The sequence below is a fragment of the Bacillus sp. NPDC060175 genome, assembly GCF_042728695.1.
Taxonomy (GTDB): Bacteria; Bacillota; Bacilli; order Bacillales; family Bacillaceae_G; genus Bacillus_A.
Genome location: NZ_JBHWYR010000044.1, coordinates 1 through 45,487 on the forward strand (window position 1 = coordinate 1; position 45,487 = coordinate 45,487).

General features: G+C 36.5%; 50 protein-coding genes, 4 pseudogenes and 1 other annotated feature. Of the genes and pseudogenes, 34 read left to right on the plus strand and 20 right to left on the minus strand.

Annotated features, from left to right (window positions below):
* Window positions 1–117: 117 nt before the first annotated feature.
* Window positions 118–603: a hypothetical protein gene (locus ACFWDE_RS20085; protein WP_002149902.1), complete on the plus strand. Its 486-nt coding sequence runs from the start codon at window positions 118–120 to the stop codon at window positions 601–603.
* An 85-nt stretch (window positions 604–688) separates the two neighbouring features.
* On the opposite strand, the gene gerPF is transcribed toward ACFWDE_RS20085, so the two are convergent.
* The 7 genes from gerPF to ACFWDE_RS20120 all read right to left on the minus strand — a co-directional run bounded on the left by gerPF (window position 689) and on the right by ACFWDE_RS20120 (window position 2,946).
* The gene (gene gerPF / locus ACFWDE_RS20090) at window positions 689–904 is read right to left on the minus strand and encodes a spore germination protein GerPF (RefSeq protein ID WP_001141570.1); all 216 of its coding nucleotides are present in this window, start codon (window positions 902–904) and stop codon (window positions 689–691) included.
* 42 nt (window positions 905–946) lie between these two features.
* On the minus strand, window positions 947–1,333 hold the full coding sequence (locus ACFWDE_RS20095) for a spore germination protein GerPE (protein ID WP_377894249.1): 387 nt from the start codon (window positions 1,331–1,333) through the stop codon (window positions 947–949).
* A gap of 14 nt (window positions 1,334–1,347) precedes the next feature.
* Window positions 1,348–1,542: a spore germination protein GerPD gene (gene gerPD, locus ACFWDE_RS20100; protein WP_002149893.1), complete on the minus strand. Its 195-nt coding sequence runs from the start codon at window positions 1,540–1,542 to the stop codon at window positions 1,348–1,350.
* A gap of 6 nt (window positions 1,543–1,548) precedes the next feature.
* Window positions 1,549–2,163, minus strand: a complete 615-nt coding sequence (gerPC, locus tag ACFWDE_RS20105) for a spore germination protein GerPC (RefSeq protein WP_377894250.1) — start codon at window positions 2,161–2,163, stop codon at window positions 1,549–1,551.
* Window positions 2,164–2,227: 64 nt separating this feature from the next.
* Window positions 2,228–2,434: a spore germination protein GerPB gene (gerPB, locus tag ACFWDE_RS20110; protein ID WP_002149891.1), complete on the minus strand. Its 207-nt coding sequence runs from the start codon at window positions 2,432–2,434 to the stop codon at window positions 2,228–2,230.
* 14 nt (window positions 2,435–2,448) lie between these two features.
* Window positions 2,449–2,670 (minus strand): spore germination protein GerPA, encoded by a 222-nt coding sequence (gene gerPA, locus ACFWDE_RS20115; RefSeq protein WP_002149890.1) that lies wholly within the window; start codon window positions 2,668–2,670, stop codon window positions 2,449–2,451.
* Between the two features lie 96 nt (window positions 2,671–2,766).
* Window positions 2,767–2,946, minus strand: a complete 180-nt coding sequence (locus tag ACFWDE_RS20120) for an aspartyl-phosphate phosphatase Spo0E family protein (RefSeq protein WP_377894253.1) — start codon at window positions 2,944–2,946, stop codon at window positions 2,767–2,769.
* 243 nt (window positions 2,947–3,189) lie between these two features.
* On the opposite strand from ACFWDE_RS20120, the gene ACFWDE_RS20125 reads away from it, so the two are divergent.
* A complete protein-coding gene (locus tag ACFWDE_RS20125) occupies window positions 3,190–4,092 on the plus strand; it encodes a fumarylacetoacetate hydrolase family protein (RefSeq protein ID WP_002158910.1) in 903 nt (300 codons plus the stop codon).
* 34 nt (window positions 4,093–4,126) lie between these two features.
* Here the strand turns inward: ACFWDE_RS20125 and ACFWDE_RS20130 are convergent, their stop codons facing one another.
* On the minus strand, window positions 4,127–4,411 hold the full coding sequence (locus ACFWDE_RS20130; protein ID WP_377894255.1) for a hypothetical protein: 285 nt from the start codon (window positions 4,409–4,411) through the stop codon (window positions 4,127–4,129).
* A 105-nt stretch (window positions 4,412–4,516) separates the two neighbouring features.
* The gene (rocD, locus tag ACFWDE_RS20135; RefSeq protein ID WP_377894257.1) at window positions 4,517–5,707 is read right to left on the minus strand and encodes an ornithine aminotransferase; all 1,191 of its coding nucleotides are present in this window, start codon (window positions 5,705–5,707) and stop codon (window positions 4,517–4,519) included.
* A gap of 149 nt (window positions 5,708–5,856) precedes the next feature.
* Between rocD and ACFWDE_RS20140 the strand changes: the two genes are divergently transcribed.
* Window positions 5,857–6,222, plus strand: coding sequence for a YisL family protein (locus ACFWDE_RS20140; RefSeq protein WP_377894259.1), 366 nt, complete (start codon window positions 5,857–5,859; stop codon window positions 6,220–6,222).
* 59 nt (window positions 6,223–6,281) lie between these two features.
* Here the strand turns inward: ACFWDE_RS20140 and ACFWDE_RS20145 are convergent, their stop codons facing one another.
* Complete coding sequence (locus ACFWDE_RS20145; RefSeq protein WP_377894262.1) at window positions 6,282–6,836, minus strand: DUF2777 domain-containing protein; 555 nt, start codon at window positions 6,834–6,836, stop codon at window positions 6,282–6,284.
* A 241-nt stretch (window positions 6,837–7,077) separates the two neighbouring features.
* Between ACFWDE_RS20145 and asnB the strand changes: the two genes are divergently transcribed.
* The 12 genes and pseudogenes from asnB to ACFWDE_RS20205 all read left to right on the plus strand — a co-directional run bounded on the left by asnB (window position 7,078) and on the right by ACFWDE_RS20205 (window position 19,755).
* Window positions 7,078–8,925 (plus strand): asparagine synthase (glutamine-hydrolyzing), encoded by a 1,848-nt coding sequence (gene asnB, locus ACFWDE_RS20150; protein WP_002149882.1) that lies wholly within the window; start codon window positions 7,078–7,080, stop codon window positions 8,923–8,925.
* Window positions 8,926–9,115: 190 nt separating this feature from the next.
* Window positions 9,116–9,321 (plus strand): annotated as a pseudogene (locus ACFWDE_RS20155) (ferrochelatase); the annotation flags it as partial.
* A 156-nt stretch (window positions 9,322–9,477) separates the two neighbouring features.
* Window positions 9,478–9,651, plus strand: a pseudogene (locus ACFWDE_RS20160) (ferrochelatase); the annotation flags it as partial.
* Window positions 9,652–9,710: 59 nt separating this feature from the next.
* Window positions 9,711–11,177, plus strand: coding sequence for a catalase KatB (gene katB / locus ACFWDE_RS20165; protein ID WP_377894264.1), 1,467 nt, complete (start codon window positions 9,711–9,713; stop codon window positions 11,175–11,177).
* Between the two features lie 119 nt (window positions 11,178–11,296).
* The gene (locus tag ACFWDE_RS20170) at window positions 11,297–11,602 is read left to right on the plus strand and encodes a hypothetical protein (protein WP_377894266.1); all 306 of its coding nucleotides are present in this window, start codon (window positions 11,297–11,299) and stop codon (window positions 11,600–11,602) included.
* A gap of 809 nt (window positions 11,603–12,411) precedes the next feature.
* Window positions 12,412–12,762 carry a YtxH domain-containing protein gene (locus ACFWDE_RS20175; protein WP_377894267.1) on the plus strand — a complete coding sequence of 117 codons (351 nt, stop codon included), beginning with the start codon at window positions 12,412–12,414 and terminating at the stop codon, window positions 12,760–12,762.
* Window positions 12,763–12,818: 56 nt separating this feature from the next.
* Window positions 12,819–17,408, plus strand: coding sequence for a cation-translocating P-type ATPase (locus ACFWDE_RS20180; protein WP_377894269.1), 4,590 nt, complete (start codon window positions 12,819–12,821; stop codon window positions 17,406–17,408).
* 13 nt (window positions 17,409–17,421) lie between these two features.
* Window positions 17,422–17,724, plus strand: coding sequence for a hypothetical protein (locus ACFWDE_RS20185; protein WP_002087012.1), 303 nt, complete (start codon window positions 17,422–17,424; stop codon window positions 17,722–17,724).
* Window positions 17,714–17,947 carry a hypothetical protein gene (locus tag ACFWDE_RS20190; protein ID WP_016094557.1) on the plus strand — a complete coding sequence of 78 codons (234 nt, stop codon included), beginning with the start codon at window positions 17,714–17,716 and terminating at the stop codon, window positions 17,945–17,947. Before ACFWDE_RS20185 ends, ACFWDE_RS20190 begins: the two co-directional genes overlap by 11 nt.
* Window positions 17,948–17,999: 52 nt before the next feature.
* Window positions 18,000–18,680, plus strand: a complete 681-nt coding sequence (ytaF, locus tag ACFWDE_RS20195; RefSeq protein WP_219921139.1) for a sporulation membrane protein YtaF — start codon at window positions 18,000–18,002, stop codon at window positions 18,678–18,680.
* 20 nt (window positions 18,681–18,700) lie between these two features.
* On the plus strand, window positions 18,701–18,937 hold the full coding sequence (locus tag ACFWDE_RS20200; RefSeq protein WP_002149873.1) for a hypothetical protein: 237 nt from the start codon (window positions 18,701–18,703) through the stop codon (window positions 18,935–18,937).
* Window positions 18,938–19,113: 176 nt separating this feature from the next.
* A complete protein-coding gene (locus ACFWDE_RS20205; protein WP_377894271.1) occupies window positions 19,114–19,755 on the plus strand; it encodes a DUF1232 domain-containing protein in 642 nt (213 codons plus the stop codon).
* A 120-nt stretch (window positions 19,756–19,875) separates the two neighbouring features.
* Here ACFWDE_RS20205 and ACFWDE_RS20210 read toward each other — a convergent pair whose 3' ends face one another.
* Window positions 19,876–21,111, minus strand: a complete 1,236-nt coding sequence (locus ACFWDE_RS20210) for an ammonium transporter (RefSeq protein WP_377894272.1) — start codon at window positions 21,109–21,111, stop codon at window positions 19,876–19,878.
* 157 nt (window positions 21,112–21,268) lie between these two features.
* Between ACFWDE_RS20210 and ACFWDE_RS20215 the strand changes: the two genes are divergently transcribed.
* Both ACFWDE_RS20215 and ACFWDE_RS20220 read left to right on the plus strand, forming a co-directional pair.
* On the plus strand, window positions 21,269–22,624 hold the full coding sequence (locus tag ACFWDE_RS20215) for an alpha-amylase family glycosyl hydrolase (RefSeq protein WP_377894273.1): 1,356 nt from the start codon (window positions 21,269–21,271) through the stop codon (window positions 22,622–22,624).
* Window positions 22,625–22,866: 242 nt separating this feature from the next.
* Complete coding sequence (locus tag ACFWDE_RS20220; RefSeq protein WP_377894299.1) at window positions 22,867–23,052, plus strand: hypothetical protein; 186 nt, start codon at window positions 22,867–22,869, stop codon at window positions 23,050–23,052.
* A 38-nt stretch (window positions 23,053–23,090) separates the two neighbouring features.
* On the opposite strand, the gene ACFWDE_RS20225 is transcribed toward ACFWDE_RS20220, so the two are convergent.
* Window positions 23,091–23,582 carry a YajQ family cyclic di-GMP-binding protein gene (locus ACFWDE_RS20225; RefSeq protein ID WP_002030284.1) on the minus strand — a complete coding sequence of 164 codons (492 nt, stop codon included), beginning with the start codon at window positions 23,580–23,582 and terminating at the stop codon, window positions 23,091–23,093.
* Window positions 23,583–24,018: 436 nt separating this feature from the next.
* Between ACFWDE_RS20225 and ACFWDE_RS20230 the strand changes: the two genes are divergently transcribed.
* The 7 genes and pseudogenes from ACFWDE_RS20230 to ACFWDE_RS20260 all read left to right on the plus strand — a co-directional run bounded on the left by ACFWDE_RS20230 (window position 24,019) and on the right by ACFWDE_RS20260 (window position 29,900).
* Window positions 24,019–24,873 carry a CvfB family protein gene (locus ACFWDE_RS20230; protein WP_377894275.1) on the plus strand — a complete coding sequence of 285 codons (855 nt, stop codon included), beginning with the start codon at window positions 24,019–24,021 and terminating at the stop codon, window positions 24,871–24,873.
* A gap of 153 nt (window positions 24,874–25,026) precedes the next feature.
* Window positions 25,027–26,946, plus strand: a pseudogene (locus tag ACFWDE_RS20235) (RHS repeat domain-containing protein); the annotation flags it as partial.
* Between the two features lie 24 nt (window positions 26,947–26,970).
* On the plus strand, window positions 26,971–27,324 hold the full coding sequence (locus ACFWDE_RS20240) for a hypothetical protein (RefSeq protein WP_377894277.1): 354 nt from the start codon (window positions 26,971–26,973) through the stop codon (window positions 27,322–27,324).
* 414 nt (window positions 27,325–27,738) lie between these two features.
* Window positions 27,739–28,188, plus strand: a complete 450-nt coding sequence (locus tag ACFWDE_RS20245) for a WapI family immunity protein (protein ID WP_377894278.1) — start codon at window positions 27,739–27,741, stop codon at window positions 28,186–28,188.
* Between the two features lie 133 nt (window positions 28,189–28,321).
* Window positions 28,322–28,807, plus strand: a complete 486-nt coding sequence (locus tag ACFWDE_RS20250; protein WP_377894280.1) for a hypothetical protein — start codon at window positions 28,322–28,324, stop codon at window positions 28,805–28,807.
* Between the two features lie 86 nt (window positions 28,808–28,893).
* On the plus strand, window positions 28,894–29,595 hold the full coding sequence (locus ACFWDE_RS20255) for a hypothetical protein (RefSeq protein ID WP_377894282.1): 702 nt from the start codon (window positions 28,894–28,896) through the stop codon (window positions 29,593–29,595).
* Window positions 29,596–29,636: 41 nt separating this feature from the next.
* Window positions 29,637–29,900: pseudogene (locus tag ACFWDE_RS20260) on the plus strand (hypothetical protein).
* A gap of 135 nt (window positions 29,901–30,035) precedes the next feature.
* On the opposite strand, the gene prsA reads toward ACFWDE_RS20260, so the two are convergent.
* Both prsA and ACFWDE_RS20270 read right to left on the minus strand, forming a co-directional pair.
* Window positions 30,036–30,893, minus strand: a complete 858-nt coding sequence (gene prsA / locus ACFWDE_RS20265; RefSeq protein WP_377894284.1) for a peptidylprolyl isomerase PrsA — start codon at window positions 30,891–30,893, stop codon at window positions 30,036–30,038.
* A 130-nt stretch (window positions 30,894–31,023) separates the two neighbouring features.
* Window positions 31,024–31,155, minus strand: a complete 132-nt coding sequence (locus ACFWDE_RS20270; protein ID WP_001120851.1) for a DUF3941 domain-containing protein — start codon at window positions 31,153–31,155, stop codon at window positions 31,024–31,026.
* Between the two features lie 100 nt (window positions 31,156–31,255).
* Here ACFWDE_RS20270 and ACFWDE_RS20275 point away from each other — a divergent pair, with 100 nt between their 5' ends.
* The gene (locus ACFWDE_RS20275) at window positions 31,256–32,113 is read left to right on the plus strand and encodes a YitT family protein (protein ID WP_377894286.1); all 858 of its coding nucleotides are present in this window, start codon (window positions 31,256–31,258) and stop codon (window positions 32,111–32,113) included.
* A gap of 26 nt (window positions 32,114–32,139) precedes the next feature.
* Here ACFWDE_RS20275 and ACFWDE_RS20280 read toward each other — a convergent pair whose 3' ends face one another.
* The 3 genes from ACFWDE_RS20280 to ACFWDE_RS20290 form a co-directional block, all read right to left on the minus strand.
* Entirely contained in the window at window positions 32,140–32,337 is a 198-nt protein-coding gene (locus ACFWDE_RS20280; RefSeq protein ID WP_377894287.1) for a DUF3813 domain-containing protein, read from the minus strand.
* Complete coding sequence (locus ACFWDE_RS20285; RefSeq protein WP_000516816.1) at window positions 32,337–32,477, minus strand: hypothetical protein; 141 nt, start codon at window positions 32,475–32,477, stop codon at window positions 32,337–32,339. The genes ACFWDE_RS20280 and ACFWDE_RS20285 overlap by 1 nt, the downstream gene beginning before the upstream one ends.
* Window positions 32,478–32,583: 106 nt before the next feature.
* Window positions 32,584–33,393, minus strand: coding sequence for a Cof-type HAD-IIB family hydrolase (locus tag ACFWDE_RS20290; protein ID WP_002201383.1), 810 nt, complete (start codon window positions 33,391–33,393; stop codon window positions 32,584–32,586).
* A 492-nt stretch (window positions 33,394–33,885) separates the two neighbouring features.
* Here ACFWDE_RS20290 and ACFWDE_RS20295 point away from each other — a divergent pair, with 492 nt between their 5' ends.
* Window positions 33,886–34,065 (plus strand): YjzC family protein, encoded by a 180-nt coding sequence (locus ACFWDE_RS20295; protein ID WP_002117000.1) that lies wholly within the window; start codon window positions 33,886–33,888, stop codon window positions 34,063–34,065.
* Between the two features lie 173 nt (window positions 34,066–34,238).
* The gene (gene clpB, locus ACFWDE_RS20300) at window positions 34,239–36,839 is read left to right on the plus strand and encodes an ATP-dependent chaperone ClpB (protein ID WP_377894289.1); all 2,601 of its coding nucleotides are present in this window, start codon (window positions 34,239–34,241) and stop codon (window positions 36,837–36,839) included.
* A 32-nt stretch (window positions 36,840–36,871) separates the two neighbouring features.
* Here the strand turns inward: clpB and ACFWDE_RS20305 are convergent, their stop codons facing one another.
* Window positions 36,872–37,054 carry a YjzD family protein gene (locus ACFWDE_RS20305; protein ID WP_001211111.1) on the minus strand — a complete coding sequence of 61 codons (183 nt, stop codon included), beginning with the start codon at window positions 37,052–37,054 and terminating at the stop codon, window positions 36,872–36,874.
* Window positions 37,055–37,210: 156 nt separating this feature from the next.
* On the opposite strand from ACFWDE_RS20305, the gene ACFWDE_RS20310 reads away from it, so the two are divergent.
* The 7 genes from ACFWDE_RS20310 to ACFWDE_RS20340 all read left to right on the plus strand — a co-directional run bounded on the left by ACFWDE_RS20310 (window position 37,211) and on the right by ACFWDE_RS20340 (window position 43,525).
* On the plus strand, window positions 37,211–37,951 hold the full coding sequence (locus ACFWDE_RS20310; RefSeq protein WP_377894291.1) for a lipase family protein: 741 nt from the start codon (window positions 37,211–37,213) through the stop codon (window positions 37,949–37,951).
* Between the two features lie 29 nt (window positions 37,952–37,980).
* Window positions 37,981–38,853 carry an NAD-dependent epimerase/dehydratase family protein gene (locus ACFWDE_RS20315; protein ID WP_377894292.1) on the plus strand — a complete coding sequence of 291 codons (873 nt, stop codon included), beginning with the start codon at window positions 37,981–37,983 and terminating at the stop codon, window positions 38,851–38,853.
* Between the two features lie 64 nt (window positions 38,854–38,917).
* On the plus strand, window positions 38,918–39,094 hold the full coding sequence (locus ACFWDE_RS20320) for a ComZ family protein (protein ID WP_002149843.1): 177 nt from the start codon (window positions 38,918–38,920) through the stop codon (window positions 39,092–39,094).
* A gap of 434 nt (window positions 39,095–39,528) precedes the next feature.
* Window positions 39,529–40,461 carry a beta-ketoacyl-ACP synthase III gene (fabH, locus tag ACFWDE_RS20325; protein WP_002149840.1) on the plus strand — a complete coding sequence of 311 codons (933 nt, stop codon included), beginning with the start codon at window positions 39,529–39,531 and terminating at the stop codon, window positions 40,459–40,461.
* Window positions 40,462–40,492: 31 nt separating this feature from the next.
* Window positions 40,493–41,731 carry a beta-ketoacyl-ACP synthase II gene (gene fabF, locus ACFWDE_RS20330; protein WP_377894294.1) on the plus strand — a complete coding sequence of 413 codons (1,239 nt, stop codon included), beginning with the start codon at window positions 40,493–40,495 and terminating at the stop codon, window positions 41,729–41,731.
* A 115-nt stretch (window positions 41,732–41,846) separates the two neighbouring features.
* Window positions 41,847–42,638, plus strand: a complete 792-nt coding sequence (locus ACFWDE_RS20335; RefSeq protein WP_002149838.1) for a DUF2268 domain-containing putative Zn-dependent protease — start codon at window positions 41,847–41,849, stop codon at window positions 42,636–42,638.
* A gap of 140 nt (window positions 42,639–42,778) precedes the next feature.
* Window positions 42,779–43,525, plus strand: coding sequence for a YjbA family protein (locus ACFWDE_RS20340; RefSeq protein WP_377894296.1), 747 nt, complete (start codon window positions 42,779–42,781; stop codon window positions 43,523–43,525).
* A gap of 145 nt (window positions 43,526–43,670) precedes the next feature.
* Here the strand turns inward: ACFWDE_RS20340 and trpS are convergent, their stop codons facing one another.
* Both trpS and ACFWDE_RS20350 read right to left on the minus strand, forming a co-directional pair.
* Window positions 43,671–44,660, minus strand: coding sequence for a tryptophan--tRNA ligase (trpS, locus tag ACFWDE_RS20345; RefSeq protein WP_002201379.1), 990 nt, complete (start codon window positions 44,658–44,660; stop codon window positions 43,671–43,673).
* Window positions 44,661–44,734: 74 nt separating this feature from the next.
* Window positions 44,735–44,952, minus strand: a binding site (T-box leader).
* A gap of 101 nt (window positions 44,953–45,053) precedes the next feature.
* Entirely contained in the window at window positions 45,054–45,434 is a 381-nt protein-coding gene (locus tag ACFWDE_RS20350) for a DUF3899 domain-containing protein (protein ID WP_002149831.1), read from the minus strand.
* Window positions 45,435–45,487: the final 53 nt, after the last annotated feature.

The window sequence follows — 45,487 nt, forward strand, 5'->3', positions numbered from 1 at the left end:
GGGTTGTGCTTGTTTGAGCTTTTAAAATATAATAAATTTATTTTCATTTTATAAAGAGAGTAAATATCATAAGAGGTATATATCTGTGTGGGAATAAACAATTGAAGGGGAATGTGCATGGATCCCATTAAAGAGAAATTAGATTTATTACGTAATGAAATAAAAGATATGGGTGGTATAATCGATTTAGATTGGTGCGATAGATTGTTATACCCTTATTATAAACACTTTAATGATAGTAAATTGAGATATCGATCAGGTTCATTGTTAGCATTTTGGGGAATTCTCCTAGAGTGGGAAGATGAAAGTGGGTTTCCATTTTATACAGGCACTCAGGAGTATGATTGTCATCATTTTGATATGTATTTAAAGGGATTTCTAAAGTACGCTCCTAAGATTGAGAGGCAATTTCCGAATATTTATCTTGTTATTGTTGAATCACTGATGGAGTTGGATGAAAGAGAAAGATGGGAAAGTGAATTTCCTAACATATGTAAGGAGTTATTCGATGCTGTTAGGGAGGAACTGTTCCATACTGATGTTACACAGATAAATGATGAGACATATCAAAATGCATATAAAGAAGGAAGAATGCTATATTAAAAGAATATAAGCTTGAATTAAAATTATCTTTAATAGAAGAAACAGCCCTAGCTCTACACAATATAGAGCTAAGGCTGTTTCTTTTTTACGCTGTTCCAATCTGATCTTGATCTGCCACATCAGAATCAAATGTATTTGTTGCACTAACGCCGCTAAAAGTATTGACGACAAATCCGACATTGGAAGCCCCAGATCCGTTATAAGCTTTCGTATTTTCTTTCGGAGATACGTTATAAAAATCTCCTAAGTTGAAAGAGCCGTTACTGTTTTGAACGACGAGATTTCCTACAACCGAAGGCATACCATCCACCTACTTTACTAAGCTTTTTAATTACTATATGAATTATTTAGAGGAAGGTTCATCAGTAATAAATTGGCGGATTTGTAGCGTACGAGAATTATTAAAAACATAGTCAACATTGCCGATTTGGAAGCACGCGGAATTTAAAAGTGTTCGCAAGTGAACATCATTTACTTCAATAAAAGGGCACTCATTTACAATATTCATTTTTACATCTGTTGTTCGCTTTGGAATTGTAATGTGTTCATCTGTAAAGATTTCAAACGCATCAAAACGACCTTCACCTTTTATATAACAAGGGATTTCTCGGTGAACGATAAGCGCTCTATTTTTTAATTCTATTTGATTAGCATCCCCGGCCTGGAAGACGGCTGCAACCCCCATAGAAATGATAGAAACATTTTGTACAATTGAAGTATGACGAAGCATAATTTTTCCTCTCCTCAACCTGGAGTCGGAGGGACATCTGTCACTAATGGTACAAATGGTCCCTCTGTAACGGATTCGAATGGCGTATCAAGAATTGAAGAAAGGATGAGAAAATTTGCATCTCCAATTAAAAATAATGAGGAAGAAGAAACCCCGTTCATTTTAATCTGCCCTACTTTTAATTCGCGGTTTACAACATTTAAATTCATACATACTTACTCCTTTCGGAAATTGCCTGGTATGTGTTGAATAAAGGAAAGAAAAGCTTTGTCAATATCTTGTTTCATTGCTTGAATAATGACGTCTCGTAAATAATCGGGATCTGAGGAGATACCCTCATACGATTGAACTTGTGATAAATAATACGGAAGTCTATGTTCCATCTGTTTTTTTATGTCATCCACCATCATTTGTCGATACATCTCATCAAGCGGCGTTCTCTCTTCTTGTTCAAAATGGAGAATTCGACTATATGCTTCTTCATCTAAATAGCGATGCATTTCTTGAAGGATACCTTGATAAAAGTCTGGATTTGTTTCTGTTTCAGGATTTACTTTTAATGTTTCTGTATCTACTTGAAAATCTTCAATTTGTTGCCCTTTTGTTGAAAATGGATTCAAGCCAATATTTAAAGTACCGTTTAAATTTTCTACTTTTAATTGATCGAATTTATATTCCACTTTTCCTATAGAAGAGGAGGGGCGACTTTTTAAATCATTAAGCTCTTCTTGTAGTAGGCGAACTTGTTCTTCGAGATTTAGAATAGTTTGCTGCTGTATTTGGAGAGCTTGCTGAAGTTGGTGTAGGTAAGTGTATATATCTTGATTCATTTTGTGAAACCTCCTTTTCAATAGGGAGGGGATAGTACTGCTATATATTTATGATAAGGATGGTCTAAGAAGAACTAGTTGAAGGTTTAATAGAAATAATTTGTCCTTTCGCACTTAAAGGGCGAAGAGGTTCTGTAAATCCGCCAGAATTTGAGAATTTAGAAAGAGCCTTAATACTACCTGCAGTTCCAATTTGAAAAACGGAAGAGGTCGTAATGCTATCGATTTTAATGCTGTTAATGATGATACTTTGGTTCACATAAAAATTCAATGCAATCGCCTCCTTTAGTTCGAACCGATTATTGCTTGATCAATTACATCTGAATCATTGACAGTCGTTGAGCTTTGATAATTGTAGACAGAGATGTTATCCCCAACATTAAATGAACCGGCTCCGGCAAAAGCGCGTGAATAACTAATAGGCCTAATCGCAAATACATCTCCAATATGAAAAATACCACTTGATCCAATATTAACGATACGAATATGTCCGACCATAGCTGGCATACAAAACACCTTTCGTTTTTAAAATTTTCTTTTCTACTATTGTATGGGCGTTTTCAATAAAATGTGTATTTTTTTGAAATAAAAGAAACACATGCGTTATTGCGCATGTGTTTCGAACATTTGAGTGTGTGTGCAATCTGTGTGTATAGGCCAAACAACATTTAAGAGCCTGTCCAGTTCCTGGCTACAATTCACTGTTTTTTGAGAAGTCATTCCGTAGCGTTCAGCAAAATAGATCATTTTTTCGCGTTTTTTTTCGATAGCTTGCTCAAACATTGAAATCGGCTCCATCTCTCAATAAATTTTATGTATATATGTAGTACATATTATACAAAAATTCCATAAAAAAGAAACATCTTCGCCAAAAAAAGTATAATTTCTACATTTTATGTCAAATGAAGGGTGAGGAACGAATGTAAGAAGGGAGGAATATTGTAAACATTAGCGTGCGTGAGAAGGTTTTTTTCTTAAGGATGCGAATACAATTATAAGGTATGAGTTTTAGGATGGAGAGTGGGAATGTTGCGTTTTGTAACGGCGAAGAAAGAAGAAAAGGTATTTGTAGGTATTGTGGATGAAGAGGAAGAAAAGGTATTACATTTAAGAGAAGCGCAAAGACAAAAAGGGGAAAAGGTTACTATCCCAATTACCATGTTAGAGTGTATTGAAAGAGGAAGCGAATGTCTTGAGAAAGTGTGCGACATTGTAAATTGGGCGAAGGAAAATGCGGGATCGGCGTATTATCCGTTAGCAGAGGTGAAAATATTAGCACCGATTCCAAGGCCAAGAAAGAATATTTTGTGCGTTGGAAAAAACTATCGTGAGCATGCGGTAGAAATGGGCGGAGTAGAGTCTATCCCTGAAAATATAATGATTTTTACAAAGGCGCCAACAACAGTTATCGGAATTGATGAACAAATTAATGGTCACCCTCACGCAACGAATGAACTTGATTACGAAGGTGAACTAGCAATCGTTATCGGTAAGCGAGGGAAACAAATAAAAATAGAAAAAGCTCTTGACCATGTTTTTGGATATACAGTTATAAATGATGTAACTGCTCGGGATATTCAAAGAAAACATAAACAATTTTTCCTAGGGAAAAGTTTTGATACATTTTGTCCGATGGGACCGTATTTAATTCATAAATCGATGGTTAGAACGCCGAATGCATTACACATTGAAACAGTGGTAAATGGAGAAGTAAGGCAAACTTCAAATACGAGAGAAATGATTTTTTCAGTAGAAGAAATTATTTCAACTATAAGTAAAGGTATGACATTAGAGCCAGGAGATATCATTGCAACAGGGACACCAGCTGGTGTTGGTAAAGGTTTTACACCACCGAAGTTTTTGCATGCTGGTGATGAAGTTGTTGTTACAGTAGAGGGAATTGGTACGCTAAGAAATATAGTGAAATGAGAAAAGGGCTATCTTGTGAAAAGATAGCTCTTTTCTATGGGCGTGGATTAACGGAGTAATCTATAATGGCGAAAATATACAATCCGATTAATGCTAAAGTGCAAATTCCAATTAGCATAACTGCAAGTGCGCTTCTCTCACGGCCAAAACCGATAATTGTAAGGAAAACAGCAGTCCAAAATGATGTTTTAAGTAGTGTGAATGTATTAGGAGTTGAATAATGACTGAGTAGAGTTGTAGATAATATGAAGCCGATGAGTGTCATAGAAATAAAAATTGTAGCTAAATAGTTAATGTGTTTACCGTATTTCAAAAGCATGCAGTCCCCCCTTTTTAACAAAAAGCAGAATATTCAATTTTATTTTACGGTAAATTACTAAAAAAAGAAAGAGGTTGTCCTATATTTAGGACAACCTCACTATGATTAAGATAGTACAGCTTTAATTTTTTGGAATGCCCACTCTAAATCTTCTTCAGAGATTACTAGAGGTGGTGCAATACGAATTACGTTTTCGTGTGTTTCTTTACATAATAGCCCAGCTGCTTTTAGTTGTTCACAGTAAGGACGAGCTGCCTCGTTTAATTCGATACCGATGAATAAACCTTTACCGCGAATGTCAGTAATCATTGGGTTATCAATTTCTTTTAATTGCCCAACTAGTTTTTCTCCTAATTGAAGAGAACGCTCTGTTAATTTTTCTTCTTCTAATACTTCAAGAGCTGCGATAGAAACAGCACATGCAAGTGGGTTACCACCGAATGTAGAACCGTGAGAACCTGGCTCGAATACGCCTAAAATATCGCTGTTTGCTGCAACACAAGAGATTGGGAATACGCCGCCGCCAAGTGCTTTACCAAGTATGTACATGTCAGGAGTTACATTGTCCCAGTCGCAAGCAAATACTTTACCAGTACGGCCTAAGCCTGTTTGGATTTCATCTGCTACGAATAAAACGTTTTCTTTTTTACATACTTCAAGAGCTTCTTTTAAGAAACCAGCTGGTGGAATGTTAATTCCTGCTTCACCTTGAATTGGCTCTAAAATAAATGCTGCTGTATTTGGTGTAATCGCAGCTTTTAATGCTTCTAAATCACCGTAAGGAATTACAATAATGCCAGGAAGCATTGGACCGAAGCCACGCTTGTACTCTTCGTTTGATGACATAGAAACAGCACCCATCGTACGTCCGTGGAAGTTATCTTCACAAACGATGATTTCTGCACGGTTTGCTTCTACCTTTTTCACATCGTAAGCCCAGCGACGAGCTGTTTTAATTGCAGTTTCAACAGCCTCTGCGCCTGTATTCATAGGAAGTACCATATTTTTATTTGTTAGTTTCGCAACTTTTTCGTACCAAGGACCTAATTGATCGCTATGGAAAGCACGAGAAGTTAACGTAACTCGATTAGCTTGGTCAATTAAAGCGTTAATGATTTTTGGATGACGATGACCTTGGTTTACTGCAGAATATGCACTTAATAAGTCCATATAGCGGTTTCCTTCAGGATCTTCTACCCAAACGCCTTCTGCTTTAGAAATAACGATTGGAAGTGGATGGTAGTTATTTGCTCCGTATGTGTCTGTAAGTTCGATAATATCCTTAGTTTGAATCATGATTGTTCCCCCTTTTGTTATTACAAGAAGTTTGTAAATACTCTAAATATTATAGCATTTAAATATAAAAAAGCGAAACATTTCCTGAAAATAAATGAACATGTTATCATATAGAGTGAAAAAGTGTGAAAAGAGGAGGCAGGGATACGATGGTACATATGCATATTACAGCATGGGCGTTAGGATTAATTTTATTCTTCGTTGCGTATTCACTTTATTCAGCAGGAAGAAAAGGTAAAGGTGTACATATGGGGCTTCGCCTTATGTACATTATCATTATTGTGACAGGCTTCATGTTGTACATGAGTATTGTGAAGACAGCAACAGGTAGCATGCACATGTGGTATGGTTTAAAAATGTTAGCTGGTATTTTAGTAATCGCTGGAATGGAAATGGTTCTTGTGAAAATGAGCAAGAACAAGGCAACAGGGGCATTTTGGGGATTATTTGTTATCGCACTTGTAGCGGTATTTTATCTTGGTTTGAAATTACCAATTGGATGGAAAGTATTTTAATTGAAAATAAAACCACCTTATGATCTCAAGTATTTGGGAGATAAGGTGGTTTTTTTATTTTATATTGCATCGAGATGCAACTCTTCTCCGTTTACTTTCGTAAATCGCAAAATATTTTTATTAGAGGAAGAGTGGCGTACGAAATGATGTTGCAATGTACAAATCATTTCGTCGTTATCGAACAAAAGAATATTTACTCCTTCGCATGCTTCATCTTTCGGTAAGAATGATAAATAATTATGACAATACATGCAATCATATAAAGAGTAATTAAGCGATTGCAATGATTCGGTTAATAATGTAAAGACAGAGTCAGGTAACTCTTCAAGCCATTCATGATAGCTAAGAAGTAATTTTTTTCGAATTCGTATCATTTCCCCGTTTTGGAGAGAATGTTGTTCATTTGCAATTTGTAATATGTCTTGTTCATAAAAACGAGCTGGTAGCCAATTGTTGTTATATAAAATTTCAAAACCATCTTCGGCAATATCTTCTAATAGAAAAGCCTCATCATTTTCATCATCAAAGAATACCCATTCATTGTTTATATATTCGACATTACCGACTGTATGAGCGCGCGGTTGGTTATACAAAATATGTTTGCGTTGTACCATAGTTCATTTCTCCTTTTATAGAAATAGTTATTCTTGTTATGGACAGTTCGTACGTTCTTTATAACTAGACACACCTAAAGAGAGATGGGCATACAATAAAACACGCTTTACACTGTGAAACTGCTATTCCATATATGGATAGTTAGTTATCGTCAAGTTTGTTGTTTTTATGTATCCGCACTCATAGGGTGGGGATTACTGCACGTTCAGAAACAGATATTAGATTAGGAAGGATGATTTTATGTGCGGGATTACAGGATGGGTGGATTATAAACGCTCATTAGAAGGGGAAAGGGACATCGTGACGAAGATGGCGGAAACGCTAGCGAAACGCGGTCCAGATGATAATAAAGTTTGGATTAAAGGGAACGTCGCATTTGGGCATAAACGGTTAATCGTTGTGGATCCTGAAGGTGGTAAACAACCCATGACTTGTTTGAAAGATGAAACTAGTTATGCGATTTGCTATAACGGAGAGCTCTACAATACAGAAGATATTCGCAAAGAGTTATTAAGAAGAGGTTATACATTTAAAGGGCATTCCGATACAGAAGTACTATTGGCCTCTTATATTGAATGGAAAGAAGAATGTGTTGATCATTTAAACGGCATATATGCGTTTGCAGTATGGGATGAGAAAAATGAACGAGTCTTTATTGCGAGAGATAGATTAGGTGTAAAACCGCTTTTTTATAAATATGATAGCGGACGATTATTATTTGGTTCAGAATTAAAAGCGATACTAGCGCATCCAGATGTGAAGGCGGAAGTAACGTTAGAAGGATTATCGGAAATATTCGGCCTTGGCCCATCTAGAACACCTGGTCACGGTATATATGCTGGTATTCAAGAACTGCGCCCGGGTCATGCAATGACGTTCTCAAAAGACGGTTTATGCATATGGAGATATTGGAATGTGGAAAGTAAAAAACATGAAGATTCATTTGAAGAAACAGTAGAGAAAACTCGTTTTTTATTACAAGATGCGATTACGAGACAATTAGTTTCTGACGTACCACTATGCACTTTTTTATCAGGCGGTGTAGATTCAAGTGCTATAACAGCAATAGCTGCAAAAGAGTATGAAAGATCAGGAAAAGGGCAATTACACACGTATTCTGTTGACTATGAAGATAACGAAAAATACTTTAAAGCGAATGCGTTTCAGCCGAATTCAGATGCTCCATTTATTAATTTAATGACAGAGACATTTCAAACAATCCACCATCGTTGCGTCATTTCTAATGAACAACTAGCACAGTATTTAACAGAAGCAGTACTCGTTCGTGATTTGCCTGGTATGGCAGATATTGATTCGTCATTATTATGGTTTTGCCGTGAAATAAAACAAGATTTTGTCGTCGGATTATCTGGAGAATGTGCAGATGAAATATTCGGTGGTTATCCGTGGTTTTATAGAGAAGATGATTTACAATCAAGTGCATTTCCGTGGATGCGTTCTACAGAAGCGCGTGAACAACTTCTAAAGAAAGAATGGAGAAATAAATTAAATTTACAACAATATGTGCAACAACGCTATGAAGAATCGATTCAAGAAGTTCCTATTTTAGAGGGAGAAAGCCCATTAGAAGCGAAGAGACGACAATTATTTTATTTAAACATGGTATGGTTTATGACAACGTTATTAGACAGAAAAGATCGTATGAGTATGGGGGCAAGTTTAGAAGTACGCGTTCCATTTGCGGACCACCGACTTGTCGAATATGCGTGGAATATTCCTTGGGAAATGAAAATGTATAAAAACCGCGAAAAAGGTCTATTGCGTAAGGCGTTAGAAGGATTGCTTCCAAATGATATATTGTATAGAAAGAAAAGCCCGTATCCGAAAACGCATAATCCGCACTATACGAAAGCAGTAACAGTATGGCTCCAAGATTTATTAACGGATAAAGGATCGATTTTGCATGAATTGTTCGATAAAGAGCAATTGAACGGATTGATCCAATCAGGCGGAAGTGCATTTCAAACGCCATGGTTCGGTCAATTAATGACAGGCCCTCAACTTTTAGCGCATTTAGCGCAAATTCATGTTTGGTTTAAAGAGTATGGGGTAAATATTAAAGAATAAGGGAAAAGGGCGGCTTACATGTATGTGAGCCGCTTTTTTATTAAATGAATTATCATATAAAATTAAAAATCATATTAGAGATAATATCTTTTTAGAATTATTATTTTGACGTATTTATTATTGCTTGCTATAATTGGAAACAAATATTCTTGAAAAAGATTCTCATTTCGAAAATTGAGGTGTTATATAGATGATGTATACTCACATTCGTCACGGTGTAAGCTGTCTGAAGAAGTGCTCCAAGATTTAATCGGACGGTATAAAGTGATTGGTGGAATTTCATCGCTTGCAAAAATAACGAAAGAGCAGGCGCATAAATTAACAGATTCAATGAATAAAATGTTTACAGAGTATGAATTTGTTTGTTACTTAGGTTTAAAACATATTGCCCCATTTAGAAGTTTTATCCCGCTATTTGCGGGCAGTAAAACTGCCACCTCAAAATTCAGCTGGAGCAAAGAAGTTAGGTGGAAGCCCTGCTGCCCGTAAATGCCCGATTGGTGAGGGCTAATAATCAGTGGGGGATGAACAACCCCCACTGATTAAAGTTTCACTTTATATGACAACGATTATGAATGGAAAGTTGTAAATGATGAATTAAATGTCACATATTTTAGACTAAATATGCCGAATGCACAATCTGCATTTATTGATTGCTTAGCTGAAATTGTTTCCAAAAAAATGAAGGAAATAGTTGACAAGGATCTAGTTTTGAATAATAATTAGTTTATAATAATTTTAAATAAATAATAATTACTACGAAAGAAAGAGGAGGATCCCCCTTGATGAATCCAAATAATCGCTTAACAACAAACCAAGGTGCTCCAGTTGGAGATAATCAAAACTCTCGTACGGCTGGTCGCCGTGGACCGGTATTGTTAGAAGACTATCATTTAGTAGAAAAACTTGCTCACTTTGATCGTGAACGTATTCCTGAGCGTGTTGTGCATGCACGTGGTGCAGGTGCTCACGGTGTATTCGTAACGAAAAACAGCATGAAGCAATATACGAAAGCAGCGTTTTTACAAAATGAAGGAACTGAAACACCTGTATTCGTTCGTTTTTCAACGGTTATTCATGGTCAAGGTTCTCCGGAAACAGCTCGTGATCCGCGCGGGTTCGCTGTTAAATTTTATACAGAAGAAGGAAACTACGATATCGTAGGTAACCATTTACCTGTTTTCTTCATTCGTGACGCAATTAAATTCCCTGACATGGTGCATTCTTTAAAGCCAGCACCTGATACAAATGTTCAAACACCAGATCGTTACTGGGATTTCATGACGTTAACTCCAGAATCTACACATATGATGACATGGGTATTTTCTGATTATGGTACACCGGCAAACTACCGTGAAATGGAAGGTTTCGGCGTACATTCATTTAAATGGATTAATGCAGAAGGTAAAATTGTTTACATTAAATATCATTGGAAACCACAGCAAGGTGTGCGTAACTTAAGTGCGAAAGAAGTAGAGCAAGTACAAGGTAAAGACTTCAATCATGCAACTCGTGACTTATTCGATGCAATCGAAAAAGGAAACCATCCGAAATGGGATTTACACGTACAAGTAATGCAACTAGATGAAACGGATTCTTTAGATTTCGATCCATTAGATCCAACGAAAGTTTGGCCAGAAGATCGCTTCCCATTAATTGAAGTAGGGACAATGACGTTAAATCGTAATCCGAAAAACTTCTTTGCGGAAGTAGAGCAAGTGGCGTTTACTCCAAGTGCAACTATAAATGGTATTGAAGCATCTGAAGATAAATTATTACAAGGGCGCTTATTCTCTTACCCAGATACACAGCGTTACCGCCTTGGTGCTAACTACTTACAGATTCCTGTAAACTGCCCATACGCAGCTGTTCGTAACCAACAACGTGATGGTGCGATGCAAGTAAATCAAAACCCATCTACAGTAAACTATGAACCGAGCCGTCATACAGAAAATCCGGTTGAAGATCCAACTTACCGCGATTCAACTATGAAAGTAGAAGGTTATGTATCTCGTGAAAAAATTGACAAACCAAATGATTTCAAACAAGCAGGTGAGCGTTACCGTTCATTCTCTAAAGAAGAGCAAGACAACTTAATTGCGAACTTAACAAATGACTTAAGAGATGTAAATGAACGCACAAAATTACTAGCTATTTGCAACTTCTTCCGTGCAGATCATGACTACGGAATGCGTTTAGCTGGGGCATTAAATGTAGATATTTCGCAATATGTAGGGAATGCTCCGAAGTAAATAGGAAAAGACGACTGGAAGAATTTCCGGTCGTCTTTTTGTGTAAAATATGTTTTAGATGATGTATAAAAAATGTTATACTCTTGTCAAATAAGTTTTACATAAAAGAGGTGTATTTTATGAATGTTGCTATTTTTATTATTGCTGCATGTATATTTTTATTCGTAGTGTTTGCTATTGTAAAAATGTTTATAGCAATCGGGAAACAAGGTGATGAACGCGCTGCTTTTATAAAAAATAAAGCGATGGCTGAGACGTTTCAAATTGCAATGGGATTAATGGTACTTGAGATGATACCTTTTATTTATCATCGATTTAATGAAACAGTAGGAACGCCGTTTAATCCAGTTCGCTTTTTAGCTGTAATAGCGGTGGCATTTCTTATTATATTAAGCTTGAACAAAAGGAAGTACGGTGATTCATAAGTTGTGCAGAGGTATTTCTCGTTTGAGTTACGTCGAATTTTGCAGATAAATCGATATGTTGTGTCGAAAAGTCGATATAATAGAAGGAAACGATCGATATATTTAAAAAATCGTTGATATATTTTCTGTAATACTAGATGGGGTATACACGAGTGTAAGTGCAAATAAAATATATGTATCAATTTCGATATATAGCAAAAACGATAAGTGTAATAATTTCTTTTTACTTAATAAAACTAAGTGGCCTGAGTTCTGCATCAATAGGAACTCAGGCTTTTTTATGCGAAAAATTTATGAAGTCTTTTTGGAATAAAACTTAGGACAAGAAAGAGTGCGATTTCACCTAAAATAGCGACAGTAATATTGAATAAGAAGGTGCGGAAATTTACAGTGATGTGATTGAGGATAGCGTATTTCCAGTAGGAGAAGCTCATGAAAATCACTCCTTATAGTGTTTTTTTTATAGTATATAAAAGTTGTTTCGTAAAAGTGCATGTCCTTGTTTATAATTTGTAAAAATACAAAATGAATTCTCAACAAAATCTCAACAATTGAGTAAGAAAAGTTTATGGAATATATTACTTATCCCATTACGTAGAAATAGAAGTATTTACAAAATAATTTTCAGAATTAACATAAAATTTACAAAAAACTAATAAATTGTTGAAATAATACAAACAAAAATATATACTCTTTATATACTTTTTACAAAATAAGGGATGTGATGAAATGGTTTACAAGGTTACTTAGTTGTATATGAGTTGTTTGTTTTAAAGATTCGAAATAACTTTAAGTGAGGAGAAATGAATATGTTTCGATTTATGAAATCTCCAATTGGTATAGCGGTTGGGGTAGCAGCGGTTATATTGGCATCACCAAAAGCGAGAAAGGGATTACGAAAACTTGCAGTAAAAACAGTATCAGCTTTTCTTGGTGCGAAGGAACAAATTCAAAGTGCTGGTTCAGAAATGGAAGAAGCTTTGCCAAAAGTGAAAGAAGTGGCACGTAAAGTAGCTGTGAAAACAGTATCACCAATTATAGGAGCGGTCGAAGCTGTTCCGAATACAATTTCTAAATTCCAGGAAAAATGGTTTTCTCGTGTAAATGCGTATCATTCTGAGCAAAATATAGATTATGAAAACCTGCCTGTCACTCCTTAATCACTCCATGAGTAATACAGCTTTTTACTTCCTTCAAGACGATAAGGAGGATGGGGATGCAAAGTAAATCATTAAAAACGAGATTTATACGATCGTTACCTGGAAGAATTCGAATTGAAATTTATAAGTTAAAACACAACAAGAACATGGCGAACTTGATATTAGACCGATTTAGTCAAGCGGAAGGTATTTATCAAGTAAGCCCCTCAATTTCTACAGGAAGAGCCCTTATTACTTACGATATCAACAAGACCTCTCTACATAACATTTGCAAAATAATTCAACTTATAGAAGAACAAGTGACCAAGCGAAAGAAAACTAGTACAAATAGCAGTGAAGAAAAGGAGGAATTAATAGATTATTCATCTAGTGTAGTTTCTCGTAATAATGACACTGTTCATAGCAAAAAGGATGAAGGTGTGCCGTTACCGTTAGCGCTTTCGGTTGTTGGGTTAGGTGCTTTCGGCATAAAACAATTATTTATGGGTAGATCTGCCTTAGCTAGAAGTCCTGGTCTTTTTTATGTATCTGGAGCTTTATCTGTTGTGACGGGTTATCCGTTCCTGAAGCGAGGATTCAAAAAAATGGTTGCTAGCAAAAAGGTGAATTCTGATCTTGTGCTTGGTGTAGGAACACTTGCACTTGCGCTCGCACGGGAGAATATTGTCGTGCTTGCCGGTCTTAGTCTATTAAACTACTTAAACTGGAAGCGTAGTCAAGCAAACATAAACGAAGAAAATGAAGTGTTTAAAGAAAATCTCCTTTCTCCGGAGATTAAAGCCTATAGTGAAAAACAATCAAAATGGGGAATGATTTTTGGTGGAGCAACTTGGGCTTTCACTAGAAATCCTTTGCGCGGAATGGCAGTTTTATTAGCGGCTAATCCGAAACCGGCTGTCTCATCGGCAGAATATGCGTGGCGACAAGGTGATCTTGTTGCAAGAGAAAGAGGATATGTCATTCCGAGTGGTGGGTCGTTATCGCAATTGTCTCGAACAAAAACGATAGTATTGGATGATACATCTCGTATATTCCAGTCCTCAGCAGAGGGGATGAGTTGTATTTCACAAGATGAAAATGACGGGCAAGTTTGGTGCACAGCCGCTTCTCTTATTGAGAAAAGTGAGCATGTATGGAAAGAAGAAGTCATGCAACAGGCGGCGCAAACTGGAAGAACGTTAAGAAGAGCGTTTGAAGTTCAAATAGAGAATGAAGGGATAAAAGGTGAAATCCAAGGGATAACTTCCTTTTTCGGAAGTAAAGATTTTGCCGAGCGAAATGGTGTAGATATAAGTGCGTATGAGCTGGAAGTGAAGAGACTTGAAAAAGAAGGTTTTCAAGTGCAGTTCGTCGCTAAAAATAAAAAATGCCTCGGTTTATTAGTTGGATCGAAGGTTACTATTATTCCTGAATTCAAAGAAGTAGTGAATGGATTACATGAAAATAAGTGGAGTATAGGCGTTTTGCAAAATAGTTTACATGTAAATCGTAACATTCTTTCTCATTATGGCGTGGATGATAGCTGGAAGCAGGGGGATGCTGCCAAACGGGTGAAATTGCTTCGCTCAAGTGGAGAAGAGGTATTATTTGCATCGGATCATAATAATGATTTTCCGTCTATACCGTTTGAAGAAATAAAAAATATCCCACAATCTACAGCGTATGCAAACCGAATCAATAAGTTGGTGAATGAGCATTTCCGCGCAGCGAAAGTGTGGAATGTGGTGGGAGAGATGTTAGCAGTTTGGTCTATATTCACAGCACCTGTAATCGCCTTATTTGCAAATGCTTTATCGTTAACGTTCTTATCTAGGGCGAAAAGAATGAGTGAGAAGATATTTTCCTATGGAGAATTGTCGAAAATGGATTCTTCTCAGCCAAAAGTGATGCCTGCTAAACAAGATCAAATTCCGTGGTATACATTTAATCAAGAAAAAGTGATGAATAGATTACAAGTTGAGAAGCAATATGGATTAAGTGATGCACAAGTAAATATGCGAAAAGAAGAATACGGAATGAACCAAATTGAACCGAAACCGTCAGTTCCTTGGATTGTATCGTTTATGGGTCAATTTAAAGAATTTACATCGCTTATTTTACTCGGAGCAGCCGGATTATCTGTTATATCTGGTGGTTGGTTTGATGGATTAGCGATGGGGACAATTCTCGTTGTAAATGCAATAATTGGGACGCTTCAAGAGCGGAAGGCGGAAAAGGTAGTTGAGGCTTTAAATCAATTCCGAGCTCCTGTTTGTAAAGTAATACGAGAAGAAGCAGAAATAGAAATATCAAGTAGTGAACTCGTTCCTGGAGATATTGTCTGCCTGGAAGCGGGAGACCGCGTACCTGCTGATCTTCGCGTTGTTAACTCTTGGAACTTAGAAATTAACGAAGCGATGTTAACGGGAGAGTCACTTCCAGTTGAAAAGAAAGCGGACGCTATGCCAGAAAAATGTTCGTTAGCAGAAAGAAATAATATGCTCTTTATGGGGACGTCTGTAACACGTGGTAAAGCGGTAGCAATTGTAGTAGAAACAGGTATGTGTACAGAGATGGGCTATATGATTTCCTTAATGAAAGGGGAGGAAACAGAGCCTACGCCATTGCAGCAAAAGGTGACATCTATTAGTAAAACATTTATTAAAGGAGCATTTGTAGCTGGTGGTCTTGTACTTATGGCGGGGCTACTAAGGGGACTGCCAATTACGCAAATGATCACAACGTCGGTTGCTCTTACTGCCTCTGCTGTTCCAGAAGGGTTGCCAATTATGATCACAATTGCTTTAAGTGCGGGTATATTCCGTATGCAAAAGCAAAATGCACTCGTTCGGAAGCTTTCGAGTTTAGAAACGCTCGGTAGAACGACGGTAATTTGTTCTGATAAAACGGGAACTCTTACGAAAAATGAAATGACGGTTAAAGTAATTGCTACGCCGAATCGTTTATGGAGTGTAACGGGTGATGGATATGAACCAGTAGGGGCGATTGCTGATGTAACTTCATCTAAAGTTGCTGCTGCTGTAGATACGGATATAGAAGAGGCTACTTATTATGAAACGGAAAGTATGCCACTAGAAAATCCGGATTTATCTCGTATTCTTCAAATTGGTGTCCTTTGTAACAATAGTAAATTAGAGCAGGAAGATGACCTATGGATTGTGAAAGGTGATCCGACTGAGGGAGCTTTATTAAGTTTGGCTTCTAAAGCGGGTGCATTACATGAAGATATGGCGTCATTTGAACGTCATCATGAAGAACCCTTTGATTCAGAGACGAAAATTATGAGTGTTGTTTGTAAAGAGAGTAATGCTGAAGAGTTATATAAGTTCTCGAAAGGTTCTGTAGAGGCAATTCTTACTCGTTGTAAATGGTATCAAGATAACGGTCAAATATATCCGTTATGTGATAAGCAAAAAGAAGTTATTTTACAACAAAATGAAGAGTTTGCAAAACAGGCATTAAGAGTATTAGGTTTCGCATACAGCAATGGCGAAAGTGATGATCTTACTTTTGTTGGATTAGTCGGTATGATTGATCCGCCAAAACCTGAAGTGGAAGAGAGTATTCGTGAAGCGATTGAGTTAGGTGTGAAGCCAGTAATGATTACGGGAGATCATCCGACTACGGCGATTTCGATTGCGAAACAAACTGGAATTTGGAACCGTGAAGATCGTGTTTTAACGGGATTAGAAATTGATAACATGGCAGATGAGGAATTAAAAGAAGTTGTGAAAAGTACATCTGTTTTTGCTCGTGTGACTCCGGCTCATAAATTACGAATTGTAACTGCCTTCCAAGCTGATGGTCAAATTGTCGCGATGACTGGAGATGGCGTAAATGATACACCGGCTATAAAAAAGGCGAATATCGGTATTGCGATGGGGCAAACCGGAACAGAAGTTACGAAAGAAGCCGCTGATTTGATTTTGAAGAAGGATCATTTCGGTTCAATTGTTGAAGGGGTAAAAGAAGGTAGAACGATCATCGGAAATATTCGTAAAGCAGTTGGTTGTTTATTAACGGGGAATTTAGCGGAAGTGTTAGTGACTAGTGCTGCTGTTATTGCAGGAATGCCAATTCCGTTAGTGCCAATTCAAATTTTATTAATGAATCTTATTACCGATGCTTTACCAGCGATGATTTTAGCTGTAAACCCTGGAAACAAAACGAAGCAAACGAAACGCCAAGATATTGTTGATAAAGATTTGTACAAAAAAGTTGTGACAAGAGGAGTATTGCTTGGGGTAGGCTCGCTCGCTGTATTTGGTATTAGTTTAGCAGTTGGAGTGCCACTTCCAGTAGCACAAACATCAGCATTTGCGGCTTTAGTTGCTGGACAGCTCATTCAAACTTTCTCTTGGAGACAAGAGGGATCGGAAGAAACGATGCGTGATTGGTCAAAAGATCGTTTCTTTATTGCAGCATTAGGAACGTCTTGGCTCGTATTACTATCAGCTATTTATGTACCGCCGTTAGCTCGTATATTCCATACCGTTCCGTTAACACTGACGCAATGGATACCTGTTCTTCTTGTAGCGGGTACAGTGTCTCAAATCTCGAAACCTATTATTAATTTAGTTTCATATAAGAATAATAATCTAGTAAAACCGGTAGTCTCTGAATCTGCATTATTAAAAACAGTGTAAAGGAGCAATGAAAATGATACGAAAAGTTGTTATTGGATCTACTTTAGCGTTAGCAAGTGCGGCTTTATTACCTGTCGTAAGAAATACACTTCGTCCGCTTGTTGAATCAGGAGCAAGAGGTGTGAAGTCTACTTTTGAAACAATTAAAGAAGAAGTGGAAGATATTATTGTGGAAGCGAAAATGGATAGAATGCAAAAGCAATTTGAGAAAGAACTTTCTTATGTGGAAGATGACACTACTGATGAACAAGAAATTATAGAAGCGGCAGCTGAACAAGCGCAAGATGAAGAGGAGGAGATTAAGCATGATGCATAAAGCTGTAGAAAAAGATGTAGATTATCATTTGGAAAAAGCGTTAGAGCATTTTGAGCAGGCATTAGATTTAAGTGTAAAAGCGGCATCAGAAAATAAAGCGATGCAAAAAGAGATTTCTAGTAAAATGGGATCTTTTACGGGAGATATTTTTCAATCCGTTCGTGAAAAAGGGAAAGTAAATCGCATGAATATAATGAAGTGGTTCACTCTGCCTCGTTTTTAAAAAGAGCTGTTAAGTGGAAGGGATATAGGGAGTTATTTTCTCCCTTATTCATATTCCATGCTATGTATGTCACGTTAGTTTCCGGAACGTTCAACAATACGAAGGGGTGAACGAAATGGCAGCATGGATGATGGTATTAGCACTAACATTTTCATCAAGTATTGACAACTTAGGGGTAGGGATTTCTTACGGCATTCGAAATATAAAAATTAGTCATCTATCAAATTTTATTATTTCGGTAATTTGCTTTTTATTTAGTGTAGTAGGAATATATTTTGGCTTATGGCTGTCAAAAATTTTACCTGGGATTATGCCAGTTGTAATCGGTTCGTTCTTATTAGTTATAATCGGCCTCCGAATCATTTTACTAGCAATGCCTCGGAAGGTTTCGGTGCAAGAGACTGAAGGCGAAGCGGCGGACACAGAAATAAATGGCTTGACGAAAAATATCGGTAAATCTGGGGAAATCGGTTTTACAGAATCTATTTTTCTTGGAATTGGTTTGTCTGCTAATGCGCTCACAAATGGATTAGGAGCGGGTTTATTCGGTTTGAATCCAATTGCTATTTGTATTGCAGCTGCAGTGGGTAGTTTTATTACAGTATGGGGCGGAGTTGCATTAGGTAGAAAGATAGCTCACGTTCGCATCGGTAAATTCACTTTAGGTCAGTTTGGTACATTAATTAGTGGAACATTATTATTAGTTATTGCGTTTGCTGCATTTTTTGATTAATTCATAGAAGGTGAGTGAAATTGAGATTACTGTATAAAAGGCTAAAGTACTCGGAGTTAGAGTCGGAATTACAATTAGTAGAAAGTGTTTTAAGTTCAGGGTATTTTATTTTATTGGATTTAATCTTTGTATCTTTCTCATTAACGGTACTAACCTTTTCGCTACATCATTCATTTTTTATAGCAATTGTTACATTCGTGAGTTCTTACGTAATTTGCGGTAGTGTATTTTTATTATTGCGGAAATGGTTAAAATGAGTTAAAAAGCTATCTTAAATTTTTAAGATAGCTTTTTTGTTTACAAAATGTAAACATATAAAAGACTTCTACCTTGTAAATAGTCAAAAAAATTTGTTAATATGAATTGTATAGAGGTTGTAGTTATTTTTCTTATAATAACTATGGTTATTCTCGTGAATAAAGGGGAATGAGATATGTCTCAAGATAATGAAAAAAGTAATCTTGGATTGTTGTTGAAAAAGTTACTTAAGGAAAAGTCTTTATCGATGCGAAAACTTAGTTCGCTTACTGAAATTGATACTGCTACCATTTCAATGATTGTAAATGGCAAGCGAAAGGCGAATCCAAAGCATTTGCAAAAGTTCGCAGAGAGCCTTGATGTTCCGGTTGGTGATTTGTTTGTGGCGGCAGGTTATTCTATTGACACAAAACAGGAGGAACAATCTGATATTCATGTTTCCATTAATAACATTGAGTATTTACTTGAATCCGCCCAGCTCTATGATCAAAAGTTTAGTATATCGAATGTAGAGCAGCAATTGGCGAATTATGAACAATATTCGCAAACGGAAGAAGGGAAAGAAACGATTGAAAAGGGGTTTCTTGAAAAGATTCAAAAGGTAAGCAGTATTGGCCCGTTTATTAATGATTTAAAAGAATTGTACGAGAGATTTATGAAGAAGAAGGGAACGACTGCAGAACTTGCTTTAATGGGAAGTGCGCTGATTTACTTTATATTATCGGTCGATGTAATTCCGGATTATATATTTCCAATCGGTTATTTAGATGATGCGGTTGCGGTACAACTCGTTTTAAATGCACTAATGAAAAGGTAAGATGCTTATATGAATAGATAGATAAGGATATTTATATGCCAATAGTTTGGGATAATTGTATCGTTATGAATATACGAAAAAGGTGTACCCCGTGTTAGAACGGAGTACACCTTTTTCGTTTTAATTTGCGGATTTTTCTACATACTCATAAGCTTTCTCGCCGTGCATCGAAATATCAAGTCCCATATGTTCCTCATGCTCATCTACCCGAACAGGGAGGAAAAAGTTAATGGCTTTAATAATGGCGTACGTCATTATGATCGTGAATGCATATGTTGCCCCGATTGCTACAAGTTGTTTAAGTAGTAACGCGGCATTTCCGTAAAATAAACCGTTAGCACCATCACCGTTTACAGTAGTAGTTGCAAATAGTCCTGTCGCAATACCGCCCCAAGTTCCTCCGATGCCGTGGCATCCAAAGGCATCGAGTGTATCGTCGTATCCGAATTTTGTTTTTAAGAAGAAGACAGCGCTGAAGCATAATATACCACCAATTGCTCCGATAAGAAGAGCGGAGAAAGGTGTAACGAATCCACAAGCTGGCGTAATTGCGACTAAACCAGAAACAACTCCGCAAGCAGCACCCATCGCAGTCGGCTTCGATTGGAAGAACCATTCAGAAAGCATCCAAGTTAGAGCTGAGGCAGCCGCGGCTATATTTGTATTAATAAATGCAGTTAAAGCTACGTCATTTAAAGATAATGCACTACCGACGTTAAAACCGAACCAGCCGAACCAGAGTAAGCCTGCGCCTAACATCGTAAATGGCAAATGGTGAGGAGAGGTGCCGCTTATGTTTTTTCGTTTTCCTAGGAAAATAGCTAATACAAGACCGGCAACACCAGATGTGATATGAACGACATTACCGCCAGCGAAGTCTAACGCGCCAAGTTCTCTTAGCCATCCACCAACGCCCCATACCCAATGAGCGACAGGATTGTAAACGATTGTTGTCCAAAGAAGGATAAAAATAAGAAAGGCAGAAAATCGCATTCTTTCGGCGAATGCACCTGAAATTAAAGCGGGAGTTAAAATAGCGAACATGAGTTGGAACATCATAAATAAATTGTGAGGAATAGTAGATGAGTAGTCTGGATTTGGTGCGTAGGTAACTCCGTTTAGACCGAACCAATCGAGATTGCCGATAAGTCCGTGCCAATCTGGTCCGAATGATAAAGAATAACCGATAACAATCCATTGAATCGAAACGATAGCCATTGCGCTATAACTGTGCATTGTTGTGCTGAGTACGTTTTTACTGCGAACCATACCTCCATAAAAAAGTGCCAATCCTGGTGTCATCAACATGACCATTACTGTCGTTACAAAAATAAAAACTGTATCTCCCGTATTCATTCTCTCTCCTCCTATGATGTTAGAAAAAATAACATTGACTTGTTATGTTTCATATCATATTCGAAATAAAAAGAAAAATCAACTAAAAATTCAGAAAACTTCCTAGGTAATGTCAGAAAACCTAACATGGTGTATTTTGGAGGAATAAAATCAACCTATGCGATTTGCTCTAAAAATTGGTATAATATTCTTACAATTAGAAGTTTGGGGGATGCGCGTGAAAAAAATATGGACTAAGGAACTATTCATTTGTTTTTGTTTAGCTGTTATTTTGTTTGTACCAGTACATACTTTTGCGGAAGAAAAAAGGGAATGGCGAGATGAAGTTATATATTCCATTATGATTGATCGCTTCAATAACGGAGAACCGAAAAATGACAAACAGTTAGACGTTGGTAATTTAGAAGGGTATCAGGGCGGAGATATAAGAGGGATTATAAAAAGATTAGACTACATAAAAGAAATGGGATTTACTACTATTATGCTTTCTCCGCTTTTTGAAAGTGAAAAGTATGATGGATTAGGCGTTCGAAACTTTCAAAAAGTAAATGAACATTTCGGAACAGAAAATGATGTGAAAGAACTTGTAAATGAGGCTCACAAAAAAGGGATGAAAGTTGTCTTTCAATTTCCGTATGAAGAAAATGAACAACAATTAATAGACTCGATGAAATGGTGGATAAAAGAAGTCGATTTAGACGGAAGTTATGTGATACATAGTGAAAAAAAGCCGCGTACTTTTTGGGATGAAGTGCAAAAGGATTTGCAGAAGGTAAAGAAAGGTTTTCACATTATGACAAAGGGAGATAATGAGTACTATAAAAAAATAGTAGAGTCATTTTCAAAAGTAGATATGTCTGTGAAACCTTTATATGATGTGAGCGGAAAAGAAGAGGAATTTGCTACGTTTTTAGATAATCAAGAAACAAAGCGATTTGCGCGTATTGCAAAAGAAAATATGTATTACCCGCCGTCTCGTTTAAAACTAGCGATTACTTACTTATTAACATCCCCGGGGATACCGAATTTTTATTACGGAACTGAAATCGCATTAGACGGGGGAGATGCTCCAGATAATAGACGATTAATGGATTTTAAATCGGATGAAAAGTTTATGCAGCATATAACGAAGCTAGGTGAACTTAGACAAGCGAGACCATCTTTACGACGCGGTACGTTTGAACTTCTATATGATAAAGATGGAATGAGTATACTAAAAAGAAAGTATAAAGACGAAGTAACATTAGTAGCGATTAATAATACGAAAGAAACGCAAAAAGTTTCCTTACCTGTAAGTGCAATTGGTGATAAACAAGAGTTAAGAGGATTGTTAGAAGACGAAATTATAAGAGAAGAAAACGGAAAATTTTACCTTGTTTTAAAGCGCGAAGAGTCGAATGTGTATAAAGTTAGCGAAGAAACTGGTGTGAATTGGTTATTTATCTCCTTAATAGTCGGTGTGAATGTATTGTTTATTGCATTTTTAATTGTGGTTAAAAAGAGGAGGAAATGAGGGGGCTCTCTTTTGCGCTTAATTGATAGTTTATGATGAGGTGAGATGTTTGAGAAAAAAGAAGTGGTTCGCTCTATGTTTATCCCGCATTAACGGGCAGTAAAACTCCCACCTCAAAATTCGGCTGGAGCAAAGAAGTTAGGTGGGAGATCAACTGCCCGTAAACGCCCGATTGGTTCAACTAATAATCAGTGGGGATGAACAAAACCCCCACTGATTAAAGTTTCACTGTATGTCTTCTTATCGTATTCGTAAGTTTGCATTTTTGGGACAACGGTGACGATGGGGAATTTGTTCGGTGGGGCGATAGTGTTCATTCTGTTGATACAGCGGTTCTTAAGAGAAATAATATTAAGTACAAAGTTGAAAATGATAAAGTTTATATTCCAGAAAAATCATTTGATAAAGCGATAATGTGTTGCTCTTAATAAGTAGAAAACCTCCTCTGAATAGAGGAGGTTTCTTTTTAGCGGTAGTTAATGAACTGTACGTCGATTGGTAAGTCAACGCTGCGAACGGCTGCGATTACTGCTTGTAAGTCATCACGGCTTTTCGCTGTTACGCGTACTTGGTCATCTTGAACTTGTGTTTTCACTTTTAATTTCATTTCTTTAATGATGTTGTTGATTTTTTTCGCGTTATCTTTATCGATACCTTGTTGCAGAGTTGCACGTTGGCGAACAGTGTTACCAGATGCAGTTTCAACTTTTCCGTAGTCCAAGTTTTTAATTGGAACGTTACGTTTTACAAGTTTAGAAATTAGAACGTCTTTTACTTGGTCTAATTTGAACTCGTCATCAGAAGTTAAAACAAGTACTTCTTTTTCTAATTTAATATCACTTTTACTACCTTTAAAGTCATATCGGTTTTGGATTTCCTTTAATGCGATGTTAATTGCGTTTGTTACTTCAGGTAATTCTACTTTCGAAACGATGTCAAAAGAACTCTCTTTTGCCATAGTTAGCACCTCCAAATAAATTTCTATCTTTTAATGCACCTAAATAGGCTATGTAATATACATATTAAAGTATAGCGGAAAATACATCGATTAGATAGAGTGTTGCAACTTAAGTGTTTTGACGGATCATCCGTAGGGTAATATAGTCCTATAGATAAAGTCTTTATTTAATTATAGTGAATTTTGGGCAGTTGGACAAATAAAGGAAAAATCGTGTTATAATTAACTTTTGTTTGGAATGATAAAAAAGATAACTTTATCCCGCATTAACGGGCAGTAAGACTTCCACCTCAAAATTCAGCTGAAACAAAGAAGTTAGGTGGGAGTCGGACTGCCCGTAAACGCCCGATTGGTTCAACTAATAATCATTGGGGGATGAACAAAACCCCCAATGATTAAAGTTTCACTTTATATATATAGAAGGGAATTAAAAAATATGTATTTACAATTAGGATCGATTGAACAGGTAACTGTTTTACGCGAAACGGAAATCGGATATATGGTTGGAAACGAAGAGGAAGAAATCTTCCTACATAAAAACGAATTAGCTGGAGAAATTGCAGAAGGCGATACGATTGATGTATTCTTATACCTTGATCACCAAAATCGTATTTCAGCAACAATGAAGGAACCACTTATTACAACACATGATTGGAATTGGGTAAAGGTTGTAGAAGTTATTCCTAGTTTAGGTGTGTTTGTTGATATTGGTGTATCAAAAGATATACTAATTCCACTTGATGAGTTTCCAATTTATATGCCAGTATGGCCTGAGGAAGGCGACGAATTATATTGTACGTTAAAATTAACGAATCGTGATCGCCTTATTGCTCTTCCGGCAAGAGACAGTGATATGCAAGAAATTATCGTAGATGCAACGCCATCTATGCGTAATAAAAACGTAAATGGACGTGTGTATCGCTCACTTCAAGTTGGTTCATTCATACTAACTGACGAGCATTTCCGTGCTTTCTTACACCATACAGAAAGAAAAGAACAAGTCCGCATCGGTGAGCGCGTAACAGGCCGTATCATTGACGTGAAAGATGACGGTACAATCAACATTTCACTTCTTCCTCGTAAAGAAGAAGGAATGGAAGATGATGCAGCAGTACTTTATGCATATATGGAAGAACGAGGCGGAGCGATGCCGTTTTGGGATAAGAGCAACCCAGAAGACATTAAAGAACGTTTCAATATGAGTAAGGCTGCATTTAAGCGTGCGCTTGGTAAGTTGATGAAAGAAGAGAAGGTTTACCAAGAAGAAGGCTGGACTTACTTTAAAAAATAAAGTGAATGGAAAAGACCTATTTTCTCTAGTTGGTTAGGGAATGGGTCTTTTTTGTTTTGCCATTTTCTAAAAAATATGATAAGTTAATTGAATATTCATATTATTATTATTGTTATTATTGATGTTTAAAATGTTAGGGAATTATTTTTTGAAGGAAATACAACAGAGAAATCTATCATGTTTGGCGGGAAAACACAAACACACAAATATGAATATGATGTAGATAATAAAAATACAGTGTATATTGATGCGTTAAACCGTCGTATTGAACATACGTATGATGAAAATGCAAACAAAATTCAGACAAAAATGCCAAACGGCTCGATTTTGGAATCTGTATATGATTCAGCGGATCGCGTCATTGGTGAAAAGCGAAATGGAAAAGATTCATTTACATTTGAACGTGATCAAAATGGACAAGTCACAAAAGTAAAAGACCATGTTAATGGTGTAGAACGCACGAAAACATACGATAAGGCTGACCGCGTCACAAGTGCAACGGATAGCCGGGGCGGAAAGATTGACTGGACATATCATGACAAAGCAAACAGTAAGACTGAAAAATTAAAAGAACAAACAGTAACACAAGGTGGATACACAAATAAAGTATCGTATGACTACAACACGTTAGATCAAAACATTCGTGTGACAGACGGTTCTCAAACGTATCGCTTTGATTATGACGATCAAGGAAATGTTCGTACGTATACGGCTGGAAATGGTTCAGGTTCTACCTTTAACTATGACCATGCGAATAAAATAAAAGATTTAGTAGTAGGTACGTCAAACAGTATTCTACTTTCGGAGCGATATGAATATGACCAAGCGGGTAACCGTACGAAGATTAAACATGAAGGTGCGGGCGGGAAAGTAACAGAGACCAACTTTGTATATGACCCGATTAACCAACTATTAAACGAGACATTACAAAACGGAACAAGTAAATCCTACACATATGACGGATTTGGAAACCGTACAAGTGTGAAAGTTGTAGAGAATGGCAAAGAAACAAAATCTATAGCGGCAACGTTTAATGAAGGAAATCAGCTTGTGAAATTCGGAAACGAATCGTTAACGTATGATGCGAATGGAAATCGTACATCGGATGGAAAGTACAAATATACATGGAACGAAGATGATCAGATTGTAGCGATTACAAAACAAGGTGAGAGCAATGCATTTGCAACTTATAAATATGACGATGATAATCGCCGTATTGAAAAGAATGTAGGTGGAACCGTAACACGCTACTTCTATGATGGAGATAGTATCAATCCATTGTATGAAACAGATGGAAGTGGAAAAGTCCTTCGTCAATATGTATATTCTACAAGTGGTACACGTCTAGCAATGAAATCGCAAGGACAAACAGTATACTACCACTATAACCCTCGCGGTGATGTAGTTGCGATGACAGATCAAAATAGAGAAGTTGTAGCAACGTATGAATATGATTCGTGGGGTAACGTATTAAAGAGTGATACGAAAGGTATCGCGGCAGATAATCCATTTGGGTATGCGGGTTATATGTATGATAAAGAAATTGGTATGTATTACTTGATTGCGAGATACTATAATCCTGAGCATGGTGTGTTTTTATCGGTGGATCCTGATCCGGGTGATGAAGATGATCCGGTTACAATGAATGGGTATACGTATGGTGATAATAATCCGGTGATGAAGATCGATCCTGATGGGCATGCTCCATGGTGGGTTGCAAGTGCAGCAATGGGTGCTGGTTTTGGATTAGCTTCTTATTTATACAAAAACAGGAAGAGTGGATATAGTTGGAAAGGTGCTTTACGTGGTTTGGCTTTCGGAGGAGTAGGGAGAGTTTTAGGTTTTATAACTCCTGTGAAAGGGGGGGCAAGACTTCTGGGGAAAACTATCCAAGGAAGAGTGACTGTCCCGTTTAAACAGGTGGGTCGTAATGTATCCCGATTGGCTAAAAATCCGAAAAAACATTTTGGAAGGCTTCCAGGAGCGAGGTTAGAGAGTATAGCTAAAGCGAAGAAGAATTCTACAAAAGCAAAGTTAATGCGTATTTCTAATGCGATAGGAAAGCGTAAATAAATTTAAAGAAGGAGAATTGAAGAATTGATAGCGGTTTTGGAATTTATTGTGATTCTTGTTTTAAATATTTTAATAGCGTCTGTTATTCTTTTGCAAGATTACTATGCGGGTAGTATAAAACTATTTTATTATCAAAAAATCGCTGCTGCGGTTATAGTTATACGTTCATTTTTGAGTATATGGATTACCTATTCTATGATAGCTACACTATTGGGGACATTAAAAATCTTAGTAGTTCAATCAGTTATATTACTTTGCCTTTGGGGGCTTATGCAGTATGTAAAGAAGTGCGGGGGAAAGTGGTATATTACAATGAGTGCACTTATTATTTATGGTCTTAGCTGTTATTTTCATATTATGTATGCTATGACAGTGTAGAAGAAGTTTATAAAATGTAGGAAATATTGGTGTATATAATGTTGCTTTAATTGTAGTTGTATTGTATTAGCGATTATGTTAAAAAAGAGACAATATAAAGTGGTAACGGTGCTAGTAGTGAGTCTAATATATATATATTTATAGCAACCTCTACTCCATATAGGGCGTTCTTGAGTAATACAATTAATTTATTAATAATAATTTCTTTGATGATTATTGGAATATTGGCTGTTATTTTTGAAAAAGAAAAGTAAATTCAGTGTATCTCAAAATCTAAACAGGTAGTTTGATTTTGAGATACACTTTTTTGATACAAAGTAATCCGCTATACGAAACAGATGGAGAAGGAAATGTGATCACAAGTTACGAATATGATGCTATTACTCTAAGGTATTGTTCGCAGAAGGATAAACAATGGAAGAAGGTCATATGGTGGAAAGAAGAAAAGAATTTGAGATGGTATTTTTAGGGGATGAAAAAAAGATAATCATTGTATCATTTGGGTCTATGTATCCAAATGATGATGAGATGTATTTACGTGATTTACAACTGAATCGCTTAGCTATATCCTCAAATAATTTCCATTATGAGTATAAAGGGCCAATGTTTTTGACGAGTGAAATAATTGGATTTGGGAAAAAACTAGAAGCATTACTACGAAAAGAAATTAAGGAAGCTGTATTGAGTGCCGATGAAGAGGAAATGGAGCTTAAAGTGAAGCTCAAAAGAAATCGATTTTTCGTATACTTTATTTTTTCTAAAAATGATTTAAAGAGTGAAAAATGGGAGTATGAAATATCATTTGAAGCGGATGCAAAAAGTATAGAAGAGGTATGTTATAACATCAAAAAGTTATGGGATTAACTATTCTATAGTTTTTAGAAGGTAGGATAGTTTTAGCATTAAAACTAAAAATGGTGAAAAATTAGGGGAGCCAATCAAATAATCGAAATGAACCTTCATTCTTTAGAAAATATGAAGTAACGAGGATAATAGTATGCATATTTGGACGCTGAGGAATTGGAAAGAATATTATAATTTAGAAGAGAAGAGTCACCGTACTGGATTACGATTGAAATTTGATACAGATGTTGATCCTGAAGTAAGAAGAGCCATTAAGGAATTTTGTAAATGGTTGCGCCAAGAATACTTTTTCCCAATTAGAGTACCTATTTATGTGAAAACTGCATATAAAATAAAGACAATGGATGGAGAGCTAGTCTATGGTACTTTCTTTGGGCCGTTTGATCGAAATGTTGAGCCGTATATTCGTATTTCGACAGGGGATTATTATGATACGGTGCAGAAAAATGGAAAAGATAACGCTTTAGGGTACTATCTGGTTACTATTGCGCATGAGCTAACGCATTATTTCCAATGGATTAATGATATAAAACTAACGAGAATTGGATATGAGAGGCAGGCTACTGTTTATTCAGGATATATTATTGATGAGTATAAAGAAACTAGAGAGCATCCGTAAAGTAGAAACTGTATAGCTAACCGGAAGTATGAGGATTCTACATTTGTAATGAATGTTTAGTAACTCTTTGAAAAGGAGATATGTATATGAAATTTTATAACGCTGGATACCTCATAATTTCCTATGATAGGGAACTTATCTATAAAGAATGCAATATTGAGGGACTATCACAAATGATTTTAACGATATGTAAAGGGATACGGCCTACATTTCCGGATTATTGGTTTTTCCCTTGGTGTAATTCAAATAAAAATGATCCTATTGCTCAGATGATAAATGGAAGGTTGAAGATTAGTAAAGAGGAACATGAAAGTGGACAATCTTTTTTAGATACACTAATGGAAGAAGAAAAGTTCTCGTGGCCGAATACTTTTAAAAATTTAGGAGATGCGAGATTCTTTAAGCGAAATTATTTAAAAGGGATAGAAAATTTAGAGATTATTAGTTTGCATCTTTCAGAAGAGTATCGGACGGATTTTTTAATGAATGAGCGAGAAGAAAATGACTTTAAAGTTTCTATATATGACTTTCTCGAAAGTTCATTACCTGTTGATGTTGAAAACGATGAAATATTAGGATTTGATATATGTGGCTTTAGTAACAATAATTTTTATTCTTTTATTCATAACAATTTACAAGAGGATTTTGAAGCGTTTGGCAAGAAATTAAATGATTTATCACTTGTTGATAAGTATGAAGATGCAAAGCAGATTATCCATTTAATTGATGATGGGGAAATTGAGGCAGAAGAGGTATTGTGGTATCCGTGGTTAATTTTGAAATGTTAAAGAAAGAGGTATGAGCATCGGATTAAAAGGGAGGCATGATAGTGCAAGATAATGTACTAGAACAATTAATTAAACGTCTTTCAGTATTATCTCCCGAAAAGGAACGTGAAATAGCAGCGGTTGATTTACATGATGTATATGGGAGCACTGGAAGATTCGAAAAATAACTTGAAGATATTATGAACTCGCAGCAGTCTAAAGAAGACTTAATAGATAGGCTAATTGAAGTGGAGGTAGAGCTAGATCACATCAATTGGCATTATAAAAGTTTGAAGAAAAAGCTGAAAGTATTAATGAAAGAATAAAAGAAGTAGGCTGCTCAAGCAGCCTACTTCTTTATGTTGTCAATTTTGGTCGACAAATCGATATATTTTAAAAAATGCTTATATAATCTCATTTACCATCATGCATACTGTTTAAAAAGTTTGCATTCTTATTTTTTAGTTCCCTTTTCCAAAAAGATGAGAAAATGTATCTTTCAAATCACTATCGTTTATTTTAATATCCGCCTTTTTTAATTCATCTTGTAATAATTTTTGACCGAAGGAAGGGTCGGCAATACGTTCTTCTTCTAAGTCTTTACGTATAGAGTCTTTCACTTCATCGTAAGGTTTTAAATCTTTTTTATCAGTTAGTTTAATAATGTGATAGCCGTTTGGTGATTTAACGGGATTGCTAATTTGTCCAACCTTTAATTTGTAGGCGGCTTTTTCAAATTCAGGTGTCATTTTGCCTGCCCCGAAGTATCCGAGGTCTCCGCCATTATCTTTTGATAATATATCTTGAGACTCTTGTTTCGCTAATTCTTCAAATGAAGTGCCGGTATCTAATTTCTTCTTTATTTCTTTCGCTTCATTTTCGTCACTTACTAAAATGTGACTAGCTTTAATTTCTGGTTTATAGTGGTCTTTCACATCTTTTTCTGTAACGCTTTGTTTAATCGCTTCATTTAATGAAAGTTTGAATCTAATTTGATTTTTGAAATCTTCTTCATCTTTTAAACGATTATTTTCTAGTGTTGCTTTGAATTGTTCTCCATATTGATCTTTTGCTTTTTCTACTTCTTTATCTACTGCATCATTAGATATTTTATATTTTTTAGTAATAACATCTTGTGCTACCATTTCGTATAGCATGTCTTTTCCATATCGATCTTTCAATTGTTTTTCGAAATCGCTCTTCGTAATGGTTGAGTTTGTTGTTGTAGCGATTGTGGCCGAGTCATTTTTTTGTCCGCAAGCAGATAGCATTAATATACTTATTAGTGCAGTGATAATGAATGTATTTTTTCCTTTCATGCTAACACCTCATCTGAATATGTTATCGCTATTGTAGAATATAGAAGTGAACATGAAGTGAATTTTTAATGTTTTTTTCCTGTAAAATGTAAAAAAAGTACATCAACATTAGCGTTGATGTACGATGTAATCAAAGGTGATCGGTTTTCTTAGAATATGCACGTTTTCCTTGCTGAATATTTTTTTGCTCTTGTTCATTTTTTTGAGTGCGCTTTGCATTATTGTCGCGTGCTTTTTTGTCGTTATCGCTCGTATGTGGCATATGTATCAACTCCATTTCTAAACGTTGTATGTTTATCATTTCCTTTTTCGTAAAGACTATGTATAGCGGTGCATTCATGAATACTGAAGGTGGATTAGAAATGGATTTGAAGCTGAATTATACTGAACTTATTAAGAAGTTAGTCGTTGTGATTATTGCAGGTTTATTAAATGCGATTGGGATGAATTTATTTTTAACACCAGCGAAAGTATATGCGAGTGGCTTTGCTGGATTGTCTCAATTATTATCGCAAGTATTAGGTGACTTTTTATCCATTCATATATCTACGGGTGTATTGTTTAGTTTATTTAATATTCCCGTCGTTATTTTAGCATGGAAAAAGGTTGGAAAGGCTTTTACGTTTTTTAGTTTTCTCTGTGTTATATTTATGACTTTGTTTTTAGAAATTATCCCAGTTAGAGCGGTTTCGAATGATATTATATTGAATGCGATTTTTGGTGGTATTATTTCAGCGATTGGGGTAGGAGTTGCTTTAAAGTGGGGTACTTCTACAGGTGGCCTAGATATTATCGCCATGATTTTATCAAAGATAAAAGATAAGCCTGTCGGCACGTATTTTTTCTTCTTTAATGCACTTATCATTATCGCTGCTGGCTATGTGTATGGATGGGAAAAAGCATTATATACTTTAGTCACTTTGTATATATCAACGAGAATTATTGATGCGATTCATACCCGTCATGTGAAGATTACGGCATTAATTGTTACAAAGAACGGGGCAGATGTGCGAAAAGCGATCCACTCTCGCTTAGTGAGAGGGATTACAACTATACCTGCAACAGGTGCTTATACAAATGAAAATAAAGAAATGTTAATGATTGTTATTACTCGTTACGAGTTGTACGAATTAGAGAGGGTTATAAAACAAGTGGACCCGGGTGCATTTACAAATGTACTGCAAACGGTCGGAGTGTTTGGATTGTTTCGAAAAGAGTAAAGAGGACCAAAGCTGGTCCTCTTTTTTTAATGCAAATTCGTAATGTTTTGCAATTGCTCCTGCATTTCACGTAGCTGAACTTTTTCAGCAGTAGAAGAGTTTGCATAAGCAGAGTGCAAAGAGTTTTTTGCTCTATAAACGAGTTCCTGTTGTTCAGCGCCACTTGAACAAGAAACGGCACTTGAAACAGCGTCTCTAGCTTGTTGGAATAGTAAGTTTCCCATTAAACCCCTCCAAACGAAGAGTTACTTCTCGCTTTTTCTGCCTCAGCTAATGTACCTCTGTACGGGAATCTTGCATCATGCTTCATAACAGCATCGGCTCCTTGCTGGATAAAACGTTTTGATTTGTTCTTTTTACCCATTCGAAAAACCTCCCTTTATTTAGCTGAAAACAATTGACGCGCTGACTTTTGCGTCTAATAATAGTATGAGCGTTTGGCGAGAAACTATAAGCAGGGAATTTTTAGATTACAATCCAAGAACCTCTTCTAAATATAGAGCGATACCATCTTCTTCATTCGTTAATGTCGTATGATTTGCGAGTGATTTTAATTCAGGAATTGCATTACCCATTGCGATTCCATGACCAGCAAATTCGATCATTTCAAAGTCGTTATCCTCATCACCAAAAGCGATAATTCGCTCTTTAGGAATATTATAATGGCCTGAAATTTTTTGTAATCCGACAGCTTTATTTAATCCGCTTTTTACAATTTCAATAATTGGCCAAGGCGCACCCCATTTTCTATGATCGATGACTTCAGCATGCATATCAGTTAAATGTTGGCGAATTGCAGCAGAATGCTCGTCATGTGCATCGATTAATAAGCAAGTTGGATGGTCGTTTAAAGTATTTAATAAATCTCCTGTGAAAATCTTTGGAGAACCGAATTCAAAAATATGTTTTTTATCTTCATCAATTTCACGGACATACACATCATCGATGACTTCAGCATAGACATTTTTCACGCCGAAATCAAAGCAAGCTCGGACGATTTCTTGCGCTGTTGAAAGTTCAAGAGGAGAGTGATGTGTTCCCCAACTTGAATCAAGAGGGTGATGCACGTAAGCTCCATTAAAGTTTACGATTGGTGTGTTAAGGCTAAGTTCTTTATAATAATCGTAACTAGCGCGGAATGGACGCCCTGTTGAAATAACGACAATATGTCCTTGTTCTTTTGCTTTTGCAATTGTGTTTTTCGTTCTTGGAGAAATTATTTTGTTGTCTGTTAATAAAGTTCCGTCTAAGTCTAATGCGATTAAATGTTGTTTATTCATAATTTCACCTCTTATAATAATTTTTTTGTTTCTATCTGTATTTCCGTTTTTAATATGCAGAAATAAGAGGTTAAACTGGGTGAAACTACTGTAGATGAAAGTTTCACTATATATCCATCTTACGTCGCGAAGCGCTGTGGTGTCTACTATTTCTCATTGGAAATCAGGGGAAAGTCAATGTCTTTTTAGAAAGTTCAAACAATGTTTCTTTCATTATGTACAATTTGTGAAAAGGGTTACATTGTTTGAATGATGCGACTTATAATGAATATGTAATCTTCTCGTATATGTTTGACTCTCCTTTGGAACTGGCCTAAACTTAGGTTGGTTTCTTTTTTTTCAACAAATATACCAATAATTCCTGCTTAAGGTTGTGTAATTATATATATGTACATGGATAAACGGTAGTACTTGTTTCCTAAACATGACAGAAAAGCTTTCTTTTAAAATGGATATACTAATGAGGCAAGACGTCATGGAAGGAGAATGGAAATGGGACAAAATCGCAGGTTTCGTTCAGGGCAAAAGGCGCCAAATGATGGCATTTACGTAGAAATTGGTGAAACGGGAAGTATGGTGAAAGATCCACAAATGGTGAAATTAACTGCCGGGGAAAGGTTTCCAGAGAACGCAAATCATAACCGTCAGTGGACATATAAAAGAAAACCGTAACAGAAGCCGCAATCGTTATTGCGGCTTTTTTTGATTAGGAAAATGAATGTTACTTTTTTCTTTTTCCAATAATAAGTTTGAACTACATAAGCAAAATTATTGTATAAAAAAGTCAGTTGGCGTATAATCAAATCAAAGGTCAAAGAAAGTCAAACAATTGGAGGGCTGTAAAGATGGACTTAAATCAAATGACAACGAAAACACAGGAAGCGATTATGAGTGCTCAATCTTTAGCGGTATCTCATCATCATCAAGAAGTAGATACTGTTCATCTATTGCTTACGTTATTAGAGCAGCAAGACGGATTAACAGTACGTATTTTTCAAAAAATGAATGTCGATATAGAAGCGTTAAAGCAAGGTGTAGAAAGTTTAATTAAGAAAAAGCCTTCTGTAACTGGAAGCGGGGCAGAGGCAGGGAAATTATATGTAACAGGTGCTTTGCAACAACTGCTTGTAAGAGCAGGAAAAGAAGCGGAGAAATTGCAAGATGACTACATTTCAGTCGAACATGTATTACTTGCTTTTTCTGAAGAAAAAGGCGCTATAAATCAATTATTTACAAAATTTCATATTACGAAAGATAACTTATTACAGTCTTTAATGACAGTTCGGGGGAATCAGAGAGTGACTAGTCAAAATCCAGAAGCAACTTATGAAGCGTTAGAAAAATATGGCCGTGATTTAGTGGCGGAAGTAAGAGCAGGGAAAATTGATCCTGTAATCGGCCGAGATAGTGAAATTCGCCGTGTGATCCGTATTCTTTCACGTAAAACGAAAAATAACCCTGTTTTAATCGGGGAACCAGGTGTTGGTAAAACAGCAATCGTTGAAGGATTAGCACAGCGTATTGTAAAAAAAGATGTCCCAGAAGGATTAAAAGATAGAACAATTTTCGCTTTAGATATGAGTGCACTTGTGGCCGGAGCAAAATTCCGCGGTGAGTTTGAAGAGCGTCTGCAAGCTGTATTAAATGAAATTAAAAAGAGTGAAGGCCGCATTTTATTATTCATTGATGAACTTCATACAATCGTCGGCGCTGGTAAAACAGAAGGAGCGATGGATGCAGGAAATATGTTAAAACCGATGCTAGCGCGTGGTGAGCTGCATTGTATCGGGGCAACGACATTAGATGAATACCGTAAATATATTGAGAAAGATCCAGCATTAGAAAGACGTTTCCAACAAGTATTAGCAGAAGAGCCAACTGTTGAGGATACAATTTCCATTTTACGTGGTTTAAAAGAGCGTTTTGAAATTTATCACGGTGTAAATATTCATGACCGCGCGATTGTAGCAGCATCTGTTTTATCAGATCGATATATTTCAGATCGTTTTTTGCCCGATAAAGCAATTGATCTTGTTGATGAAGCTTGTGCAACAATTCGAACAGAAATTGATTCTATGCCAACAGAATTAGATGAAGTAACGCGCCGCATTATGCAGCTGGAAATTGAAGAAGCAGCTCTTGGGAAAGAAAAGGACTTAGGTAGTCAAGAGCGCCTAAAAACATTGCAACGTGAATTATCGGATTTAAAAGAAGTTGCAAGTAGTATGAGAGCGAAATGGGAGAAAGAAAAAGAAGACATTCATAAAGTGCGTGACTTACGTGAACATTTAGAGCGTTTGCGCCGTGCATTAGAAGAAGCAGAAGGAAATTACGATTTAAATAAAGCAGCTGAGCTTCGACACGGGAAAATTCCAGCTATCGAAAAAGAGTTAAAAGAAGCGGAAGAGATGGGTGCACATAATAAACAAGAGAATCGTTTATTACGCGAGGAAGTAAGTGAAGAAGAAATTGCAGACATTGTTTCAAGGTGGACTGGTATTCCTGTCGCAAAACTCGTTGAAGGTGAACGTGAGAAATTATTACGTCTTGAACAAATTTTATCAGAGCGTGTTATCGGTCAAGAGGAAGCGGTAAGCCTTGTATCAGACGCAGTTCTTCGTGCTCGCGCTGGCATTAAAGATCCGAATCGTCCAATTGGTTCATTCATTTTCTTAGGCCCTACAGGTGTTGGTAAAACTGAGCTTGCAAAAACGTTAGCACAAACGTTATTTGACAGTGAAGAGCAAATGATTCGTATCGATATGTCTGAGTATATGGAGAAACACGCAGTGTCACGCTTAATTGGTGCGCCTCCTGGATATGTTGGATATGAAGAAGGCGGACAATTAACAGAAGCAGTAAGACGTAAACCATATTCTGTTATTTTGTTAGATGAAATCGAAAAAGCACATCCAGAAGTATTCAACATTTTATTACAAATGTTAGACGATGGACGCATTACAGATTCACAAGGACGTACAGTAGACTTTAAAAACACGGTTATTATTATGACTTCAAATATTGGATCTGCTCACTTATTAGAAGGGCTAGAAGAAGATGGTTCTATTAAAGAAGAGTCAAGAGAACTTGTAATGGGACAATTAAGAGGACATTTCCGACCAGAATTCTTAAACCGTGTCGATGAAATTATTTTATTCAAACCTCTTACAAGGAATGAAATTAAAGGTATTGTTGATAAGATTGTACAAGAATTACAAGGGCGTTTAGCAGATCGCCACATATCATTAGAATTGACGGAATCTGCAAAAGAATTTGTTGTAGAAGCTGGATTCGATCCGATGTACGGAGCTCGTCCGTTAAAACGATACGTACAGCGTCAAGTTGAAACGAAATTAGCGAGAGAATTAATTGCAGGAACGATTACGGACAATAGTCACGTAGTGGTCGATGTTGAAAATAACCAATTGATTGTCCATGTAAAATGAAAAAAAGAGTTCGGATAAAATCCGGACTCTTTTTAGTGTTGTTCTACTGGCTCGTTTGGAATCGCAGCTGCAATCGCTAATACTAATACCGCAAGAACAACTGAGAAAATAGACGCTTGGTTAAAATCGTATGTACCGCCGGTCATAGAGCCGATTACGTAGCTCATCATATGTACAAGCGCGAACGACCAAATTAATGCCCAAATGAAACGCATATTTTACACCTCTATTCGTTCAATCTGTCCTTATTGTAACACAATTGAAAAAAGAATATAGAAAAATATTTGTAGATTTTTCAACGCAAATTTGCATTCTGTTCATACAGTATAAAAGAGTACTTTTATACGTTTAGAAAATAAGGCGGGGGAAAAATGAGTATTACAGAACGTTTTTTTTACTTAGAAAAAGAACCATGTGTAATTTATTTACCGGAAAAGCCAAATGGATTTTCTGTTATGCTCCTAGGAGATTATAACTATTTTATTGAGAATGGTACAAGTTTATGGACACAGCATGCAGGGAGAGCTTATTTTTTACAGGGCCTTATTGAAAAAGGCTACACAGTCTTTTCGTCTAACTTATACGGAAGGCATTGGGGGAACGACCGAGCTGTTCATCTAGCAAAACGTTTGTATGATGTCGTTCTAAGAAAAGAGACATTGAATACGAAAATGCACATTATGGCAGATGGTATGGGAGCACTTGTAGCACTGGAGATGATGAACAAGTACCCTGAATGTATACGTTCGGTCGTTATGTTAAATCCATGTTTAGATTTACCAGAATATGTGGAGTTTGAGAAAGAGCATAAGTTTTTTTACAAAAGATTAGTGAAGGAATTAAGTTTGGCGTATGATTCCAAAGAAGAAGAATTAGAATTAGAATCAAAAATAAATAAGAAATCATTTGTGCTTCTTCCGTCTTGTGTACCTGTTAAAATTTTCGTATCAACACAAGAAAAAAGAGGAAGAAAACAATTGTTACGTAAATACGAGAAAATGAGGCAATTAAATCAATGCGATACTTTTGTTTTATTCCATCTGCAAGATGTGAAATATAAAATGGTTAGACAAACGACTGATTTCTTTAAAAAATATGAAGAAGAATTGTGAAGCTCCCATATACATAAACGAGGAGCTATTTGTTTCAAGGGGAAAGGATTGGTGGTATGAAACGCGTGCTGATTATAGGTGCACTTACGTTTGTAGGTTATCACCTTGTGAATAAAATGATTGCAGAAGAAATAGAAGTGTATGGTCTTGATTTTGATGAATTTGATAGTATGACAAAAATTAATGAAGAGAAATTATTGTTGATTGGGCGAAATGCGTTATTTACGTACTATTCTATAAGGGATGAAGACGGATGGCGATCGGTAGAGGAAGAAAGTTTCGATACAGTTTATTTTTGTTTGTATGAGCCGAATCAACAAAATGGATTTCGGAATGAAAGGGTCATATTACAATATTTAAAACGAATCGTAAGGATGTGTGAAAAAAATAAAGTAAAGTTAAATCTAATTTCTTCTATTGAAATAGGAAGCACTGAAGAATCCGAAAACAAACGTCTATTTTCGAAGGTGGAAGAAGGGGTGAAAAAAGGCGAATTACAATATAGTGCATATCGAGTTCCTACATTATATGGGCCGTGGCAACCGTCGTTTATGATGTATCATCAGCTTATTTTATCAGAACTTGATGAAAAAGAGTGCCGTTGTATAAATGGAGAAAAAGGAAGCGATTTACTTTACGTTGAAGATGTATGTGAATATTTATGGGAACATGGAATGAATGTAAAGCACCTCGGTGTATATAATTTACTTAGCGGAAAAGAAGAGTTATGGGAAAAAGGTATGACCTTGCTGCATGCAGATGATAAAGTAAATAAAAAAAATGTGGAAGTAAGAGATGAAGCTGTAGAGGTTATTTCTATTCAAAAAAATACACCAGTAGAATTCGGTTTAAATAAACAATTGGCACATATGAAAAAATATAAAGAGTTATACGAAGGGTAGCGCACGTGTTAAACTATTGTATGGATAATTGATTGAAAAGCTTTAATGGAGAGGGAGAGATTACATGAACGAAAAAAGTATGCAATTTTTACAAATCGCAATGAAACATTTACCAGAAGCTAAGGCAATTTTAGATTCTAATGGAATTGCACTTGATATGGAGAACGCACAGCCGGTGTTAGAGCTATTGATGAAAGTAATGGGCGAAGCATATGAGCTTGGGAAAGCAGATAAAGAATAAAACTGAAAAACAAAACCTTCTTTTTGGGAGGGGAGAGGGGCTCGAGCCGTGAGTAGAAGCGGTAAGAGCCTTTTTTAGTCTCGAGCGAGGTAAGACCAGAGGGATGATGAGGTTAAGGGGAAGGTTATGAGGAGAACGCCTTAGTTTTGAAGGAAAGGCAGATAAAGAATAAACCCTTCTTTTTTGTTGATGGGAGAGAGGCTCGAACCGTGGATAGAAGCGGTTGGGGCTTTTTTATTCTCAAGCGGAGTAAGGGTATGGAATAATTTGTATTTTGAAAGGACAGGAATTTTTCTGTTTCTTTTAATGAAAAATAAAGTTAGTAATACGCTGTCTTTATTTTTTTAGCTGAAATATATTCTAGACAAAAGTACATTTATGTTTTAAAATTAGTACCAAGTCATAATAATTGATATAAAATGGAGGGCTGCGATGTGAACGTGGGCATTTTAGGGGTCGGAAGATATGTGCCAGAAAAAGTAGTCACAAATCACGATTTAGAGAAAATCGTAGATACATCTGATGAATGGATTCGTACGAGAACGGGAATTGCAGAAAGACGCATTGCCGATGATACAATAGATACTTCATATATGGCGGTAGAGGCTTCTAAAAAAGCACTTGAAGATGCAGGGATTAGCGGAGAGGATATCGATCTTATTTTAGTGGCAACAGTAACGCCAGATCGCGCATTCCCAGCAGTAGCCTGTGTAATCCAAGAAGCAATTGGCGCAAAACACGCAGCCGCGATGGATTTAAGTGCAGCGTGTGCTGGCTTTATGTACGGAATGATTACAGCGCAGCAATTTATTCAAACGGGAACTTATAAAAATGTATTAGTAGTTGGTAGTGACAAACTATCTAAAATTGTAGACTGGAACGATCGAAATACAGCAGTACTATTTGGGGACGGAGCAGGTGCTATCGTAATGGGAGCCGTTTCGGAAGGAAAAGGTGTACTTTCCTTTGAATTAGGAGCGGACGGAAGTGGCGGTAAGCATCTTTATCAAGACGAGTATGTTATGATGAACGGCAGAGAAGTCTTTAAATTTGCTGTTCGCCAACTTGGTGATTCCTGTCTTCGCGTGTTAGAAAAAGCGGGACTTACGAAAGAAGATGTGGACTTCTTAGTACCACATCAAGCGAATATTCGTATTATGGAATCTGCAAGAGAAAGATTAAATTTACCGAAAGAAAAAATGAGTATGACAATTGAAAAGTTCGGTAATACATCGGCTTCTTCAATTCCAATTGCAATGGTAGAGGAATTGCAAAATGGACGTATTCAAGATGGTGATTTAATTATACTAGTCGGTTTTGGCGGCGGATTAACATGGGGAGCAGTAGCTCTTCGTTGGGGTAAATAAGGACTGAGAGAAAAAAAGGAGTGTATTTTGTATGGAAAAAAAGAGGGTCGTAATTACAGGGCTAGGAGCTGTTACACCGATCGGAACAGATGTTGAAACAGCTTGGGAAAATATTAAAAATGGTGTATCCGGAATCGGACGACTTACAAGAATAGATTCAGAACAAATTCCTGCAAAAGTAGCAGCAGAAATTAATGACTTTGAAGTCGAAAAATATATAGATAAAAAAGAAGCGCGCCGTATGGACCGCTTTACGCAATATGCAGTAGTAGCAGCGAAAATGGCAGTTGCAGATGCGAAGCTTGAAATTACAGAAGAAAATGCACCACGCATTGGTGTATGGGTTGGTTCTGGTATTGGTGGTATGGAAACATACGAAGAACAATTTAAGATTTTTACTGAAAAAGGTCCGCGCCGCGTGAGCCCATTCTTCGTACCAATGATGATTCCAGATATGGCAGCAGGTCAAGTATCAATCGCTACAGGAGCGAAAGGAATTAATACTTGCTCTGTAACAGCTTGTGCATCTGGAGCAAACTCAATTGGTGATGCGTTTAAAGTAATCCAGCGCGGTGATGCTGATGCGATGATAACAGGCGGAGCAGAAGCGCCGTTAACAAGTATGGCGTTCGCAGGGTTTAGTTCAGCGAAAGCACTAACATTTAATGAAGACCCAGCAACAGCGTGCCGTCCATTTGATAAAAATCGTAGTGGATTTGTAATGGGAGAAGGATCTGGTATTTTAATTCTTGAAGAATTAGAGCATGCGTTAGCGCGTGGTGCTCATATTTACGCGGAAATTGTCGGCTATGGTGCAACTGGTGATGCATTCCATATTACAATGCCTGCTCCTGGTGGTGAAGGTGGAGTTCGTGCGATGCGTCAAGCTTTAGCTGATGCAGGTCTAGAGCCAGAAGATATTGATTACATTAATGCGCATGGTACAAGTACAGATGCAAATGAAAAGTATGAAACGATGGCAATTAAAGAAACGTTTGGTGAGCATGCATATAAAGTAGCAATTAGCTCGACGAAATCAATGACAGGTCACTTATTAGGAGCAGCTGGTGCTGTTGAAGCGATCTTCTCTATTAAATCAATCACAGACGGAGTAATTCCTCCGACGATTAACTATGAAACACCAGATCCAGAATGTGATTTAGATTACGTACCAAATACAGCGAGACATCAAGAAGTGCGAGCTGTATTAAGTAATTCATTAGGATTCGGTGGTCATAACGCAGTATTAGTATTTAAAGCATATAAGTAATATGTACAATAAGGTGTCTTTTCGTAAAGTACTACGAAAAGACACCTTATTTATTTTTTATCACCTTTACGTTCCATTCTTTTTTGCATATACATAAGAAAAGGAGGGATGAAGGGTGGGGGTTGTTGAAACGGCAGAATGGTTACATCTGTATTATGGACGCCCAGAAAAGCTTTGTGAGAAATTTACAAAGTATATTCCATTGCCAAAAGAGAGGCTGTATCGTTTTTTAATCTCTAAAGGTATGTATCGCCCAGTAATGAGGGGGGAGCAGGAAATTAAAGAGTTAGAGAAGAAAGAAATTTGGAAAGAACTTAGCATGGAGTATGAAAAATTGAAAAGTTGGCTAAAAGGTCCAGATGTTCCTATCTTTATTTTATTATCAGATTCATATAATCGAACGGTACAAGAGGAATATAACGGGAAGGCTGGTTTATCTATGCGTCACGTTATTTTCTTATTCGTATGTGGACGTAATTCAGTTGAGGAACTAAAAGCGTTATTAACGCATGAATACCACCATATATGTAGATTACATCAAATTGAGACGAAAGAAACAGAGTATACATTACTTGATACGATGATTATGGAAGGGTTAGCTGAGCAAGCTGTGTATGAAAGGTATACAGAAAAAAGATGTGCACCATGGACTACTTATATTTCAAAAGAAGATGCTATTTATTATTGGAGAAATTCAATACAAGAACGAATAGATGTAAAGAGAGGTACGAGGGAGCATGATGTTTTATTAAATGGACTGCACTCGTATCCGAAAATGCTTGGCTATGCACTTGGATTTCATATTGTGAAAGATTGTGTAGCATTTGAAGGAGAAAATACACTGTCTTTATTATCTATAGATGCGAAAGAAATATTGAATAAAGCAAATACATTTCATGTTTCATAAAAAAACAGGAGCGTTACCTCCTGTTTTTTATATTATAGAAGAAAAAATAATAATTAGAATATTTTTCCTTAAGTGGAATAAAGTTAAGCAAAAATGAACATAATGATTGGTACAAACAGTAGTGAAGTGAGGGGTAGTGAATGTTATATCTACATGATGTATGGGTAAATTGGTTTGAAGGTGAAGAGAATGGGTATAACGTTTGTCATTTTTACGAATGGCGGAAAGATGATACGATTGAGCTATTAGATCAAGTGCCATTATTAAAAGTAGATGCCACATTATATCATTACATCGAGAACGAATTATTAGAGCTTCCGCAAAAATTATTGGAAGACGTATATCATAAGGCTTATATTCGTAAAAATCACGAACGTTTGCAACAAGAATATTGTTTTGTAGTTACAGATGGAAAAGGAATTATTGCGATTGATTCAATCGGCTATAATGTGCCAATTAGAAAAAGTAGGCTTATACCTCGTCAAGAGCAGATGGTATATGAGATGGTAGAAAATGTGCAAGAAGAAAAGTATGAGTTCCAAGTGGAAGAGATTGAAAAAGAACATCATATTTTATCGCCGTCACCTTTCATTATGAACGGCCTAACTCGTAAAGAAAGACAGTTAAAACAATTATTATTTATGGCATTAGATCAATTACATACAACGAAAAATCCAGCTGAAATTCGCTATTGGTTCACAGAGTGGGATCCATCAGCGTACGGAATGGTCCAACATATGGAGTTTGAAGATGTTTGGGTTAGACTTTATGATGAAGCGAAAACTGGATGGTCTGAGAAGCACGAGCAATTATGTGAGCGCCTTGTAAAAGGACAGCCGTTTTTTGAAAAGTTATGGGAAATGGAAAATGAGCAGAAGGTAAATTAAAAAAAAACCGCCAATTGGCGGTTTTTTTTAATGGAGGTGGCAAGAATGTTCGGTGGCTTCACGCCTTCCTGCGAGGCAAAAAACGCCTCTACGTCAGGAGCTCCATCCTCCTCACATTCTGAGCGAGCCGCTTCCGCTTTATGTGTTACCTACGTTTTCTGCTTAGTCCCATTGCGTTTTCTACTTTGCGTAGTTGTTTGAATGCAACGCGGTTTGCTTTTTCGGCACCTTTGTCTAGAATTTCGTCTAGTTCTGGGGAGTTGATTAGTTCGTTATATTTGTCTTGGATTGGACGAATTGCTTCTACGACTACTTGTGCTAGGTCACCTTTGAAGTCGCCGTATCCTTTTCCTTCGTACATTGCTTCTATTTCTTCTACTGTTTTTCCTGAGAATGAAGAGTAAATTGTTAATAAGTTAGAGATTCCAGGTTTGTTCTCTTTATCAAATTTAACGATGCCTTCAGAGTCAGTTACAGCACTTTTTATTTTCTTTTCGATTGTTTTTGGCTCATCAAGCATACTGATCATTGATTTTGGATTTGGATCAGATTTACTCATTTTTTTCGTAGGTTCTGTTAATGACATAACGCGAGCTCCTACTTTTGGAATACGAATTTCAGGAACTGTGAACACTTCACGGAAGCGTTTGTTGAAACGCTCTGCTAGATCACGTGTTAATTCCATATGTTGCTTTTGGTCATCACCAACAGGCACGATTTCTGTGTTGTAAAGTAAAATATCAGCAGCCATTAATGGTGGATATGTAAGTAATCCAGCTGGAACTGAATCTCTTCCTGAAGCTTTGTCTTTATATTGTGTCATACGTTCTAATTCTCCAACGTAAGCAACGGATTGCATAATCCATCCTAGTTGAGCGTGTGCTGGTACTTCTGATTGTACAAATAAAGTAGCTTTTTCAGGATCGATGCCGCATGCAACGTATAGCGCAGCAAGACTGCGGATGTTTTTGCGAAGCCCTACAGGGTCTTGAGGTACTGTAATCGCATGTTGGTTTACAATACAGAAATAACAGTCGTGTTCGTTTTGAAGCTCTGTAAATTGCTTCATAGCTCCTAAATAGTTTCCAAGTGTAATTGTTCCGCTTGGCTGAATACCAGAAAAGATAACTGACATAAGTAATTCCTCCTAAAATTGAATGTGCGATGGGGAAGAGAAGGCATACAAAAAAGCCCATTCATCCCAAATTACATAGGGACGAATGGACCGCGGTACCACCCTAATTATTTCACAGCTGTGAAATCTCTCAAGATCCATAATAACGTCTGGATATAACGCCAAAGCCTACTACTTTCGGTTCGGTTTGGTGCTCAAAAGCCCATTCCATACTGTACAATTACTTGTTCACACCACCCACAAGCTCTCTGAAATTGCCCCAATATGTACTCTTCTTTATCATCGCATACATATAAATTTATTGTTAACTGAGCCCTTTTAATATGAAAGAACTAAATTTTTATAACAAAATGTTTTGCTGATTATTATATCATATGGAGCAGTGTTTGCAAACTACATCAAAATAGTAAAGCTAATGAGGATCGAGAACAACCCAAGTACGATGCCGGTAATACAAATCGGATACGTCCATTTGAATGAATATGTTTTATAAATACGTTCTTTCTTATCGATAGGTTCCTCTGCTTCTTCAATTAAAGAGTCAATTTTTTTATTCGTACCAAATACTCTTTGGAATGCGTAAATTGTTACGTTAAAAAATCCATTTTGAAATATGAATAAAAAACCACCTATAAGAATAAAAAACAATGCAATATAGAATGAGATGTTGACAAAATTCAACAAAAATTGAGATGAAACGAGGAATGCGCCCACACTAGAAGCGATTATCGCAACCAAAAATAGTATACAAGTATGAAAAAAAACTTTATTCAAAATATTCCCCTCCGTCAAAATATTACTAGAATTATTATACCTGTCTCTTATAC

Bases quoted from the DNA above. Each gene is read 5' to 3' on its own strand.
- ACFWDE_RS20085 (WP_002149902.1), top strand. From the start codon at position 118: ATGGATCCCATTAAAGAGAAATTAGATTTATTACGTAATGAAATAAAA.
- gerPF (WP_001141570.1), bottom strand. From the start codon at position 904: ATGCCTTCGGTTGTAGGAAATCTCGTCGTTCAAAACAGTAACGGCTCT.
- ACFWDE_RS20095 (WP_377894249.1), bottom strand. From the start codon at position 1,333: ATGCTTCGTCATACTTCAATTGTACAAAATGTTTCTATCATTTCTATG.
- gerPD (WP_002149893.1), bottom strand. From the start codon at position 1,542: ATGAATTTAAATGTTGTAAACCGCGAATTAAAAGTAGGGCAGATTAAA.
- gerPC (WP_377894250.1), bottom strand. From the start codon at position 2,163: ATGAATCAAGATATATACACTTACCTACACCAACTTCAGCAAGCTCTC.
- gerPA (WP_002149890.1), bottom strand. From the start codon at position 2,670: ATGCCAGCTATGGTCGGACATATTCGTATCGTTAATATTGGATCAAGT.
- ACFWDE_RS20120 (WP_377894253.1), bottom strand. From the start codon at position 2,946: ATGTTTGAGCAAGCTATCGAAAAAAAACGCGAAAAAATGATCTATTTT.
- ACFWDE_RS20125 (WP_002158910.1), top strand. From the start codon at position 3,190: ATGTTGCGTTTTGTAACGGCGAAGAAAGAAGAAAAGGTATTTGTAGGT.
- ACFWDE_RS20130 (WP_377894255.1), bottom strand. From the start codon at position 4,411: ATGCTTTTGAAATACGGTAAACACATTAACTATTTAGCTACAATTTTT.
- rocD (WP_377894257.1), bottom strand. From the start codon at position 5,707: ATGATTCAAACTAAGGATATTATCGAACTTACAGACACATACGGAGCA.
- ACFWDE_RS20140 (WP_377894259.1), top strand. From the start codon at position 5,857: ATGGTACATATGCATATTACAGCATGGGCGTTAGGATTAATTTTATTC.
- ACFWDE_RS20145 (WP_377894262.1), bottom strand. From the start codon at position 6,836: ATGGTACAACGCAAACATATTTTGTATAACCAACCGCGCGCTCATACA.
- asnB (WP_002149882.1), top strand. From the start codon at position 7,078: ATGTGCGGGATTACAGGATGGGTGGATTATAAACGCTCATTAGAAGGG.
- katB (WP_377894264.1), top strand. From the start codon at position 9,711: ATGAATCCAAATAATCGCTTAACAACAAACCAAGGTGCTCCAGTTGGA.
- ACFWDE_RS20170 (WP_377894266.1), top strand. From the start codon at position 11,297: ATGAATGTTGCTATTTTTATTATTGCTGCATGTATATTTTTATTCGTA.
- ACFWDE_RS20175 (WP_377894267.1), top strand. From the start codon at position 12,412: ATGTTTCGATTTATGAAATCTCCAATTGGTATAGCGGTTGGGGTAGCA.
- ACFWDE_RS20180 (WP_377894269.1), top strand. From the start codon at position 12,819: ATGCAAAGTAAATCATTAAAAACGAGATTTATACGATCGTTACCTGGA.
- ACFWDE_RS20185 (WP_002087012.1), top strand. From the start codon at position 17,422: ATGATACGAAAAGTTGTTATTGGATCTACTTTAGCGTTAGCAAGTGCG.
- ACFWDE_RS20190 (WP_016094557.1), top strand. From the start codon at position 17,714: ATGATGCATAAAGCTGTAGAAAAAGATGTAGATTATCATTTGGAAAAA.
- ACFWDE_RS20205 (WP_377894271.1), top strand. From the start codon at position 19,114: ATGTCTCAAGATAATGAAAAAAGTAATCTTGGATTGTTGTTGAAAAAG.
- ACFWDE_RS20210 (WP_377894272.1), bottom strand. From the start codon at position 21,111: ATGAATACGGGAGATACAGTTTTTATTTTTGTAACGACAGTAATGGTC.
- ACFWDE_RS20215 (WP_377894273.1), top strand. From the start codon at position 21,269: ATGCGATTTGCTCTAAAAATTGGTATAATATTCTTACAATTAGAAGTT.
- ACFWDE_RS20225 (WP_002030284.1), bottom strand. From the start codon at position 23,582: ATGGCAAAAGAGAGTTCTTTTGACATCGTTTCGAAAGTAGAATTACCT.
- ACFWDE_RS20230 (WP_377894275.1), top strand. From the start codon at position 24,019: ATGTATTTACAATTAGGATCGATTGAACAGGTAACTGTTTTACGCGAA.
- ACFWDE_RS20245 (WP_377894278.1), top strand. From the start codon at position 27,739: ATGGAAGAAGGTCATATGGTGGAAAGAAGAAAAGAATTTGAGATGGTA.
- ACFWDE_RS20250 (WP_377894280.1), top strand. From the start codon at position 28,322: ATGCATATTTGGACGCTGAGGAATTGGAAAGAATATTATAATTTAGAA.
- ACFWDE_RS20255 (WP_377894282.1), top strand. From the start codon at position 28,894: ATGAAATTTTATAACGCTGGATACCTCATAATTTCCTATGATAGGGAA.
- prsA (WP_377894284.1), bottom strand. From the start codon at position 30,893: ATGAAAGGAAAAAATACATTCATTATCACTGCACTAATAAGTATATTA.
- ACFWDE_RS20270 (WP_001120851.1), bottom strand. From the start codon at position 31,155: ATGCCACATACGAGCGATAACGACAAAAAAGCACGCGACAATAATGCA.
- ACFWDE_RS20275 (WP_377894286.1), top strand. From the start codon at position 31,256: ATGGATTTGAAGCTGAATTATACTGAACTTATTAAGAAGTTAGTCGTT.
- ACFWDE_RS20280 (WP_377894287.1), bottom strand. From the start codon at position 32,337: ATGGGAAACTTACTATTCCAACAAGCTAGAGACGCTGTTTCAAGTGCC.
- ACFWDE_RS20285 (WP_000516816.1), bottom strand. From the start codon at position 32,477: ATGGGTAAAAAGAACAAATCAAAACGTTTTATCCAGCAAGGAGCCGAT.
- ACFWDE_RS20290 (WP_002201383.1), bottom strand. From the start codon at position 33,393: ATGAATAAACAACATTTAATCGCATTAGACTTAGACGGAACTTTATTA.
- ACFWDE_RS20295 (WP_002117000.1), top strand. From the start codon at position 33,886: ATGGGACAAAATCGCAGGTTTCGTTCAGGGCAAAAGGCGCCAAATGAT.
- clpB (WP_377894289.1), top strand. From the start codon at position 34,239: ATGGACTTAAATCAAATGACAACGAAAACACAGGAAGCGATTATGAGT.
- ACFWDE_RS20305 (WP_001211111.1), bottom strand. From the start codon at position 37,054: ATGCGTTTCATTTGGGCATTAATTTGGTCGTTCGCGCTTGTACATATG.
- ACFWDE_RS20310 (WP_377894291.1), top strand. From the start codon at position 37,211: ATGAGTATTACAGAACGTTTTTTTTACTTAGAAAAAGAACCATGTGTA.
- ACFWDE_RS20320 (WP_002149843.1), top strand. From the start codon at position 38,918: ATGAACGAAAAAAGTATGCAATTTTTACAAATCGCAATGAAACATTTA.
- fabF (WP_377894294.1), top strand. From the start codon at position 40,493: ATGGAAAAAAAGAGGGTCGTAATTACAGGGCTAGGAGCTGTTACACCG.
- ACFWDE_RS20340 (WP_377894296.1), top strand. From the start codon at position 42,779: ATGTTATATCTACATGATGTATGGGTAAATTGGTTTGAAGGTGAAGAG.
- trpS (WP_002201379.1), bottom strand. From the start codon at position 44,660: ATGTCAGTTATCTTTTCTGGTATTCAGCCAAGCGGAACAATTACACTT.